Origin of the sequence: Lentisphaera araneosa HTCC2155, assembly GCF_000170755.1 — a bacterium.
Classification (GTDB): domain Bacteria; phylum Verrucomicrobiota; class Lentisphaeria; order Lentisphaerales; family Lentisphaeraceae; genus Lentisphaera; species Lentisphaera araneosa.
In genome coordinates this window covers 115,344-172,883 of sequence record NZ_ABCK01000005.1, presented here as the reverse complement: position 1 = coordinate 172,883, position 57,540 = coordinate 115,344, and the positions used below count along the sequence as shown (strand labels likewise).

The following is a 57,540-nucleotide window of genomic DNA, read 5'->3' as shown; positions in this document are numbered from 1 at the left end:
AGCCGTCAACATATCTAAAATTATATTCTTCTTGCTCAGGAAGTCCCTGTGAGTTTCTTGGCTTCATTTTATCCAATAGTTGCGTAGTGCACCAGTTGAACCACTCACTTGATTTTTGTAACCTTTTGAGTAATGCTACATCACTAACGTCAATAATATTGCCCTCTTTTGCCAAGGCGCATGTTGAGCGTAAAGAGAGGTTCCCACCCAAATGAATTAGTAATGTTCTTAGAAGCTTCGAAGGGCCATCTTAGCCTGAAAATTTTCGTCCGAACTTTAGCATTCCAGTTTCCGCCATCATACCATCCCAACCATCAGGAAGGAATGTTTTAAAATAATCCCAATCAGACCGAACTAAGCCATCTATATCCATATTAAGTACTAACCTTTATTTAATGAAAATAATATCATTTCAATATAATTTAAGATTTGTAAATGTCAATTTTGGTTAGCGCTTATGGGGCAGAGCCCCATAATTAAATCAATTGAAAATAAAAATCACTCAATCTCCTCATGCATAAAATCAGCTTAAAGCGACTTTTTTGAGCTTCTGATGTCAGTTTTTTATATTGAGAGTGTTTTTTTGTATAAGCCTGAAAGATCTTAAGGATTCTTGAGAATAGTCTTTAAGTGATAACAATGACAAGAAATGATGAGATGCTATGAATAAACTTTTATTGACTTTACTCTTTACTTTGTTCCTAAATCAAAATGCCTTTGCAGAGGATAAACCCAATATTCTGTGGTTGTTTCAAGAAGATACTTCGCCATGGATGGGGGCTTACGATTATGAAGTACAAAAAGGGGAAACTCCAGTCATAGATAAAATGGCGAGTGAAGGAGTGATCTTTAAGCGAGCTTATGTGCCTGCGCCCGTTTGTTCTGCTTGTCGATCAGCTGTGATTGTCGGAGCTAATCAATTTCGCTTTGGTGCTCATGAACATCGTTCCCGTCGAGGGAAGGGGGCTTTACCTCTTCCTCAAGGAATGAAAACTCTACCTCAGCTTTTTAAGGAGGCGGGTTACGCCACTTTTAATCAGGGTAAAGATGATTATAACTTCACTTATCCTCCGAGTACATATATAAAAGTAAATGGTAAACAGACTTCAATGTCCTGGAGAGAAATGCCAAAAGGAAAACCTTTTTTTGGTCAAATTCAGCTCAAAGGTGGCAAAACTAACACCGGTAAATTTCCTAGGGAACGCAAAACAAATCCCGGAGCAGTGACTGTTCCTGCCGATTATCCCCAGAATCAAATGTATCGCGAGATCGTAGCTCAGCACTGCGATACGATTCGTTCAGATGATGATCGCATTGGCCGTATTCTCGATGAACTCAAAAAAGATGGACTCATGGGAAAAACGATTGTGGTGTACTTTTCCGATCATGGAGCCAATAACCTCATTCGTCACAAGCAGATGCCTACTGAGGCAGGACTTCACGTACCACTCGTTATCATTGGACCAGAAAAATGGGTTCCCAAGCAGGCAGTACGCAATGATTTGGTAACAATCCTCGACGTTTCGGCCACAAGCTTAACTTGGGCGGGGATTGATTACCCCGAGTGGATTGAGGGACAAAATCTTTTTGCGGATGATTTTAAGGCTCGAAGTTATGTTGGCTCAGGTCGCGACCGCTGTGATCATACTATTGATCGAGTGAGAACTATTCGTACAGACAAATACCGTTACACGCGCAACTACAAATTGGATCGAGTTTTCTTACAGCCTCAGTACCGCGACAATAAAGATTATCTCAAATTTATGCGCAGTGAATACGCCAAGGGAACACTAGACCCCAAGTTAGCAGAAATCTATTTTGGGGAACGTCCTGCAGAAGAACTCTATGATATCACTTTAGATCCAGCCCAAGTTAATAACCTAGCAAAACTTCCGAAGTACCAAGCAGTTCTCAAAGAGCATCGTCAGATTCTAAATTCATGGGTAGCTAAAGGCGATTTAGGTGCAGGTCAAGAACCCGATATTGAACTAGAGATTAACGGCAATGGCCGCTTCAAGGGCGTCAATGCTGAATACGAACGCGTGCGTACGGACTCAGATGGCGATGGTCTCTCTGACCTCTGGGAGCAGTATAATAATCGCGACCCCAAAGATGGGCAATTAATGTTTGAATTCGACTGTGGAGGCTGGCAAAATGAGGGCTGGATATCAGATGGTAAAACCACAAATATTTCTGGTCGACAGGGTTTTTTAAACTTTGACTTAATCGCGGAAAAAGCTTCACTCAAGCGCAGTGGCCTCAAACTTGATTCAAGTCGCAATCAAGGTGATTTAGTCTTGAGAATACGCTCCAATACACCAGCAGAAATTCAGTTTTCAGCAAATGGTGAAAATATCGCCTCAAGTAAAGTCTCAGGGACGGATGAATTTAACGATTTAAATTTTGCCCTGGGCGCAAATTGGGCAGGTACGATTAAAGATCTCAAACTTGAGTTTAAAGCTCCCGCGGGGACAAAAATTGAAATTGACTGGATGCGAGTGAAATAGGGGTTGGTTCTAATATTTGCATGTCTGCTAATAAGTGCTAATATATTATTGATTAATGTTTTTTTAACCAATAAACAATAATATATTATGTATTATTTAAATACTCCAGAAGAGATTTCCATCCTCTTGGCAGAAAGGCTACGTGAGAAGCGCTTGGCTTTAGGCTGGAAGCAACAAACCTTATCCGATCGTTCCGGGGTAAGCCTAGCTTCTTTACGCCGTTTTGAAAAAACCGGACTCATTTCACTACAATCTTTACTCAAGCTTGCTTTTGCATTAGATCATTTAGAAGATTTTGAACAGCTATTTCAAGCCCCAATAGCGAGTAGTTTAAAGGATTTGGAAGTTCGTGAGTCGACAGCAAAACGAGGGCGTTTATGAAAAAGCTTAAGGTGTATTATCAAAGCAGTTTAAGCAATAAGCGACTCGTGGGTATTTTGGCAGAGAACAATAGAAAAATTTACTTTGAATATGATAGTGACTTTCTCCTGGACCCCCTTTGGCTTTCACCATTTAAATTAGCACCGAAGCCGGGCTTACACGAATTTAAAGATCATGAATTTTCTACTGTTTTTGGTCTTTTTGATGATTCATTACCCGATGGTTGGGGCTTGCTATTAATGGATCGCTTTTTCCGTAAGCAAGGGCTAGATCCACATAAGCTTTCCGTGCTCGATCGTTTGGCTTATTTGGGTTCACGAAGTATGGGCGCATTAACTTATGAGCCTTGTACTAATCAAGAGCAGTTTTTGCAAGAAAGCCTCAGTTTAAAATCCATGGCAAGTGAAGTGGAAAAAGTTTGGCAGGGATCAATTCATGAAGTTTTACCTCAGTTATTACATTACGGAGGTAGTCCAGGGGGAGCTCGACCAAAGGTTTTGGCCGGAATAAAAAAGGATGAAATCATTACGGCGGACACTCTACCATCAGACTTTCAAGCATGGATACTTAAGTTTGTGGCGCCAAATGAGCATCTTGACTCAGGAAAAATAGAGTATGTTTACTCTACTATGGCGCAACAAGCTGGTTTGATAATGCCTAAAACAAGACTTTTTCAGAGTGAGGATAATCACTATTATTTTGGCATCAAACGTTTTGATAGAGAAGCAGGTGAACGCTTTCACATTCATACATTTGGTAACCTAATTCATTCAAATTTTCGCATTCCATCGAATGATTATCTAGATCTATTAAAGCTGACGCGAATCTTGACAAAAAAGCAAAATGATGTAGAACAGCTTTTTCGACAAGCAGTCTTTAATTTGTGCAGTAATAATCGTGATGATCACGTGAAAAACTTTTCATTTATTTATACAAATCAGGACTGGTCAGCAACACCAGCATATGATTTAACCTTTAATAGGGGCCCCGGAGCTGAACATAGTATGAGTTTTTGCGGAGAAGGTAAAAACCCTAGCAAAGAACAGCTTCTAGATTTAGCCAAGATATCTGGAATAAAATTGGGCAAAGCAAAGACAATAATAGAAGAAGTCGCTGAAGCGGTTAACCAATTCAAGGTACTTGCCAAAGAATATCAAATTGATGAAAAAGAAGTCAGCCAAATTAATAAGTTAATACAAGCTAATCTGAGGCGCTTGATTTAAGGTTTTGGAACCTATGAGCATATTTAACTAAAACTGTTTAGGCGGTTAACCAATTCAAGGTACTTGCCAAAGAATATCAAATTGATGAAAAAGAAGTCAGCCAAATTAATAAGTTAATACAAGCTAATCTGAGGCGCTTGATTTAAGGTTTTGGAACCTATGAGCATATTTAACTAAAACTGTTTAGATGGCAAGGCACTACAAAATTTATTCAAACTTTAAAAAACTTAATTAATGTGGTCATACTTACCGCTTAAATTTTAGCTGTATTGATTTGTGTTTTTAGATCTTTAGTCGAATGCTGAAGGCATGACAAAATAAAGCCCAAGGCGTGAGCCTTGGGGCACTCGGGTGGTAAGATATAGGAATACCGAATGTATGGCAGAGTTATTTATGCCGTACCTACAGAACTCGCAATGGAATTTTGTACCGTAGATCTAGTTCTGACGAGGCTGTGTGAAAAACAATATCCAAATATACATATTTAAATAAGCTTATATATTATAGTATATAAGATATTGTTGATAATTCATGTGGGAAGTTTATGAGCTTTATAAAAAGAGTATCACGTGATCAGGTTTTATTACTGCCAGATTGTCTTGATGATTATGTCGATGAAAATAATAAAGTGCGCTTTATAGATGAATTTGTTAATGGTTTAGACTTGAGCGAATGCGGTTTTACTTACCCCAAAGAAAGGTTAGATGGGCGGGGTCGACCTGCTTATGATCCGGCCGATTTATTGAAGTTGTTCATCTATGGTTATTCTTATGGAATTCGTAGTGGCCGCAAACTAGAAAGAGCTTGTAAAGTGAATCTCGAAGTGATTTGGCTCATGGGTAAATTAAAACCAGATTTTAAAACTATCTGTGACTTTAGGAGAATAAACCGCAATGCGTTTAAAAAGGCTAGCGCTCAATTCACCCTGTTGTGTAACAAGCTTAAGTTGATTTCGGGGGATTTTATAGCTGTTGATGGCACGAGTATTAAAGCCGTTAACAATATTAGTAAAAGCTGGACTAAAAATAAATTAAACTCAGCACTTAAGAAGTATGAAAAAGAGGTAGAAAAGTACCTAGGACAATTAGAGGAACTAGATGAAGCTCCTTCTCCAAATAGAGAAGAAAAACAAAACAAGCTAAAAAGCTCACTAGTGAAAAATCAAGAAAAATCACAAGAATTAAAGAAACTAAAACAAAAGTTGGACACTACTGATAAAAACAGTATTTGTTACAACGATCCAGAAAGCCGCCCTCTTAAAAAAGGGAGAAAAAGTACGGTAGGCTATAATGTTCAACACGCAGTAGATGATAAAAATTATTTGATTATTGCAGCTGAAGTTACATCAGAATCTTGCGATCTAGGCTCGCTGATGTTATTAAGGAAGTAAAAGGTGCCAATCTTCTCGCAGATAAAGGTTATTTTAGTAATGAAGATATAAAAGCTTGTGAAGATGATGGTTACCAAAGCTATATACCTGAAAAAGGATGTCCCATGGAAGGTAAAGGTTTCTATGGGAAACCTGAGTTTATTTACAACGAATATAATAACACCTACACATGTCCTGCGGGACAAATCCTCCAAAAATATCAAAACAAGAAAAAAGATTGTAAAACTTATTGGATATATAAAAGTCCAGAAGCTTGTGTAAATTGCTCTCGGAAAGACAAATGCACAAACTCTAAAAGCAGAAGTATTCAACGCTGGGAACACGAACACGTTTTGGAGAATGTTCGGGAAAGAATGAAAGCCAAACCAAATATCATGAAGCGAAGGTCTGCCATTGTAGAACATCCTTTTGGAACGATTAAAAGACACATTCTTACTGGTGGATACAATATGATTGGAATAGAGTCGGCACAGGCAGAAACTTTCTTGGCACAACTCACTTATAATTTGAATAGGGTTCTTAATATTGTGAATTTCTCTGAGATCATGTCATTTCTCAAAGGTAGGAAGAGCTTTTGGCAAAAACATGTTCAAAACCACCTATTAATGAGCTCTTACATCAACACAAAGGCAATAAAAATGCTCATCAGACAAAAGAATCAGGTAAACTCGCTAATTATTTTAGTTTGATACAAAGGCAAATCTTTTTCACACAGTCTCTGACGAACTAGGCTCAGTTATGCCGTGCTTTCAGCACTCGAATTTTCATCATGAGATAGTTTGACTTGATTCATACTTCTTTTCACAGTTTTTAAGGAATTCGATGCTATTGCGGGCGATGTTTTCCGGACCTTCATCGTAGTTGAAGACTTCGATGGAAAGCCATTTGGAATAATTGATTTTGTTGAGCGCTTTATAGATGGGTGCGTAGTCAATGTCGCCGGTACCTGGGCCGCGAAGGTTAGGGTCGTTGGCGTGGAAATGCTCGAGGTATTCTGCGGAGTCCGCAATGATATCAGCTATCGCTTTGTCTTCGTAGGACATGGCTTTGACGTCCAGGTGAAGTCGGCAGTTGGGAGAATTGATTTCTTTGATCATTTTGATGGTCTCCTCTGCAGAAGTGAAGAAGTTGGTCTCCACATGACCAAGTGGTTCTATGGCAATGATCCCACCTTCGTTCTCAGCTTCATTTGCCATGATCGCAATAGAATCACGGGCGCGATCCCAGTACTCATTATAATCTTCACCTTCTGGAACATTACGACTCATGGGGGAACCGAAAACGAGCACGTCGCCTCCCATGGCGGCATTGAGGCGCACGAGGTGCTGAAGGAAGTTTGTGGTGCGTTTGCGGACTTCGCAATCGGGAGTGGAGATATGAAGCCCCACAGGTTTTGTTAGGAGCCAGTGTAGACCGGCAACTTCTAAATCGTGAGCTTTTGCGATCTTCGCAAAAGTTTTAGCCTCTGAAATAGTGAGTTCTTCAGGGTTCTTTTTGAGTGTAAAAGGAGCGATTTCCACACCTTGGTATCCGTGTGAGGCTATGTCTCTACAGGTATCTTCAAAGCTCCAGTTTTGATATGTTTCGTTACAAATGGCGTATTTCATTTTTGTGTCCAGGAATTGTAAAGCTTGTTGATTGAATCTTTGTCGTTGGTTTCTTTGTGAAAAGCAAAACGGTATTGGAAAGTGATTTGCTGTCCTTTCTTGAGTGTGAAGGGATCTTTGGCTAGTTTTTTCTTAGTGTAAGAGTTTTGACCAAAGGGGTTTGTAGCGCAAAGGCCGTAGTCACGAGCGTGCCAGCGACTGGGATGACGGAGGTTTTTTGGATGGTCCATGATACTTATAACGGAACCTTGAATGTTATTGTAACTCACCCATTTGGCTTCTTTTCCCCAAACACCTTTTCCTGAAGTGCCGGAACTATTGAGAACGGTAGCGCCTTGGCCACTCACTTTGAAACTAGGGTCCATGCGTATGGCCATCATGCCTTCTTTTGTATCACCAAAAACGAGGTCTTTTGTGTCAGCATTAAGGGTGACTTTATAATCAATGAAGCGCTTTTTTGAGTCGGCAGAGAAAGTGATTTCTGTTATGTCGCTGAGAACTTTTTTGTCATTATGGATCCACTGGTTATGAGCGAGGATTTTACTACCATCAGTCTGAAGATCGACATTTTTTATGTACTTATCTTTGCCGGTTCTGGTATTCCAAAAATCAATATCATTGATTTTGCCAAAGGTGAAATAAATCCCCGTATGCCAGGGATGATCTGGCTTCTCATTTTTCACTCCTTTTTTGAAAGGGTAATGGCGAGTGAGGTTTTCCTGATTTGGTCCATTGACGGGATAAAGGCAGGGCTTGTTTGGTCCCTGGATGAACTCGGTAAAGAGTTTGCCATCGACAGTTACAGTCACTTTGTCTTTACCTTTACTGAGCTTAACAGTTGCAGGCTCAGCTTTTTCAATTTTGACTTCTTTAACGACAGTTCCCGGCTGTAGGCGGTTTATTTTATAAATGGCGCGAGCTTGATCTAAGCAACTAGCTAAGGTGTTTTTTACATCAATTTGGTAGAGGCGCTTAGTTTGAAGGCTATTGACATGAATGAGTACGCTTTTCTTATCACTTCCGACATCAACTTTTGTTATTTGAATATTTTTACGATCCATAGGTTTTGAACCGTATTTGTGAGTAGAAGGGTAGTGGTAGGATTGCACGGCATAATTTGCGATATTCGCTAAATCCTGTGGGCTTTTTTCCTTGGTGAAAGTGATGTGGAAGCCTTCTTGAGTTAGTTCGACTTTTTGAATGGAATCAGGCATTTCACCATTAAATGAAATACGCTGAATACCTTCTGAGGGCTTGCCCCAGCCACGAACCGTTTGGCCTACGTAGAGTTCATCGCCCTTGGGACTGAATACCAAGCGGTTATTGCCAGTGCGGACTTTCTTTTCAACGAACTTAATACAAGCCCCCTGCATCACGCCATCGACTTCTTCAAACATGAGGCGCACGATGCGCGGTCCTGCGATATCGCCCACAAAAGCTTGGCCTTTAAATGGGCCGAAATTACCCTTGGTATCAAAGATTATTTCTCCAGGTGAGTTACAGATCATTCCCTGGGGAAGTTCAATAGCCGCGGGTGTACGGTCTTTTTCGTACTGTTTCATGTTATTGATGTAGTAGAAGAGGGGGTTGTCTGATACTTCTTTAACGAACTTTTCGTCCCAAACCAGCGCTGATGGGTGACCGTAGAACTTGTCTTTTTGGACGTGATAGATGGGCGATGTACCCCGCCAGTCACCTTGATTGTCACCGGCAAAAATTTTGCCGTCAGGGCTCATGCCCATACCATTGTGCATGCGGAAGCCTTTGGCGAATGGCGTTATTTTTCCTTTAGCATCAATGTGCATGACCCAACCCTTCCATTTTACAGCAGCGAAATTGCGGCCGCGGCGACCGTTATGTTTGTATTCACCTTGAGTGTGATAAAAGGTTGGACCGTTATGTGATGCCGTACCCACAGCGATATACCAGCCACCTTTTTTATCGGGCAGGATATAATTAGTTTCGTGATAGTTGCCACTTAAGCCAAATTCATTTGAAATGAGTTCGTAAGAATCGGCAATACCATCTTTATCGGTGTCGGAGACCTTGGTGAGCTCAGCCATTTGGGAAATAAACATTTCTGAATCAGATATAACCTGCACACCACAGGGGTTGTGCAGTGAATCATCGCTAAAACTGCGCCACTGAAAGCCATTTGGATCTTTTGCGGTCTTGGCAATTTGAATGCCTGAACGGCGGGTGACGACCACGAGTTCACCGGATGGATTAAAAGCGAGGCCACCAATTTCAGGAGCAATCTCCAGTGGCGTCTTAATGGTGTCGACTTTATAGCTTTCAGCTAAAAGATTTGCGGAAAGGGCAAAAACTGTGAGTAGAAATTTCTTCATTATTTTGCTCCTTTGACGATGAGTTTAAAGTTTTGAGCTTGTTGGGCATTTAGGATTAAGCTTCCGCTCTGACCGGATGAGCTTTGAATTCCGGGAGGGAGCTTGATCTTGAGAGGTTCCTTTGAATTTGTGCGGTATTCGCAAATGGCTTCGCCCTTTTTAGGCCCGAGAGTGATTTTAAGACTGATAGAAAGACCTCCAGCCTGATAGAGAAATACGGGAATTCCCTTTTCTTTGCGGTAGCCTTTAAATTGTACCTTGCCTTTGAATGGGTGAGCTCCGGAAGTTTTGAAATGAACATCACCCATAATATCGGGGATGTAGCCAAAACCTCTGCGGCCGCCGCCGGTTCCTTTGCCCCAGTATTTGGTCATGTCGAGGAATTGCCCTGACCAGGTGTAGAGCAGGCGACATTCTAGGGTGTCGAAAGTATAGGAAAGTTCTTGGCCAAAATTAACGGTGATTGTCGAAGGCAAGCCATTGATGGGCTTTTGAACTTTCTTGGGGTCCTCTTTGCCGGAGCCGGGACTGTATTTGTTGACGTTGCCTCCTTTGCCGTGGTTGACGAAAATACTTTTATCAAGATCCAATGCAGGCATGTAAGTACGAATGAGGTAAGGTTTTTCTAGAGTTCCTGTTGGGAAGGAACTCACTGTTGTTTTTACTGCGACGAAGCCATTTTTGAGATTCTTGCCGATGATGGATTTAACATAATCGCTGACATCCGAGATTTGTGAATCGTTGAGGATAGTTCCCCATGCGGGCATAGCTTTTTCTAAGACGCCATTTTTAATGACTTTCACTATCTCTTCTTTACTGCTACCGTGCAGGATTTCCTTGTCAGTGAGGTTAGGACCAACTAGCCCCTGACCTTTATCGCCATGGCAATTGGCGCAAAATTGATTGAATACTTGCTGACCGCGTTTTACATCGGCAGAGAGGCCGACAGAAAGGGTCAGGCCCAATAAACTTAGAATTGTTTTGTTCATACTTGTCCTTGTTTGATTGTATCAACTATGGGGGATGAAAAGTAAAAAATCATGATTCATTTAACGAAAAAAAAGTTTAAAATACGCAAAAATGTATTATAATTACATGAAAGCGCAAAAAAATAAGGGCGTAAGTATGAAAAGAGTAGCTCTAGCCTTTCCGATTGGAGTGGATCATTTAACTGAAGTTCTTTATGGGATTCGTAATCATCCTTGTGCGGCAAATTGGCAATTTTTAACCAATCCAGAACGACATAGGCTGGAAATTCGGGATTTAAAAAATTGGGATGGCGATGGGATTATCGCCCAAATCAATAGTCAGGAGGAAGCGGAACTCATTCAAAGTTTAGGTATCCCCTGCATCAATATTTCTGGTGTGCTCAAAAAAAGTCCCGTTCCTAGAGTCTGCGCCGATTACGAAGAGATAGGAAAAAAAGCAGCTGAGTTCTTTCTTAAAAAAGGTTTTCGCAATTTCGCCTATTATGGGATTAAAAAAGTTTGGTATTCAGCAGAAGTCTATCGTGGATTTCGCAATCTAGTTGCGGATCACGGTTATGAGGTTGACTTATACGAGGCGCATTCCGGAGTGTCGACCGAATGGCAGCAGTCAAACGATGGCTTAGAAAGCTTTTTACGGACTCTCGCGCCCAAGACGGCCTTGTTGGCAGCTCACGACCCCCGTGCCGTCGAAGTTTTGCAAACTTGTGCAAGAATAGGAATCAAAGTCCCTGAACAAATCTCTGTGATGGGGGAGAATAATGACAAAGTGAATTGTGAGTTGGCAACACCGACTTTGAGTAGTGTGGCCAGGCAAGGTAGGAAACTAGGGCATAAGGTAGCTGAATTACTTCATAGTTTTATGAATGGCGAATCAGTCGCTGGTGACCATGTGATTCCCTGTGGTGAGATCTTTGAACGGGATTCTACAGCTGTCTTATCAATTTATAATCCGGAGATTGCCAAGGTCGTAGAATTCATTCGACTCAATGTTCTGCAACAAATTAATGTGGAGAGTGCAGCAAGCCATATAGGACGTTCTAGGCGTTGGTTGGAGTATCATTTTAAAGAGGAATTGCAGCAGACGCCTTTAGAATTTATTAGTTCAGTACGAGCAGAGAAAGCTAAAGAACTTTTAGAATTAGATGCATCGCTTAGGATTACCGAAGCGGCGTATAAACTAGGTTTTTCATCCACGAATCAACTCAATAAATATCTCAAGAAATTTTACGGCATGTCCGCAAAAGAAATTCGGCAGAAAGTAAAATAATTTTCTTTAAGACTCTTTAAATTGTTAAGAGGGCATCGACTGGTTTGCCTCTGTGGGCCACTTTGAAAGGGCGTTTAGAGGGGCTGAAGAGCTGTTGTTGCCAAGGCATCCCTAGAGCTTTTGCGATGGTCGCATTAAAATCTGGAATTTTAACTGCATCTTTAACAGCAGTAGTGCCATCTTCACTGGTCATACCATATTTCTGGCCGCCGCGCACTGGACCACCTGCTAAAACACAAGAGAAGGCTTTAGGGTAGTGGTCACGGCCGTCATTAACATTGATTTTTGGAGTTCGACCAAATTCAGTTGCGAGTACAACAAGGGTGTCTTTAAGCATGCCACTTTCTTCGAGATCGCTTAATAAAGCACTGTAGGCTTTGTCGAGAGTGTTTGTATTGAGTGAAACGCGATCAAAATTATTACTGTGAGTATCCCAGCCTCCGAGAGAAACCTCGACTGTACGGATACCCTTTTGAACGAGTCGTTTAGCAAGGAGGCAACCCATGCCAAAATTATTATCGCCATACATCGTTTTGTCTTTTTCAGTGACATTATCAAGTTTAAAAGCTGCGAGGTCAGGGCTCGACATGAGGTCCATAGCTTCACGGTAAGTTGAAACTGCCGACTGAGTACTATCGAGTTCAAAATCTTTCATGAATTTTTCGTCGAGTTCATTAGTCAAAGAAGTGAGGCGATGAAATTCTTTATCTTCGAAATAGGGGTTTTTTGCATTTTTTAAGCCAGCTTCGGGGCTGCTGATAGAAAGGGGAGCGTATTCTGGTTCAAAGAAACCGCGATTACCAAAGGTGCGGCTATTGCCACCGACGAAAACTGAGCCGGGCAAAGTTTTGTTAAGTTTGCCGTGGAATTTTTGAAACCAAGCACCGATTCCTGGGTGTTGAATAGTGGAGCGCATCTCATAACTGGTATGCATGAAGTAATTACCCTGAGCATGGGCACCAGCCGTAGAAGTCATTGAGTTGACAATAGCCATTTTATCTGTGTGCTCAGCTGTCAAAGGAAGGAATTCAGAGATCTCGACTTCTTGCGCTCGAGTTTTGATCGCTTTAACGGGGCCTTGATTCTTATGGCTACCTTTGTGGTCAAATGTATCCATGTGTGACATGCCACCACCCATGTAAAGGTAGATGAGGTTTTTGGCAGATCCAGGTGTTTGTTTAAAGTCTAGAGAAGACGCCATGGCGTTGAAAGGAAGGTTGAAGCTTAGTGCACTAGCTCCGGCAGTTTTGATGAATTGTCGACGGTCCATAATAAGCTCCTACTGAATAAAAGTGAATTGTTTTGAGTTGAGTAAAGCCCAAAGGACATTTTTGGTCGCTTCGCTTTTGCTGATTTTTGTCTCTTTGCCGAGGATCTCCCATTCACGAGTTGTGGGCTTGCGACTGAAGAAAGCTTGGTAGAGCAGTTCGAAACTCTCTGGAGTACTTTTACTTGCATGTAGTTTGCGACCAAGTAAGGAATGAGGATTATTGAGGACACGGTATACATGACCATTCATGAGGTTCAATGCTTGGGTAATCGTAGGTGATTTATTGGCATTTTGAATACTTAAGCGATCTGATTGGCCAAAGTCGCGGAGGAAATGACCTCGAGGGGAAGGGGAAGAGAGCTCAGAGGCACGGTAGAAATGAGTGAGCATTTTTTCGAATTGCTTAAATTGGGAGTTTCTTACCTTTAATTGGTTCTTTGATAAGTTGGCACTGGGCTCTTGTTTAATGAGCTGAAACTTATTTTTGTTACCTTTGGCTTTGTAGTTCATGCTATCCATCATTTGCATATCCATTGAGCCTGAAGTGCTCATGGCTAAGGTATTTTTTGTTTTCTCTTCAATGCTTTTATAAATCTTTTTTGTGGCTTGTTGGTGTTTTTTGATATTCTGAAAATCTTTTTCTTTTCTTGCTTCAAGCGTTTTGAGGCGTAGGTCTTTAATTTCTTTATCTCGAGAAGCCGTGTATTCGGCAATGTTCATGATTTTATCAACAAATTCATTGGTATCCATGTTTTCTATGGCTTGGTATTTAGCACGAATACTACTTACAAGGGCCTCATCACTTTTTGAGCTGCTGAGGTAGATATCTGGATTTTCAATACTCAAAGTTATGAGTGAGTCCCAGAGTTGTTCAGCACTCATGCGGCGCAGTACAGGGCCACGGAAGTCATAAGCTTCTTTGGTGCCAATTTGAGTAGCGCTGACCTTAGCTTGATAAGCATCGGTGTTGAAGATGATGTATTGAAAAGCTTTTAGGTTGTAATCGAGGTCTTTCATGAGTTGCTCTAAGTAATTCATGAGTTCTTCGTTACGAACATTGGTGAAATCATTTATTTCATCAACAGGAGAGAAGACCGCTACGCCAAAAGCTTTTTTCCACATGCGGTTAGCAATGACTCGGGTGAAAGTAGGGTTATCGGTAGAAGTTAACCAACGAGCAAAAGCTTCACGGCGACTTTCGCCTTCTCTCATGGTGAATTTATCCCCAAACATGGTGGCGGGTTTTACAAGAGATTCGGGCTTGGCGTCATCATATTGATAATCATGAGGAAGTTTGAGGTCTTTTTCTTTGGTGTCGAGTGTGGTAGAACGCATTTTTCCGAAGAGAGATTCAATCGTTTCCTTAGTTGAATATTGAATGAGTTTCATATCTGTAGTGGCTTGCATGCCTTTTCGTGCGCGTCGTACATATTCTTCTTGGCTCATATTTGATTTCTTCAAATATTTTTGGAAGTTTTTGTTTTTGAGAAGGTCTTGGAGTTGTTTTTCATTAAAAACGACACGGACTTTTTTACTGCCTGCGGCTTGCGCAAACTTTTCTCTATTGAGAGCACCAATGTGCTTTTTTAAACCTGATAAGTTAGAGTTTTTATCACTTGGGAAAGTTCCTCCTTTATATCCATAGGTAAAAGCAGCTGCTTGGTAAAACTCCATTTGTGTCCAATCGTCGAAAGGGTGATCGTGACATTGAGCACATTCGAGTCGAGTTCCAAGGAAAACACGTATTGTATTAGCGGTATTATCTAAAGGCATGCCATTATCACGCAAGTAGTATGAGGCTGCGGGGTTATCCCATACAGAACCTTCACTCGACAATAGTTCAAAGACCATGTCATCGTAGCGTTTGTTGTCGCGGAGGGATTTTTTTAACCATTGACTATATGCAGCGGTCATCACACGGATATTATTGCCACCATCATTAGTGATGCGAAGGATATCTGCCCAGTAATTAAAGTTATTGGAAACATAAGCCTCCGACATGATAAGGTTTTTAATCAGTTCTTGTCGTTTGTTGGAGTTTTTATTGGAGATGAATGAAGAGCTTTCCTCAATAGAAGGAATACGCCCGATGATATCTAGATAAATTCTACGAACAAATGTTGAGTCATCAGATTTTTTATTTAGGTTCCCCTCGAGCTTTGAGTTTACCAAGCTATTAATTTTTGCAATCGCATCATTTGGGTGAGTGGCTGAAAAAATTAATGAAGGTAAGAGGAAAAGTAAAATTAAGTAAAGTTTCATAAAAAGCTCCGTTTTGAGAGTTTACGAAAAAACCTGTAAGGATCTTACAGGTTTTTTGAAAGTTTTTCTTAAAGTTACTCTAATGCTTAGGGCTTGTGATAAGAACGATATGTAACTCAGAGCCGGCTTATAAAGTCGCTTGGCTTATTCTTTTACTTTCCCATCATATGGAGTGAGATCAATTTTTAAGTTTTTTGACATGCCAGATAAGTTGCCACTAGGTGAGAGGAATAAAGTGAAGTATTCCGATTTAATATAAGGATGGATCTTTTGGAAAAATGGATCCCTAGGTGAGTCGTAGACTGTGACGGATTCTACCTTGTAGTTAAGGTTGCTTCTATTACTAGGACGAATTTCTGTTAAGTACGTTCCTTTTAAGATGATTTTAAGTTCAGGGTTTTCATCGAAGGTGATAAGAGCTTCAGTCGTTTTGAGTAACTTGTGTTGTTTACCCATTGTCCAAGTAACGTCTTTCTTAAGTTCCGGAGTGATTTTTAAACTTCCTTTATACACTTTTTCTGGAGTCACCGTGTTAAGGACGTTGTCATTGTGTCTTTTAGCTACAGCATAATCCTGCATGAAACCGTCAATTGCTGTATCGGCTTCCATAGATCCTACGAGAAGGTATGACTTTCCAAACTTTGCTTGAGGGAAACCTTCAACAATGTGACCACGTTCCAATTTGTGATCTTTGAAAACCATTTTCTCACCACTTTTTCTATAGATTAGTGAACCTTGAATAGCCGTCTTATCACCCTTTACGGCTACTTTAGAATAAAAGGTATAGGGAGCTTTTTTCAGTTGGGCAAATTCGTTAGTCCATCCTTTATCCTGTAAAACTTTCATGAAAGATACGGATTTATCTACATTATAATAGTCTTCTTTATAGCTCAGTTCATTTAGGTATTGGATTTTTACATAATCACCGAATTTTTCGTTGTTGGCTTTTTCTGCTGTGAACTCATATTCACCAGGGAGCACAACTTTTGGAAGTTGTGAATTGATATATTGAATGGCGCCTTCTTTATCGAAAAGAACGACCTCAGGAGTCTCTTCGCCTTTAGCGTCGGCGCTTGATTCAGTGCTTTGTTTGACTTTATCTTTGATTTTTTGAACTTGTTCTGAGTCACAGCTAATAAGGGAGAAAAGAAGACATGCAGTTAAGGGGAGATGGAATTTCACTTTGAGTACCTAAAGTTTCTTGTTTAATTATAGCTCAATTTAGACTGTTAAAAATGAAATCACAATAAAAGTAAGTGCTGTGAAGGGGTAAAGTCTTTGAAAAATTGGTTAAAAGTCACAGAAGTTTTATATACTTTCCTGTACTATATCTCTTAGGTCTTAATTTATGGAAGCTTATTTGTGTGTAAAAGTTTAGTTAAGTATCGTTTTTTGTTAAAATTAGACTTATTTAGCAGATTAGACCAAGGGCTTTAAAGTTCTGAGTCTAGAAATATGGGGATATGGATTTAGATTAAAGGCCTTAGATTACAATAACTATATATGAAGATTTTTTATGGAAGGTTACAGAACTACTGCTCTGACAGAGGATGAGCTTAAACGCTTTGAAGATGGCCTAGCTAAATGCATGACATGCCATGAGTGGTGTGATATGGAAGGTTATGAACCATTAAGAGAATATGAGTGTCAAAGTTGTGGCGAAAATGTTTTTATGCCCATGAGAATCACTGAGTTTTGGCTGTACGATGTTACAGGTGAAGGTGGTATGGGGCGTGTATATATGGCTCAGAAGTATGATGACCCCAAACTGTATGCGATTAAACTTTCAGATTATACTGATGAATGTGACTTCCGTTTCCAAAGTTTGCTTTATGAAGGTGACGTAGTGATGAGTTTTGAACATCCTCATATTGCAACAGCTTATCGCTTTGGCTATAAGAGTGGTAAGGCCTTCTTATTAATGGATTATGTACCGGGCTACACCTTGGAGCAGATAGCTAAGGGTTTTGAGTTTTCCGAAGTTGAGTTGTATTCCTGGATGAAACAATTAGTTGACGCCTTGCGTTACATGGCGACTACTGGCTTTATCTACCGCGATTTGAAACCTCAAAATGTGATTGTAAGAGGTGAGAAGCTGACTTTGGTTGATTTTGGTCTCGCGATCCACAAGGATGAGCAGGAGATAGATGATGACAATTTAATTGGTTCACCATCCTATATCCCACCAGAGCGAATCAAAGGCATAGTTGAAGATGAAAGGTCTGATATGTACGCCTTGGGTATGGTCTTTTATTATGTTGTCAACGGACAGAATTATTTTGATGGACCTAATGAGGAAATCGTAGAAGGTCACATGCACCCCTATCGTTACCCGATTCAGGAGCTTAATGACTATCTTCCGGAAGGTCTCTGTATTTTGATAGATAATCTCATCGCCCATGAAATGGAAGATCGCTATCAGACTTATGATGAGCTTTATAATGATATATGCTTTTTGTATGATTCAGCAGTCGAAGCTGAGCAAGAAGAAGTAGAAGTAGAAGCTTAATCTTTTTATTCACACAATAAAAACTTTATTGATGTCGTTAATTATTATAGATAATAATTAAGGAATTTAATGTCTGTGAGTTTAGATAGAAGAACATTTTTAAGTGGTAGTAGTGTCGCCTTGTCGAGCATGTTATTTGCGAATTCCGCGAATGCTAAGCCCAAGAGAAAAGAAAAAATCAGACACTTTATATACGTCAATTTGCGTGGTGGACCCTCGCAAATGGATACTTTTGACGCCAAGCCAGATCATAGCAACGGAGGTGGGATCAAAGGTATAAAGACGGCAATGAAAAATGTCTATTTTGCCGAGTCTTATGAAGGTTTAGCAGGTTTTTCAGAGCACATGGCGTTAGTTCATACGAGTTCGCGAATAGGAGCCCATGAACTGGGAAGGTATTATGTCGGAACGGGAGGTTTTTTACCTAATCCAGCTCAGGTACAGCCAGGTTTATGTTCGATTGCGGGCTGGGCTTTAGCTGAAGAAAAAGAGTCAGATTTACCTAAAGTCGTTTCTTTAGGTGGTTCATTATCTGCGGGTTTCCTTGGGAATGAATTCAGTCCCTATAGTATGAAGCCGGGGCAAAATAAATTAAAAGTTGACGAAGATTGGCGTACGCGTCTCATCCGTTCGGAATCTTTGCGCGACGAATACATGAAACATTCTGCTAATGCTCATTTAGATCAAATTAAAGAAGAGCTCCGCCATGGGCGCAAAGCGACGCAGTTGAGCTTAGGTATCTCTAATCGAGTCTTTGAGTTGAGTGGTGAAAGCCCACAAACTATCGAAGCTTATGGCAAAGGTATTGGACAGAGTTTTTTACAAGCCAGACGTTTAATTCAAGCAGGAGTCCCTTCGATAGAAATTCCCTATGGAGGGTGGGATACACATCAAAATAATGTGGAACGCTGTAGAAATTTATCAGAACCTCTTAATAAGGGCTTATGTCAATTGTTAAAAGAATTAAAGGTTATGGGTTTGTTAAAAAATACAATGGTCATGATTGCAGGAGATTTTGGGAGAACGCCTCGGATTAATGCTAATGCAGGTCGAGATCATTACCCAATGAATACCCCAATTCTCCTAATAGGAGGAAACCTTTCTGGGCAGCATATAGGTCAAAGTTCAAAAGATGGTTTAAGTCTTGAAAATGCTGTGACGATGGGAGCCTTTAGCTACTCTTTATATCGTCATTTAGGCTTTAATCCCAATGAACCCTACATGCATAAAAGTGGTCGTCCTTTGGATCTGTGCCCATCAAAGTCAGGGATTGATGAGTTGATGTCATGAAGACTTTTTTTACATTTCTCCTTTTAAGTACATTTTTGCTATCTGCTTCTCAAGAAAAAGCTGATCGCTTACTTAGGCGTTTGTATTTAGATACTCAAAATCGTTTACCTAGTGTAAGTGAATACTACTCGGGGACGGAGTTGATAAAAACTGGTCGTTATGAAAAACTAGTTAATGATTTATTGAAGAGTGAAGAGTTTCGGGGTAATCTTGCTACAAAAATAGTTGATCACTACGCTCCTAAGCGTCAAGACAGAGATCAACACCCCTTAGTTTATAGGGGCTTAGAGAAACATGTCAAAAAAGAATACGTCAAAGTTGGTGGCGATTTTCGCAAGTTTATTCGTGATATGTTAAGTGCCGATGGTATTTCAGCTCGAAATAAAATGGTGCTGTTTTACACAGGTGCAGAAGATTCCAAAATGATGGCAGGTCGATTTACGGAAAATGTTTGGGGAATAACTTTGGCGTGTTCAGAGTGTCACGATCATAAATATTACCCGGAGCTCAAGCATGAGAACTTTTGGTCGATGGCGACTTTTTTCGAAGGCATGGAAAAGCGTTATGTGAAGACAGAAAAAGAACTTAAAGCACTTAAAAAAAGGGTCGCTAAAAGTTATAGAAACCAAGAAGCTTTGGGGGCAGAACTTAAAGATGTTTTAGATTGGATTGCAATGGAAGAAAAGGGGCAGAGTATCTATGACGAGATTTCTTATGAGGAGAGTCGTGGACAAAATCTTAGTATGAAATTTGATATGGGGGAAATGAGTTCTGATAAAGCGTTATTGGCACCCCAGCTTTATATCTTTGAGAAAGAACGACGATTAACTCATTTGAAATTAGAGTATGTGGTTGAGGAAAAGAAGCACACGGCTCGTCCACGCTTGTTGTTTGGGCCCGATCGAGCGCTTCATATAACTAGAAGTGCGAGAGATTACTTAGCCGATTGGATGGCGTATAAGAAGCCTTTGTATTTTTCGAGGTCTACGTCTAATTGGGTAGCTCACTGGTTGATTGGAAGAGGGATAGTTATGCCCGCTAATGACGTTTATGGTGCCAATCATGATAATGGTGAGCGTTTGGATACTTATGCTAAAATATTTGAGGATAATGGATTCGATCTTTATGCCTTAGTAAAGACAGTGTTGATGTCTGATATTTATCGAATGTCTTCCGCAGAAAAATCTGACGAAGAGGGTTTTATTTATTTTAAAAGTAGAAAAATTCGTCATTTAGATGGTGAGCAAATATTAAATGTACTCATGACTGATGCCATGAAGAGTTTTGAAAAAGAGGAAAGTTGGCAGTCACTCTACAAGTTGGAAAAAGATAAAGAGAAATATATTGATGACATGTTCCCCAGTTCCTTGTCGGATTCAGAGGCTTTTTATCGAGGAAGTCTATCCCAGGCGCTTTTTTTAGCGAGTAACAAGGCCGCCTTAGAGTTCATAGATAACAAAGCCAAAGCTTGGTATGCTTTATCTCAGAAAAAGGATTTTGAACTATTTCTGAATGAGTTTTTCGTTCATTATTACACAAGGTTGCCGAATGAACGCGAGCGCTTGTTCTTTGAAAATAAATTAGATCTTGACGCATCTTATGTAAACTCTGGTGTATTTGAAATGACTTGGACAATTATAAATTCACCTGAATTCCGAGTGTATTAGGTGAAACTTTACTTTAGTGAGGGGAACTTAAAAGGGAAATTATTGAGCTTTGAAGAAGCTTCAATTATCATTGGTCGTAGTCATTCATGCACACTTGTGATTAATGACCCCAAATTAAGTGGGAAGCACGTCGAATTAACTCAGCATGATGGTGAAGTGTGGTCGGAAGATTTAGAGAGCCATAATGGCGTCTATATAAACGGGCAAAAAATAGCAAAAGCTAGCCGGGTGAAAGTTGGTGATCAACTTAAAATTGGGGAAGAGGTTTTTTCCTTAGTTGAGACAGGTGGAAAAGAACTTAATAATATAGCTACTGCGACTGTGGATTCGGGTCTTGCGGAAAGTGATCCCGATCTACCTGAACAGCAAACTGAGCTGAGTTTTAATAAAACGCCTTTGTTACTTGGTTTATTTTTTGTTGCTTTTGCCTACTTGTTTTATGAGGTCGATCAAAGAAAAATCACTCCAAAATTGAATGAGCCAGTTTTAATTGATTTAAGCGTTGAACAGGGTGATGAAATACGGCTTGAGCAAGCGGGTTTTAGTGATAATGAAACAGGAAATGTGGATGGGGCTGTAGATCAAGAATTAGAGCCTGAGTGCGTGTTAAACATAAGTTCTCCAATTGAGTCGGTGAGCGTAGAAGTTAATGGAGATTATAAGGGGGAGTTGCCGATTGAATTAAAATCCCTAGAGAAAGGCTTTCATTACATTTCCGTTTTTAAGCGTGCCTATCATAAAAAGGAGTTTTTGTTGGATTTACAATCTGACCAAAAAGTAGTAGTGGATTTAGAGAGGGATGAGAGGTACTTAGACTTTCAAACTACACCAAATTCCGTGAATTTACTTCATGAGGGTGAGCATTTAGCTCTTAGTCCAGCTTATATTAGAAAAGATAAGTTAGAAGGAAAGAATTTGACTATAAGCTTGGATTCATACTCATCAGTGAGTGTTGTTTTAAATGATTTAATTAAGCTTTATGAATTACACCCCAATCATTGCTCACTAGAAATTACTTTGCCAGCCATTGACTGTGAAGTGAACCTCAATGGGAAAGTACTTGACTCGAGTGAAAACCCTATAAAGCTCGAGAAATTGAATGCAGGGGAGTATTTCCTTTCAATCCAGGCAAGAGGTAAAACAGTAAAAGAAGAGTTCGATCTAAGGATAAAAGCTGGAGAAGATAAAATCATTCGCAGTCAAATTTTTACAATAAGTCATTTTGTGAAATTAAAATCTGGCGAAGAGTTTTATGGAATGCTACAAGAAAAGGGTGATCGGGACTTAGTGTTTGCCTTAGAACAAGGTGAGAAAAAAAGAATTCTCCTTAAAGATATTTTATCTTGGGAGGCTTCATCTAAAGCCGAGAGCTTGGGGATTAGTAAGGGAATTGAAGTGATAAAGAAAAAAATATTACCTTTAAATGAGAATATTTGGGAGCCAAGAAAATATCGAGGACCTGAACGGGAAAAGAATATAGAGAAGTTTGCTGTAAAGGAGATATTAGAAGATAAAAGTAAAATGGATTTATTAAGTTTTTTCGAAAAATATGGAAATAAGTATCTCGAAGTTCAAGGTACGGTTACCGCTTTGAGTTCAAATGAGAATTGGCACACACTGCGTTTGGATGATGTAGTAGAATGCTATTTTAAAGGTCAAAATGAAGACCTTTCTTATTATGGTAAACGCCTTAGTGTCCGGGCGTGGTCTTTAGGGATAAGGGGCTTAGATATGTTGGTTTTGACAGAGTGTGAGTTGGTCGAATGAAGTTGACCTTACTAATATTCTTTTTTATGAGTCCTTTATTTGGTGAAATCGAATACAGCGAAAAGCTCCTATCTATGGAGAATAAGCTTTATATAGCTCAGTTTAAAAATAAATTAGACAAAACTCAGTTTTTGCCACCTTCGCAAATCAAAAGTAAATATTTAGAGAGCTTTCAGTTTGATTATGACTTGTGTCGTTCACTCTATCATTTAAAGAAGCTGACACTGGAAAGTCGCTTGAAATATATGGGGGAAGTGGAGTCTGAAGCAGGACGTATATATGCCGAGGCTATGACGGGAAATGATAATGAGTCAAATCTACGTGAATTAATAATGACAACGAGACTTGAACTGAAGGGTGTAGAGCAGCAGCTCGAGTTTTTAGAACTGTACAAAGAAAAGTATTTATTGGCCCCGAAGAAGCAGCTAAATTTAGTTTTTAGGAAAAATTAAAAGTTTTGTTTAACGCTTTCAGAGAGCATTTTCAAGGCTTCGCTACATTCAGAGACGCGTTCTTGAAATACATTTGAATCGGAACTAGTGCCTGCTTCAATATGATTGGATGTGTCTGCTAAATAATCGCGAATTTTCTGAATCTCTCCATTAAGATTACTAAAGTAACTTTTGAAACCATCCACATCTGATTGAGCGTCATCGATCATCATAGTGCGCACGAGGTGGTGAGAGGTGATTTTTCTCATGGACTGCAGGGAAGAGTTAATGCCTGAGGGGAGGGGGGTGGTACTTAAAGTCTTATCAGCATAGATAATGCCAATGAGTTCGCGCTCACCTTGTTCATTTTTGACTGTTAGGGGTAGGCATATAACGGTTTTAATATTGAAATTCGCCATTGAGACAGTTGAATTGACATCCTTGTCTGCATCTTGAATAAAGACAGAGCCTTGGTTTTCGAGGACTTTAGTCATTATCGATCGGGAAATGCTGAAATCTTCTTCTTCTATGATTGTGAAGTCAGAGTTTTTGGCAATAACTTCTTTTACTTTTAATTGATCATCTTCTGAGGTGACTTGAAAGGCGTAAGCTCTATCGAGTTCAGTAATTCTAAGGACAGTGTCAATAGCAAAAGAAAAAATGTCAGCAGAAGAAGTGAGGTTGATGACTTCTCGTTTGAAAGCGATGATATGAAGTAGTCTTGAGACAGTGGGATTAACTGATTTTTCAGCGAGCTGTTTTAGTTCAAAAGTTTCTTTTTCAGAAAAGCCTTCATGCCCATTAAAGTAAGTAATTTTGAGCTCTTCATCACCAATTTTCAAACTTGACCCGTCGTTCAAAGCCTGCTTCATGTTAGGGCGGACTTGTTGGCCACCGATGAATGCAGGAGGAGCTGTCTTCGGGAGAGTCAAATAGAAAAGGCCTTTGACAAAGTCAAGTCGACAATGATGATCTTGGATTTTATTAGTCGGAATCAATACATCGTCTGCAGGTGCAGCGCCTAAGCTAAGGTTTTTTGGAAAAAGAGGCCAAATAAAGCCTTCGGGAAACGAGCCCGTTCCAGTAGAAGTCAAAGCGGCCGCAGCACCAGATTTTTTACATTTTGCGCAGTGAGTGTGTGCAATAGGATTATTAAATCCACACGAATAACAGTTGTACGATTCCATAGTTATAGTATTCTCCCTTAGTGTTCTCAACCTTCAATAAGAACTTGAGCTCATTTTATATTAAAATTTGGTAAGTACAATTGGCAAGTGACTAGATGCAGTTTTTTTTAAGAATAATTTATTATATTTTTTCACTATTTCCTGATTTTTTGCTCTATGTCTTGGCTAGAGTTCTTGGCTATGTGCTTTTGTATGTCGTACGCTTTCGAAAAAAAATTGTTGTTTATAACCTAAATTTGGTTTATGGAGTTAAGGGCTGGGATAAGTCCTTGTTACGAGAGATTTATTTTCACTTTGGACTTACCGCAATCGAAATTTTGCAACAGCCTGTGCTTAGTTCATCTAAGTTATTAGAAAAAGTAAATTCTGAAAATGATCAATTTTACAGGGACGCTATCAATAAAGGCAAGGGAGTTTTGATTTTAACGGGGCACTATGCTAACTGGGAAAAGTGTATTCTAAAGGTCGTTGAGTTTGGTAACCCAGTAAGTGTGATCATTAAAGATGTTAAAGGTTTTGAAGATGGATACTTTTCAAAAACATTTAGAGAACCTCATAAAGTGAATTGTCTTGAGAAGAGTGCAAAATCTGTGTTAGCAATCTTTAAGGCTTTGAAGAGAGGCGAGACGGTATGTTTGGTGATGGATCAAAACTCTAAGCGTACAGAAGGGTGTTTTGTTGATTTTATGGGAGAGCAGTGTTCTACTTATGTCTCACCCTTAATGATAGCGGCAAAAACAGGCGCAACAGTAGTTCCCACAACTGCATATAGGGAAGATGACGTATTATCGCAAACGGTTTATTTTCATGAACCAATGTCATTTGCTAGAGAGGATGCTGATGAAGAGTCAATTCAGAGAAATACTCAAAAGGTGATGGATGTATTGAGTCAAGCTTTGTATGATCATCCAGCTTATTGGATTTGGATGCATAAGCGTTGGAAAACTCGTCCTATGTCCGAAAAAGAAAATGACTTAAAAGTAGATTACTCCGCAACGGAGCCAGTCACCCCTAAATAAAGGCTAGTGTGGGGTGTCGGTTGCCAGTTCAGCCAAGAATCAACATTGTAATAGGAGTTATTGTCCCAGTTATAGCGTTTGTCGCTCTTCATTTCAGCTCTTTCAATACCCATTCCCCATGTCAGATTGGGAGAGGCTCTTTCACTATAGGAAAAGCCTTGTGCGTAACCAGATCTGTCCCCTCCCCAAAAGCGCGTATGTAGAGTGAGTCTGTAGGAGTCTCGCCCCACGAGGCCATGAAGGAATTGGATGTCATCTTCTGTATAATAATCAGTTAAATAAGAATTATATATGTTCTGATCTTCAATTGAACGTTCGTAATAGGTTTTTTCGCGATTGAGCTCCAAAGTATAGAGGTTGTTTAGCCAATCTTTTTGCTCAGAAACTTCGCTGTAGAATTTTGAAGGTATATTTAGCTTCAACTGCTTTGCAGCCAAGTAATCCAAAGAGGGATTAGGAGAGAGGGCTAAAAGACTGAGAGATAATGGTAGCATTTTATTAAGTAATTCTGTTTTTTATAAAAGTAAAAGCTAAACCATGAAATGTACAGCCTTTAATTGAGTTGAAAAATTTTTTGCGCTGATTGCAATAGTTCTGACTGATTTAGATAAAAAAAATGTTGGTGGTAAAAGCTGCTTTTGTTATACTTAAGTTCTTCACCATCGAGATCAGTTAAGCCTCTTCCCCAAGATTTTAATAGGCAGTCTGGGGCCGCTGTGTCCCATTCGGCAATCTTGTTGATGTGAATGTAATAGTCAGCTTTGCCTTGAAGGATGCGGCAGACTTTTACTCCCGCAGACCCACAAGAGAAGGTCGTTAAATTACATTCTTCTGCAAAAATACTGATTTCTTTAGCTGCACGAGATTTTGAAATAACGAGGGTGTTGGAGTTGATTTCTTTAGGAACAAGTCGAGTTTCTTTGTTAGAGAGCAGGTCGAGTTCAATCAAGCTCTTAGCTGGGCCGCCAAAGTATGCCTTATTTTCTTGGGGAATGGCCACCATCGCATAGACGAGTTTGTTCTTGTGAACGAGGCAAACCATGACGCAAAATTCTGGACTTCCAGCAATAAACTCACTTGTGCCATCAATGGGGTCAATGATCCAAGTGTATTCAGCGGTGAAACGCTTGGGGTTGTCGGGACTCTCTTCACTTAGTATGGCGTCTTCCGCGAAATGAGATTGGATTTGTGAGAGTAGAAAATCATTGACTTTAATATCAGCTTCAGAGACAAAGGATTTATCGGCCTTTTGCCATGTTTTTGCATTCTTACTGAAGTAGCTGTTGCAGATCTCTGAAGAGGGCTTAGCAAAGCTTTTTAATAGCTGAATTCGGGGATCCATAAAGTACCAAAAGAAAATGGTTGCGGGGGCAGGATTCGAACCTACGACCTTCAGGTTATGAGCCTGACAAGCTACCTGACTGCTCCACCCCGCGACCTTAAAAGATAATATATAAAATGGTTGCGGGGGCAGGATTCGAACCTACGACCTTCAGGTTATGAGCCTGACAAGCTACCTGACTGCTCCACCCCGCGACCTTAAAATATAAAAATGGTTGCGGGGGCAGGATTCGAACCTACGACCTTCAGGTTATGAGCCTGACAAGCTACCTGACTGCTCCACCCCGCGACCTTAAAAAGTGTGGTGTTTGCTGTGGCGGTGACCACTCGCAAATAATGAGGCTTTAAGTAATACTCCGAGTTAAAAAGACTTCAAGAGTATCTTTGAAGGAAATTCAACTTTTTACTGCTAAAACTTTATTGTAAAGTGTGTCTCGTTGTACAGGAGTGAAGCCCGCTTCGATAATCATGCTACGCAAGCCTTCGGCACTCGTTTTGTTGATGAATCCAGTTTCAGCGTGAACGTTTTCTTCAAAGAGAGTTCCACCAAAGTCATCAGCACCATAGGATAAGGACTTAATACCAGTGTCCTTGCCTTCACTAAACCAAGAGGCTTGGATGTGATCAAAGTTATCTAAGAAGAGGCGTGAGAAAGCTAAAATACGGTAGTAATCTTCTGGAGTACTTTCACGCGTAACTTTTTTACCTAAAAGAGTATTATCTTTTTTGTATGTCCACGGTACGAAGGCCGTGAAACCGCCTGTGCGGTCTTGGATGTCACGAATTACCTGTAAATGAATAAGGATATCTTCAGCTTCTTCTCTGTGACCATACATCATGGTTGCGGTTGATTTCATACCGATTTCATGAGCCACTTCATGTATGTGTAACCAACGATCCACTTTGTGTTTCTTGGGAGAAATTCTATTGCGAACTTTTTGTGAGAGGATCTCTGCGCCACCACCAGGAAGTGAAAGCTGGCCCACATCAAACATTTTTTGTAAAACTTCGCGGACATCGATGTTTTCAACTTCAGCGATATTATCAATTTCAGGAGCTGACCAGAAGTGAGGGATGATTCCTGGGAATTCTGCCACAGTCATTTTGATGATATCTAAGTAATAGTCCAATTTGAGATCGGGGTGAAGACCGCCTTGGAGCAATACGGTAGTCGCTTCAAGATCTTGGGCATCTTTCATCATTTGGCGAACATCATCGAGGGTTCTTACGTAGACTTCTTCATCACCCGGCTTGCGGTAAAAAGCACAGAATAGGCAATCAGCTGTACAGGCATTAGTATAATTCGGGTTTGAATCAATGACGTAAGTCGCCTCGTTAGCTGGGTTGATTTTGTTGCGTTGCTCGACTGCCATTTTTTGTAGATCAAAAAGATCGGCGTTTTTAAAGAGGTCTAAACCCTCTTCAAAGCTTAATCGTTGAAAACTCATGTAAAAAGTCCTAGGTTAAATTTTTAATTACTCAAAAATAGTCCAGTTTTAATTAAATTCATTATATTCATTTAAGATTAAAAGCGATAAAAAAAAATCTAAAACTAGCATAGCGCTTTTAGGGGTTTAATGTTGCGATAAATAAATCAACTACGAGTCATCATTTGTCAATATTCCCAGAGCACTTTAGTTTCTTAGATGGTCGTGATTTTGAGCGACGTCCGCAACAAGAAACGATGGCAAGTAAAGTTTATTACGCCTTATCTGAAGGCCTAAACTTGTGTGTAGAAGCGCCAACGGGAGTCGGCAAGAGTATTGCGTACTTATTGCCAGCAGTTAAATGGCACCGTAATACAGAGCAAACAAAGCCCATAATTATTACAACTCATACAAAACACCTCCAGGAACAGTTACTGAAAAAAGATGTCCCCGCGGTTCAACTCATGCTCGGAGAGGATTTTAATGCAGTCATTGGCATGGGTAGAGGTAATTATATTTGCATGCGGCGCATGAATGCTGCGGCGGCTGGTAGTCCGGATTTTTTGCCCGACGAGAGCATGATTCCTGAAGTTTTTCGTATAAAATCCTGGTCAGCAACAAGTGAAAACGGTTGTAAAACGGAACTTCCTTTTGCAGTAGATAATGGTGCTTGGGGCACAGTTAATGCCGAAGAGGGCAATTGCTTGAATCAACGCTGCCCTCATTTTAAACCCTGTTTTTTTCAAAAATCTCGACGATCACTTTATGGCGCCGATGTAATCATTGTGAATCATGCCTTGTTTTTTGCAGACCTCGCAATCAAGGCAGAAACGGGTGATGAACAGGCGGGTATATTGCCATCTGCATCCGCAATTATTGTTGATGAATGTCACACAGTGGAAGACGTCGCAGCCGTTCATCTAGGGATCCGTTTGTCAGCAGGCACTTTTCTATATCAACTGCGTAGGATTTACAATAAGCGCAGTAAGCGTGGGGCAATAAGCACGGTAAGTGATAATAGAGGACGGCATTTAGCCGCTAAAATGCATGATGAAGTGCGAGACTTCTTTCAAAGTCTTCATGCTTGGTTACCAGATGAAAATAAAACACACAGAATTCATGAACCTGTTGTTCCAGAGAACCCACTGGCAGAAGGTCTAACTCAGCTTTGTGGTTTACTCGAACTTTATGCAGATGAAGAAGAGGGCAATCCCGAGAAGGAAACTGAATATCGCTCTTTATCAAGACGGCTATTAAAGCTCACGGATAGCCTATCTTTTTTCTTGAGAGCGAGTTCCGAAGAGCATGTCTTTTGGTTTGAAAAAAGTACTAAACACTTATCCATGCATGCGGCCGCTATTGATGTGGCGCCGATTTTAAATGATTTGCTTTTTCGCTCAAAAACACCCGTAGTCACGACGAGTGCGACCTTAGCCGTGAGTGAAAAACTCAGTTACTACCGCAGTCGAGTGGGAATGAGTGAGTCACTCGATATGATTTTAGATAGCCCCTTTGATTTCAAGAATCAAATGAAAGTTTTTGCGGCCCAAACATTGCCTTCTCCGAAAGAAAATGATTATGAAAAAGAGGCCCTTACCTGGCTGCGCTACTTTATTCATATGTCCACAGGAGGAGCATTCGTGCTTTTTACATCCTTTTCCCAAATGAAAAGGATTGCCGATGCTGTGCGACCCTTTATGAATGAAATGGGCCTAAAGCTACTCGTTCAGGGAGAAGCTGCGTCTTCCGCATTATTATTGCAGGCTTTTAAAGAAGACAATAACTCGGTCTTATTTGGGACGGATACTTTTTGGACGGGAGTGGATGTACCAGGAGAGTCATTGCGCAATGTTATTATTATGCGTATTCCATTTGCTGTCCCTGATCATCCACTCATTGCAGCGCGCTGTGAGCACTTGGAGAAAACAGGTGGACGAGCCTTTTTTGATTTCTCTGTACCTGAAGCCCAACTGAAACTGAGGCAGGGTATAGGCCGCCTCATACGCTCCGCTAAAGATCGCGGCATCGTCGTATTAATGGATAGCCGTGTTAGCAATACTAATTATGGTGCAAAATTTCTTCGGGCGATGCCCGAAGGTTGTGAGATCGAGCACTTTTAATTACTCTACAGTTACTGACTTGGCTAAGTTTTTAGGCTGGTCAATGGAGCAACCTCTTAAATCAGCAATGTGGAAAGAGAAGAGCTGAAGAGCAACTGCCGCTAAGATAGGTGCAGTTGTTGGGTGTGCTTGAGGGATAGTTATTGAATCATCAGCAGGAGTCTCGATTCCTTCACTTACAACGGCAATAACTGGTGACTTTCTTGATGAGCACTCTCTAATATTCGAGACTATTTTTTGAGCAGAATCTTTATTTGTGCAGATAGCAACAACGGGGACTTTTTCATCAAGTAGTGCTAAAGGACCATGTTTGAGCTCAGCGGCATGATAACCCTCAGCGTGAATATAAGAAATTTCTTTCACTTTTAAGGCACCTTCAAGAGCGACTGGGTATTGATAGCCACGACCAATGAAAAACATGCTGTGAACATCGGTATACTTTTCAGTGATTGTTCTGATAGAGTCTGAAAGCTTTAAAACTTCTTCAATTTGCTCTGGCAGTTGATCAATAGCTTTTAAAATATCTGCAGCTTGTCCGCGATCTAGGCGCTTGGTTCGACCGAGTAAGATAGCTAATTGAAGTAGAACAGATACTTGTGTTGTGAAGGCTTTAGTAGACGCTACAGAGATTTCGGGACCCGCATGGAGGTAGACGCCACGACCAGCTTCACGAGCAATTGTAGAGCCAACGGCGTTACAGATAGCGATAAGATCAGCCCCTTTACGCTTAGCTTCGTGAACAGCAGCCAAAGTATCGGCAGTTTCACCTGATTGGCTGAGAGCAATTGCCAAAGTGTTTTTCTCAATAATGGGGTTTCTATACCTAAAGTCAGCGGCTTGAGTAACTTGGCAGGGTATACCAACCAAATCTTCAAAGAAATACTGCCCTAGAAGAGCTGCGTTGAGTGATGTGCCACAGGCAAAAAGTTGAATCCGATCAATAGAAGCAAGCTCTTTGGGGTTCATGTGTAAACCTCCAAGAGAAGTTGTGGCGTTATCAAAATCTAAATGACCACGTACAGAGTTTCGAACGGCTCTTGGTTGGTCATGGATTTCTTTCATCATAAAAGTAGAGAATCCACCTTTTTGAGCCTCTTCAGCTGAATGGGTGATCTTTTCCTCATCACGTTGAACGGACTTTAAAGTAAGGTCGTGGAAACTAATGCCTTCTTTATTAACAATCGCTAAGTCACCATCATTGAGGTAGACAACACGGTCAGTATGCTGAACAATTGCATTGATATCAGAAGCAATAATCACTTCATCTTTACAGAGACCAATGACTATAGGGCTACCAAAACGCGCTGTAATAATAGTGTCGGGCTCATCTTTAGAAATGACGGCAATACCGTAGGCCCCTTCAACTTTGGCAAGAGCTTCTGAAACAGCTTTCTTGAGATCATCGTCGTAATGTGACTCTATAAGGTGAGCTAGAATTTCAGTATCCGTTTCGGATTTAAAGGTGTGGCCTTTAGCAAGCAAGTCATTTTTCAGTTCTTGGTAGTTTTCGATAATGCCATTGTGAACTAAAGCAATTCGAGAGTTTTGACCAAGGTGGGGATGAGCGTTACTTTCAGTAGGACCACCGTGAGTTGCCCAGCGAGTATGTGCAATACCACAATGAAGTTGACTCACATCTTCCAATTGAGTGTCAGCTTCAATGCGTTCAGCGAGGCTAGATACTTTACCTGCAGCTTTCACAGTGTAAATGTCACTATCTTTGAGTACGCTAATTCCTGCAGAGTCATATCCACGGTATTCTAAGCGTTCGAGTCCATTTATAAGTACGTTTAAAGGGTTTTTCTCACCAGCGTATGCGATAATGCCGCACATATGAAGCTCCTAATAAAATTTGATTCTGATAATGATACATGTTTTAGTGATTTTTTCTTGAGAAAAATGTTTAAAAAGAGACTGAATTACTACTGAAATGAGAATTGTTTTTCTTCGATCAAATGAAAGTGTTTTGAAAGTAAGTCGATTTCAAAGTCTTTAAAATATTTTTCTTGATAGATGATCTTCTCAACTCCCGTGCTTTTGAGTATGCCTATACGCATATCATTAATTTCGTTGAGACGACACGCCGATAAATTCAGTGTCTTGAATGGGATATCTTTTATTTGGATAAATTCGAAAAAGGAAGTGTAGGAAATATCTAGTGTATCAAACTCCAGTTGTTCTAAAATGTTAAGTCTGTAGGGTTCAATCAGAAAACGGCTGACAGGAAGTTTGCGCAGGGATAGAGTTCCATCGATAAGGAAATCTTTATGTGCATTTATTTTTGTTTTATCCCAAACTTTATTGTTGTAGTAAATCATGATTTTTGCGAGTTCTACAGATCCTGCGATATCTTTATTGGAGGTAGATCTAAATTGAATATGCTTGTAGTACATCGCTTTAGTAAGTTCAAATTGATTGTGGTTAAACTGTAAGAAAATTTCGGCAAGTTGACTATCGCTCAAGGCTTTGTCATCAGTCTTAAGTTCTTTTGCCCAGTTACTCACCTCGATAAATCTATTTAAGCTATTCTCTGTATTAATTTGTGTGAAGATATCTGAAGCGGCATGGAACTCTTGTAAAACAAAATGTAGAAGAGCTTTCTTACGGAGAATTTTTTTTCTCTTTTTCTCTTTTGTTTCTTTTTTTAATGCCTCTTCAAGAAGAGCAATTTTTCTCTTGGCACCACTTAAATCATCACTGTTAGCGATTTCGTGGGTGAGTTCTAAAATATCATCTGTTAGTACTTGGTTTTGACGATGAGCTTCTTTTAATTCTTTTAAATTTAACTCGGCTTTCTGGCGTTCTTCTAATGCTTCTTGCTCAGCTTTGAGTGCCACTTGTTCGGCGTTGAGGGCGAGGTTACGTTCTTGTTTAATGCGTTGAAGTGATTGACTTGCAATGAATCCAATAAGTAAAAGGATCGAAATGATAATGAGTAGAACTTTGTATTGTCGACGACAAAGAAGCTGTATATGCACCCAGATCCCCGCATCTTCTGCTATGGTCGCAAAGCCTTCTTGGAATTTAACTATGTCTAGTTTTAAATCATTGACAGTTTTATAGCGTTCTTGAGGGTTTAGATTTAAACATTTTTTAAGAATGGCCTTAAGCGCACGGGGAGTCGGGGTTTTGGGGTTAATAGGCTGGATTTCAGCAGATTTAGTTTTTTCTAGTAAAGTAGTGAATTCCTTGCCTTGGATCGGCGCTTCTTGCGTCAGCATGAAATAGAGGATGCCACCAAGCGCATAAATATCAGTTCTTTGATCTTTGTTTTCATAGGCGTGAGCTTGTTCGGGAGCCATGTAGCCTGGAGTTCCCTTGATTTGTCCCTGAAGAGTCATATGGTTTATGATGTTGGGGTCTCGTTGCGGATCGATTTCTGCCTCTTCATCTTGGTTGAGGATTCGGGCAATGCCCCAATCGCAAACAGTTACCTGTCCAAATGAGCCAATGTAGATGTTCTCAGGTTTTAAATCTAAATGTAAGACTGAATGGCTGTGTGCATAAGAAATCGCATCACATATTTTTAAAAAGATACTGAGATCAAAGTTTTTCTTGCTGGAGCTGTCGAGGTACTTTTTTAGTGTTTGACCTTCGAGTAATTCCATAGTGAAAAAGGGCGACTTAGTTTCATCGAGTCCAACATCATAAATGGTAATGATGTTGGGGTGTTGCAGCGAGGCGGTGAGGCGTGCTTCACGTAGGAATTGCTCAATGGTTTCTGCTTTTGCATCTCGTTTAAGTTTAGCTAAGGCGACAATTCGACCTGCTTTTAAATCTCTTGCGCGGTAAATCTTCTTCATTCCACCTTGATCAACGGGGCCGAGGATTTCGTAAAAATCACTCAATTTTTTGATTTCGTTTTGAATAGGGTAGGCGGACTCTAATTCCTCTTCGTTTAATTCGGCGTCAAAAAACTCACAGAGGCTTTCATCAATGTGGGTGAAAAACTCTTCGTCTTGCTGATCTTCGCTCGGATTCACATGTGACCATTCATAAAATTAAAAGTGAGATTAATAAAGAAATATGTTTCAAATTAAGCTAAGTACTTTATTTTGTAAAATGAAAGACGACTATTCCACGAGTTATACTTTGTTGAATCGAGCTTGTGCAGATAATGATGCGAAAGCTTGGGAGGAGCTTATAAGTTTTTATAAGCAATATATCTATGTCATCATTCGCTCAATGAATATAGCAAAAAGTGATGCCGAGGATGTTCAGCAGCAAGTTTTAGTACAACTATGGAAATACCTACCTACTTTTGACAAAGAGCGTGAAGGAACCAAATTTCGTTACTGGTTATCTAGAGTGACGCGAAACCAAACAATCAATTTTATTCGCAAGCAGAAGTCATACGAAAGCAAACTCAATAAAGCTAAAGATTTTAATGAAGTAGATCAAGAGATTCCCATAGCTGAAATCGAAGAGCGAGAAAAAAAGGAATGGGAACTCTTTATTTCTAATAAAGCGATGGAGAATATTCGCAGCCACTTCAGTGATAAAGCGATTGAAGCCTTTTCTTTGGCTCGTAAAGGTATGAGCCCGAATGATATATCAGAAAAAGTTGGAGTTAGTGCTGATTCTGTTTATAAATACATTAGTCGAATTAAACTCAAGTTGATTGAAGAGATCAAATACCTACGTGAGAGTTTAGATTTTTAAATATAAAAATTGTATTTTTAATAAAATAATATAGGTTTTCATATTTAAATATTTGTGTAGGTTTGTTATGAGATACTTGTTTCTATTAATGTTTACCACCGTTTTATTTGCTGAAGAAGCAAATTTTTCTTTTAAAAAACTCTTTAATGGCAAAGACCTCTCTGGGTGGGTTGATGTCAATACATCAAAAGCCACATGGAAAGTCAAAGATGGTTTGTTGATTTGTTCAGGTAAGCCGATAGGGGTGATGCGCAGTGAGAAGCAGTACGAAAATTTTATTCTTCAGATTGAATGGCGCCATATGAAAGAAGGTGGGAACTCGGGTGTCTTTATTTGGAGTGAGGGCACTGGCTACAACAACAAGCCTTTACCAAAAGGGGTTGAAGTTCAAATGCTTGAACTTCAATGGTCAAAAATTCATAAACGAATCGAGGCTTATGTGAGTGGGGAATTATTTGGAAGTATGGGGCTCAAAACAAGTCCTGACAACCCTCGTGGAACTCGAAGTAAATCAGTTGAAATGCGTTGCAAAGGAGTGGGCGAATGGAATCAGTACACAGTAGTAGCAGTCGACGGAACAGTGAAACTGGCAATCAATGGCAAGTTTGTCAATGGTTTGAGTCGTAGCGAAATAAAAAAGGGTTACTTGTGCCTAGAAGCGGAGGGAAGTGAAATTCACTTTCGCAATATTCGAATCATGGAGCTCGAACCAGGTGTGACCACAGAAGATCAAAAGGCTCCACTAATTAAAGAGCAACCAAGTAAATAACTTATTGTAAAGGGAAAAGTTCTCCAACAGGAACTTCCTGTTTTGCTTTAGCTTGATCATCACTTAAAGATGCAATGAGGATGATCAAGAAAACAAAAAATGCCATGCAAAGACATGTAAAGAGACCAACTGCCATAAGAAAATACTGAATGATTTTTTTAATATCAAAAGAGCTTTCAGGGCTCTTAAATTTAACAGGAGTAGGGGATGTCGTTTGGTTCATGGTCTAATGCGTGGGTTCAATAGTTTTTGATGACTTTATGATAAACCATAGTCTCGTGGGCTACAAGTTTTACTTTGGACATGAGATTTAGAAAAAGATTAAAAAAGATGTGCTCTGGGGCAGATTCGAACTGCCGACCTTGAACTTAGGAGGTTCCTGCTCTATCCAGCTGAGCTACCAGAGCAAAACTTAGAGTGTTTTGTTTTTGAGGCGCTGAAGTGCACGATCATTATCGCGCTTCTTAATGCTATCGCGTTTGTCCACAGTGTTTTTACCACGGCAAAGGCCAATAGAGATTTTTATTTTTCCGCGCTTCAGATGAACACTTAAGGGTATTACGGAGAGTCCCTTTTGCTCCACTTCACGCATGAGTTTGCGGATTTCGCGTTTATGAAGTAGTAAGCGACGTTTGCGTTTGGGTTCATGATTATTGCGATTACCTTGTTCATATGGTGAAATATGCGATTCGCGCATCCAAGCTTCACCACTTTCGAAGGCAACAAAAGCTTCAGCAATAGAAATAGACTTATTGCGGCAAGATTTGACTTCCGTTCCTTGCAATTCAACACCAGCCTCATATTTCTCAATGATTTCGTAGTTGAAGCGAGCTTTTCTGTTAGTGGCGATTTCCATAAATGTCCTTTAAAAAATTGAGGCTTAATATAAGTAAGCTTGTGAATGGGTCAAGCCTGCCTGTGTGGTGATTCTTAGAGGAAGATGAAAAAGCGAGGGGAGTCCAAAGTTTTCGACAGGATTTTTAGTGCTGAGGGACAAGAACTTGGCTTTCCCAAAGTGAAATGGAGGTTTTTTTGTTATTGATACAACCTTTTCCATAATTGATGTAGAGGGCTTTATCTTGATGATAAAAAACAAACTGACGTTTTACTTCAATATCTTCTTTTTGCCCACAAATAAATTCGGCATCCTCAGCAATGCCTGCGGGATTAGTTTTTGCGGGAAAGAGTCCTCGTTCAGGTGAAAACCCTGCTAAGAACCAGGCTTGAGCCAAATCAAAAAGAGCTTCTTGCTCGTCTATTTTTACGAGATAATCGTAGATTAGGCGGAAGCGCTTTTCTGGATTGAGGGCTTGCGCAAAAGCATCCTGGGAACGCATGTGAGCATGGAAGTTCTCAAAAAAACTTAATTGACGTTTTATCGTCTTAATGAGTACGGGCTGCAAAGCTTGGTAATTATAATACCAGTCAATGAGACGAGACCATTCGGCAACTTGAGTGAGTTCATCATAATTCATAGTAGCAGTACGGAGAACTTCATAGGGAGGAGTTGGAGCCGCCACAATTTCTTTGTATTCACACATGGGCGTGCCAGGAAGTAGTTTGAGGTTTTCCAATTGTATCTCAGCAGGCTCAAGAGCAATAAGTGCGAGTAAGTCATTAAGTTGGCTCTCGCGAGTGGCTCCCGGAAGACCGCCAATGAGGTCACCATGAATTTCTACGTTTTCTAAATCACAGAGGATTTGTAAGCCTTTAACGGTCCGATCCATGGGGCTGCGGCGTTGAACCGTGTCGTAAGTATCTTGAGAAAAAGTTTGCAGACCAGTTTCGATATGCATTTGGCCTTTAGGCATTTGTTTGAGTTCGTGGAGGAATTCATCAGTTACAAGTGCAGGGTCCACTTCACAGTGAAAACGTAGTTGTGGGAACTCTTCGCGAAACATTTGCATGAGTTTCAATGTACGGCTGCTTTTGATATTGAAGGTACGATCTAAGATACGTACTTCAGTGGTGCCAATTTTGGCGATTTTCTGTAGATGTTTACGCACATCATCTAAGGGTATAAAGCGTAAGACTGTGTCGAGACTCGATGTGCAAAAGGAGCAGCGGTTGGGGCAACCTCGTGAAGTTTCATACTGAACAAAGGGGCGCCTTTCATCAAAGAGGTCACTATAGTGAGGGACAATATCTTCCATCTTGGCCAAAGTGGCTTTAGCGTTGTCACGGTAGCGACCTTCTTCATCTATCCAGCAAAGTCCATTGATGTACCCATAGCCCTTCTCTTCAAAGATTTCTTTGAGGGGGATTTCACCTTCACCTCGAACAATGACGTCAACCCACGGGTATTTACGCAAGATGGCTTCGTTGTCTCCTAAGAACTCTGGTCCGCCGAGTACGACTTTAACCTGCGGATTGATGAGAACGTAGCGTGAGAGAATTTCATAAAGTTCCTTACAGGAAAAAATATAGGCCGAGGCCAAAATCATTTCTGGATCACTTTGGCTGAGGCGGTGAAGCACGCGTTCCGTTTTCTCTTTCGTCGCACATTCCACTAAAGTCCATTCATGGAGTTTTTCGGGGTCGCAATAACCTCTCAAAATAGGATAAGCCATTGAGGTATGAGAAAAGGAGCTGTTTACCGATAAAAATGTAATGCGCATAAGTAACCAAAATTATTTAAAACATAATGGAAAAGAATTAAATTATGTCAAGCTCAAAGGCTTGATTGTCGATAGAAAGATTTTGTTAGGATTTATTTTGAAAAGCAAGCTTTATATAAACTAGTGGAATGATGAGTGGATAAAGGAAGCGGGCTTTTGGTTTGAGTAGAATCGTACGCGTCACTTGAACACTAGGATAGAGAAAAATAAAACTATTACAAGTCATTTTTTTCTTCAAAGAATAGTGATTAGACGCTGAGTATACTAAGAAATTCCATGAGCTTTGCAACCAAGTTTTATTGTTTGACGAGTCTATTTTAATACAACCTAGATCTTCTTTGCTAATTCCATTGTGTTGCCAATTTTTAGGTAAGATATCAAGGAGCGTTTCAGGAAGAGAAGTGTTTGGATGGATAGAAAGTATTGATACGAGAGTTTTTGCGATGACTTTTTGGAGTTTAAATTCTTCAATGAGTTTCGTCATTGACTCCCAGTTTAATTGAGATTTCTCAAACAAAGTAATTAGGTCAAGTAAATGACAGAGTCGACGTTGGGGAGACTTAAGGCGATGGCAAGCCAATAGCAGGAAAGTGAATTCAAGCTCAGTTAATCGAAAGCAATCGTTCTGGAGTTCTAGGAATCGTGAATAGGTTTTACAGTCTTCATAGGAAAAATTGAGCCCAGTTCTAGGGTTATTAGGCCGCCAGTGAAGATCGAGAGTGATTTGTTTTTCTTCATGATGCCATTCGATTTCAGAGTCGGAGAGGATAAAGGTTTCATGTCCCCACAGTTGGGGGTCTCGGCAAAGTTTATAGCCAAGTTTACTAAGTAAATCACCGACTTCGATAAGTCTATTCGGCGGCACAATAATATCGAGATCACTCGATTCACGAATTGAAAAGTCTCCGTAAATTTCTTGAGATAATAAGCCACCTTTATAAAAAATGATATCGATATCAGCTTTTGAAAAAGCGGCCTTGAGTTTCTTGGCTTCAGCCATGAAGGCGAGGTTGCGAAAAGTCCATTGTTCGCGTTGAGTCTTTAGGTAAGCTAGGAGGTCGAGAGGAGTTGTCTTATTGTTTTTGAGTATTTCGTAAAGCTGAGGACGAATGCGGTGGTACTCACAAAGAGTCTGAAAACTTTGCAGATCAAAAGAAGTCTCGAAGGAATAGTTTTGCGGGTCTCGCAAACATTGCAGTAAAACTTCTTCTTCGATATATTTAGTGCCTGACCTAAATGAACCTAAGTCTTTTAAGTATAATAATTTATAAGGAAAATAAGTTGTGAGTTTTTCTAGAAAACAGTATTAAAGTACCCTATAAAACTTTTGTTTAAATGTATAGTACTTCATCATAAACTACTATTTATCCAATAGGATACAGATAAAATAAAAGAATCCAAGGTGTCATATAGCATGCGTAATTTTACAAGTACACAAGCAGAATTAGGAGAAAACCCACTTCTCGGAGTCACGCCAATTGAACAAGTGAGACTCGACACATACTGCCGTGATGAAATAACCAAAACTCTTCGTGGTTTACAAGAAATTTATCGAAACAAAGTTTTACTCAAAGAAATCCAAGATGTTTTGTCTGAATTAGTTCCTAAAGGAACATCCTGGAATGATGGACGTAAAGGAATGGATCTCTGGGTTATTTTTGTTTTAGGCACTTTGCGTTTGAGCTGTAATTGGGATTATGACAAGCTCAAAAGTTGCTATGATTATCATCACAAAATTCGGGAGATCTGTGGAGTTGATCTTTTTTGTGATGTCGACATAGTTACAGGACGCCAAACAATACACGATAACGTTAGCCTTTTTACAAAAGAAATTGCCAATAAAATTAGTAAACTCGTAGTTGCTTTCAGCCATGAATTACTTTTCCCAGAAGAACGAGAATTACATAGTCGTTGCGATTCTTTTGTTTTTGAAACGAATGTTCATTTCCCCACTGATTTGAATCTATTAAAAGATTCTGTACGCAAAGTATTGAGCATCGGAGGCAAATTGGCTTCATCTTTGAAAATCACTGGCTGGCGTGAAGTAAAAAGCCAGCAAAAGAAATTCCATAGCCTTTATAATAAACTGAGCAAGATGCGTCACTCTAACTCGAAGAAAGAAGAGCGAAAGGAAAAACGTCGCTTAGAAATAGAGGAGATAATTAAGGATTACCTTAGTGTGGCTCGAGCTCATTTACTCAAAGCAAGAACTCTCCAGAATTCTTTAGATGAAGAGTGTCCCAAGCTTCAGTTAAACATGGATTACACGGACTTATTCATTAAGCAAATAAGTCGTAGAGTTCTTAATGGAGAGACTATTTCACCCGATGAAAAGGTGTATTCGATTTTTGAACCTCACACAGAATGGATATGCAAAGGAAAAGCTGGGATTCGTCAGGAACTTGGCGTGAAGGTATGTGTAGTTGAAGATCAGTTTGGCTTTATTCTCGACCATAGGATCATGAAGGGCGAGCAGGATAAAGACGTGGCGGTTGAAATGGTTCGTAAAAGTAAGGAGCTGTACCCTGGGCTGACATCGATGAGTTTTGATAAGGGTTTTTATTCAAAGGTAGATAAGGATGGTCAAAATAATCACTCCCGCATTGAAGCATTAGAGGTAAGAGCTCACCTCCCTGTAAAAGGTCGCCGAAATAAAGCTGCTCAAGAGCGTGAAAGTAAGGAGGCCTTTGTCGTCGCTCGCAAACAACACCCCGCAGTTGAATCAGCTATTAACGCTCTTGAAAGTCATGGTTTTGACCGATGCCCTGATAAGGGTACTCCTAATTTCGAACGTTATGCCGCTATGGCGATAAGTGCCAGTAATATCCATCATCTTGGTGCTATCATCATGGCCAGAGAAATCAAAGTCCTACGTAGAAAAAGAAAAAGCGCTTAAAGCTCTTCATAATAATAAAAACGCCATTCACGGCGTACTTTCTCCTGCCTTGACTTAGTGAATAAATAGAAAAAAAGCCTTTGTTCTGACGCCTAGGCCTTAAAAAAATGATAATACTATGACTGCACGACACGTATAACCATATTTTGAATTTTTATATTAACTTAAAATCATCAACAAACTCATAAACACTGGGTTTTCGGTCACGCACTATTTAATTTGATTCATACAAGCACTCATTGATTTGACTTAGTTTACACATTCGAGTGATTGAAATCAATACTAAAAAAATTCTAGGAAGGAGAGAAATCGTCAAGGATTTCAATTTCGCCTTTCACATAATGTGCTGTATGAGCACTACTGATGGGGATTTCTTGGAGCTTGAGCCGAGCGAGAAGCAGGGTGCGACTCTCGTAGATTTCCTCGCGAGTTTCTCCACTCTTGATTAAGTAGAAGGCTTGTCGGTGAGGGAGTGCGGGGGTTTTTGCCTTAGCTTTTTTAGCAGAGGCTTTTTTCTTCGGGGGTGCTTTTTTAGAGGAAGGTAAATCAACAGGAACAGGAGGGATCTTAAGTTTACCTTCCGTCAAAGCAGCTATCTCACTTTCTGCAGCATAAATAGACGCAAAGAGTTCCTGCCTTTGGAGCAGCAATTCTTGGACTTTTATGTGGTTAGTGGGATTCATAAATAGTTACGACTTATTTTTACTTAGCTTTATCTTCTGTATCAGGATTCTCTTCACTATCTTCGGAGACGTATTCGAGCTCTTCAGTTGGAATTTCTTCTTCCTCTTTTGAAGCAGCAGTGTCTGTAGCCTTGGCTTTAGCGGGGGCTTTTTTCTTGGGGGATTTTCCACCGAAAGCCACATCAGACTCAGGGGCATCAAATTCGAAGGTTCCTTCATCGCCAACGACATTGTTGACTTGTTCTTCGAGTTCGGCAATTTTTCTGTAAGCTTCGTGGCGTAAGACGAGTAATTCATCTATTTTACTACGGGCTTCTAAGGCGGCGCGCAGTGTGTCGGTGTCGGCGCCAGTGACGAGGTCAATGAAACTGAGGGCTTTTTTAGCCATGGTTATTCTCCTGTGTTGTTGTTGAATGGGGGCTGAGTTCTTTGGAACTCGAGGCAAAATCGCGAATGCTCGGAATGGGGTCATCGATCAAGTCTTGAGCAATGAGTCCGGGTAAATCGGGGCATTGAAAGCCGCGTTTTGCTAAAATAAAAATGAGTAAGCGGTCACTATCCGAAAAGAGGTTCGCTACTTGTTGTGGCGTTAGTTCGGCGTAGAGCGCTAGGGTATATAAAATTTCTTTGTTGCCACGTGAAAGTGTACGGATGATGTCGGCGTTGTTGTCCGATATTTCAATGAGTTTTTTGGCGAGACTCGCTTTGGCATTTTCAGCAAGTTTAAGCAGAGTTTCTAATTCCAGGTTTTGCGTTTCTAGCAAAAGTTCTAAAGACTCGTTTTCGGCACCGTGAATAAATTCGTCGAGTACTTGAGGGCAGAGTTTTTGAGTTTTTAGCATTTGCTCAATTAAGAGAGGGTGAAAACTGAGTATCCCCGCTTGATCGGCAGAATCTAATTCCATGAGTTCAAGGCAGCACTTGGCCACGTCAAGGTAGGGACTAAAAAGCATGGGGCGCAAAATTTGTGGGCTTAAATTCTTTCTTTCAAGTAAGGTGCTTTGTATGATATGATCATTAGAATGTGCGAGTACAGCTAGGAATTCATCATCGTAACGACCCGTTAAGATAGCCTTTATTTTAACTTGAACATCTAAGTCAAAGCAAGCTCTTTTGAGGGCATCTTCATCGGTAAAACGTTGTAGACCTGCAAGTCTTACTAAAGCTGTTTCGTCGTAGTGTAAAAATTCTCGAATCCGTAAAGGAGTTTCTTTGTTGGCTGCTAAAGTAGCCCGCACACTAGGGCAAGTATCTTTAGCGAGAGCATTGGCTGCCTGAGGGGAAATTGCGGGGTTTGCGGCGAGCGCAATTTTCTGACTATTGAGTTCACTCTCTTGAGCAATTTTCACCATGGCAGAAACGGGCAAACGTGAATGAGAGGCGAGAGCAATGGCAGCGTTTTCTTGTAGTTCTTTTTGACAAAGTTTTTCAATTAATGCCGAAGGTGCATCTTCAAAGGAAGCTAAAAAGAATTCAAATTCAGGACAATTGTGGTCGTAAAAGGCATCCTGTAGGATGCGCGTTGGGATGTAATCATCTTTAAGAGAATCAAGTGTGCCCTGAAGGTCGTCCTTAATTTCTTTAATCAGTTTCTCTGCTGTGATATCAATAGGCATAAGTCAATTAATCCAAAAAGATTTCACGTTTGCCACCAGGCTTTTGAGGACCCAGGATGCCACGAGACTCAAGTTCTTCGACAATGCTTGCGGCCCGATTATAGCCAATGCGTAAGCGTCGTTGAATGTAGGAAATGGATGATTTGCGATCGTGGCGAATGATTTCGATGGCTTGTTGCAGCAGAGAATCATCTTCATCGATCTCAAGAGGTTCAAGAGTTCCCTCCTTTTCTTTTGGAGCTTGACGCATGAGCAACTGAGCAAGTTCATTATCAAAGTCGGCTTGGATGACTGAGGAACATTCCTTAACTAAGTCTTCAATTTCTTCGTCTCGAACTAAGGCACCCTGTAAGCGTTCACTTGTAGCTCCACCCGGAGCTCGGAAGAGCATGTCGCCTTGGCCTAATAAGGATTCTGCACCTTTCGTATCGAGGATAACTCGTGAATCAATCTGAGAGCTTACTTTGAAGGCGATTCTCGTTGGATAGTTCGCTTTGATAATACCCGTGAGGACATCAACACTCGGACGCTGCGTGGCAATGATCGTATGGATACCAACGGCACGAGAGAGCTGGGCAATTTGTGCTAAGTAGGTTTCGGTTTCGTTGCCAGCATTCATCATGATGTCAGCGAGTTCATCGATTACAATAACCATGTAGGGGTAACGCTGGGGAGTGTTTGGGTCTTCATCTTCTTTGATTTTGCGAGAATTGAAGGCTGCGATATTACGTGACCCCACACTGGCGAGGACAGCGTAGCGACGTTTCATTTCGTCAATTACCCATTGCAAGATAGCGGGAACTTTTTTAGGGTCGTTAACGACGGGCATGAGTAGATGGGGCACCGTTCCGTAGACGCTGAGTTCAACGACCTTGGGGTCGACTAAGATTAACTCCAGTTCAGCAGGAGAAAATTTACTGAGTAAAGAAGCGAGTATGGTATTGATGCAGACCGATTTACCACTGCCTGTGGAGCCAGCTATCAGCAAATGTGGCGCACGGGCAAGGTCAAGTATGATCGCTTCGCCAGAAGTATTTCTCCCTAAAACGAGGGGTAAAGCTGCGTTTGATTGTGTCCAAGTAGAAGTAGTAAATAAATCGCGAATCGCCACAGGGTTAGGATTGGGAGAAGGGATTTCGAGACCCACATAAGGTTGGCCGGGAACAGGCGCGAGAATTCTTATAGAGGGGGAATGAAGTTCCATGGCGAAGTTGTTATTGAGGCGAGCGATATCAGAAACTTTCACGCCTGGTGCTGGGCGAACATCAATGCGCGCGATGCGAGGTCCGCAAGTGAGTTGTTGAACCACTGCGTCAATACGGAAGCTATCTAAAGTGTCCTGAATGGTCTCCATTGTTCCTTGCTTCCACTCTTCGGGCGTATGGACATAATCTTCTGAATTAATGAAGCACGAAAGGTCGGGGACTTTGTAATTCAGGCTATCGCTCTCGCGTTTGCTGAGGTGTTCATTAACGAGAACTTCTTCGTCAAGGCTTTCTTCAGTAGCGACTTCAATGTCGACTGGTGTTTCTTCAATAACTTCATTTGTCACAGTCTCGAGGCTTATCGTCGGGTCAGGCGCCATAAGCTGAGGTTTTTCGAGCATCAGTTGACGGTAGTGCGAGATGACCACTTGAGCTTGATCACTGTGCTGTGCATAGTTTTCTTGGCGGTCTCTGTAGTTTTGAATGAGTTCACTATAAGAAGGCAGTTTTTTTTGAGCAACTGATTCAGACGGCTTGTTTTCTTGTTTCTCGCCAGTGTCTTCAGTTGAGTTTGCGACTTCCGCAAGGGCTTCTTGTGCTTTGCTTGAACTTGGTGAAGTGGCTTGATTCGAACGGACATCATTGGAAAAGAAGTTTTTCACCAAACCTTTCACGGTGCGAAATACTTTTTTCGCCGCTTCTTTATCTTCTTTATTGACCATTAACTTCTGTGTTCCCCGAGGATGCCTAACTTAGTGAAAGCTTATTTTAGATTGAGCTCGGATAAAGTCAATTCAAGTAGAGCTTAAATTGATTTCTACTTAGTGCTTTTTTGGAGGTTGAAAAGAGCACAAAAAGGAAGAATTTATGAAGAAGAAAATTTAAGAGTTTAAAATTAAGGAAACATCATGCGTTTAAGAGTGAGTGAAATCATCGAACACTGCCCGACAATTAAAACTTTCTGTCTAGAGCCACTAGAAGAATACAAAAAATATTTTGCGGGTCAGTATTTAACTGTACACACAGGAGAAGAGGGTGATGTATTACGTCCTTATTCATTGAGTAGTTCCCCCACTAATTCAGGTTCTTACGAAATTTCCGTAAAACTCATTGAGGGTGGTTTGGGTTCAACTTGGATGCACACGCAAGTGAAAGTCGGTGATGAACTCCTTTGTGATGAACCAGAAGGGAAGTTTACTTTACAGCAAGCAGCGCTTACGAGTGTTTTTGTGGCAGGCGGTATTGGTGTGACTCCTGTTTTATCTATGCTCAAATATGCCTTGTCCATTAAAGATACTCGCAAGCTCCTTTTCTTTTACGCATCGCGTCATTTAGAAGATTTAGTTTTTCATCAGGAACTACTCGATTTAGCAGCTGCGCACCCCAATTTGATTTACGTTCCCATTATCAGTGGTGATCAGGATCCAGAATGGCAAGGTCAACGCGGTCGCGTCAATAAAGAATTGCTCGAGGATACAGGCGTGATCTTTAAGCGAGCAGAATTTTACACTTGTGGACCCGATGCGATGATGAAGAATTTAGAAGAACTCGCACTGGCGAATAAGGTCTCTAAATCCAATTTCCACAAAGAACTCTTTTTAGTTGCAGCTCCAGTGAACTCCGGTTTCTCTGGGAAAGTCAATATTAATTACAAGGGTGTAGATTATGAGTATACTAAAGAACAGAGTTTACTCGATTTCTTGCATAGTCAAAAAGTTCGTGTACGCCACTCCTGTAAATCGGGAATTTGTGGTTCCTGTGAAGTACAGTTGAAAGAAGGCGAAGTTCGCCATGTCAATGAAGACTTTTTTACTGATGAAGAATTGGCAGAGGGCCGTCGCTTAGCTTGTTGTTCATTCCCAGTGACTGATGTAGTGGTGGATAAACACAATTAAAATAAGTCGGGTTGGGCGCTGTCGTGTTTGGTAAATTTAACGCCACAGCCCATCAAGCGAACGCGTAATTGGTTACGCTCAAGGGCCTTCGTTAAGAGGCTCTCGATAACTGACCATTCAAAATTCAAATCACCGCATTCAACTGTGGTAGAAGTGAAATCGGCAAATTTCACTTTGAGTACTGAGGTTTTGATTTTATACTGAGGTTTTTCTTCGAGGTAAGCCTTGAGTTTCTTTTTGCATTCGTCAAAAATAACTTTCAGTGCATCAGAACATTCGCCATGACTCAAGTCGCTATCAAAGGTTCTTTCCCTCGTGTAGGATTTGCGTTCACGATTGGCTTTGACTTCGCGATTATCAATCCCTTTTGCCAGTTCAAGGAGTTCTTCGGCTCGATTCGTTCCAATGAGTTTGGCAAGATTTTTCACAGAGATTTTTTGTAAGTCTGCACAAGTTTCTAGACCAAATTTGCGCAGTTCGCGAAGAGTTTCCTTGCCTACACCCCAGATTTTTTTAACGGGTAATTGTTGTACAAATTTTTCGATATTTTCCGGTGGGATCGTGTAGATTCCATCAGGCTTCATCCAATCAGAAGCAATTTTAGCTAAATATTTATTGGGGGCAATTCCCGCAGATGCGCGGAGTCCCGTTTTAGCATAGATGTCTTTTTTTATGGCCTCGGCAATCAGCGTACCACTACCGTGATGCAGAGGGCATTCACTCACATCTAAAAAAGCTTCATCCAGGGAAATGGCTTCGACCAAGTGAGTGTACTTGCGAAAGATTTTAAAAACTTCAGTACTCACTTCTTTATATTTACTCATGTTAGGACGAACAATGATAAGCTCAGGGCAACGTCGTAAGGCAATGGCGGTAGAGAGCGCCGAGTGCACACCAAAGTTACGAGCTTCATAATTTGCAGCCGCAATAACCCCGCGTCGTTTTGCTGCTCCACCAACCGCAACGGCTTTGCCTTTGAGTTCGGGCTGGTCGCGCACTTCAACAGCGGCAAAAAAACAATCCATATCCACATGGATGATTTTTCTCTTTTTATCTTTCACGCTAAGGCCCTTGTTTATTCATTAAGTTAAATATATTTTAGCATTCAATTTTTTCGAGAGGGTAAAACTATTATGAGAGGGGTTCATACAGTAATATGAAAAAGTGTTTTAAGATATTTTCAGCCTTTCTGTGCTTACTTATTGTAAGCGTTGGAGTAGAGTACTTCATCGGCTCTCGAGATGTAGAACTAGAAGATTTGAGTGTTTTACTTGTTGAGTATGAAGAACCTAATACCTCTGAAATGGTAAATGTGTTCACTGGTGTAGAAATAACATTTAGTGCTGAAGAGTACGACTTAGTCGATAAATTTAATGAAGGGGAGTCTGTAAATAAGGTCATTTGTCCGTGAGGTGTATTTGTCCCCTTACGTACAGATATTTAGTTTTTCTGAGAGTTCAAGTCATTGACGATGGTTTCGTATTGTGAGTCCACCTTTGCGTCCGTATTGATGATTTGCTCTAAAACAAACCCTCGGTCTTTGTACTCCAAGATGATAGCTTCATATTCTTTGATTAACCGGGGTGTATTTCCAATAACTTTGGCGATCTCATTGATATTCATGCCCTTCTTATAACAGATAAGAACCTGTTTAAATTTGCTGATATAACGCTGGATAGCCTGGAATGAATGATAAGTCTCACGACTTACTTGTTGAACGCTGAGTTTCTTTATGAAAAGTTTTTCAATTATAATTTTTTTGTGCGTGAGAGTTGGCCCCATATCATGTATTGAACCTCTTCGAGGTAAGACCTCATTGTGTTCCAGTTCCCATTCTTTAATATACTTACCCACAGTTGGTGGAGAGATCTTTAAAAGAATGGCTAATTCAACCGAGGTCATACAGCCACCTTGCTTATAACTTTGTTTGAGCATCCTTGCAACAGCTTCCTTTTTTATGTCTCTGAGCTTCTTACCGTCTTTGCGCTCTTGAATATCTTCTGCTCGTACTAAATCTAGGATAACACTCACTAAAGGTGTTTGATTGATCTTTTTTCCGTATGATTTAGTCGCATTTTTGTCAGTGGTCACCCATGGCGTCTGACCCTGTTTTAAATGAGAAGTTTCGGGATAGAATTTATTGACCATAGAGATAATAGTTGAGCTCAAAACTTGCCGAGTCCTCATTCCTCCCAGTTGCGGACACTCCTCTGAGAAAAAAGCTGTTAAAGCTCCAGCAAAAGTTTTATATTGTTGTGGTCCGTAAGTTGCTTCATTCGCTGAAATATGCGTCTTCATGCTCTGCTCCATACGGGATTTGATAGATTCGACAGTAGTGAGTCTTTTTTTTCGCCAACTTCCTTATAGTATTCATCTCCTGTAAGCAGGATTTCATCCAGACGATGTTTGAACATATCTTTATTCTTAAACTCGTCGTAAATCTTAAGGAATGTCTTCACGCCGCGTTGTGAGATTCCTGCAACTACCGCGATTTCATGGTCAGTGAAGCTCTTCCCTACCCGTAAGTAAACCGCAACTTTAAACTTTTGAAGGTAACTCTCAACGGCGCCCATCGAATGTTTTGTAGCACTCGCAACTTCAACTTCTTCTTTGCCTTCCACCCAATGACGAATGACCAATTCACGGTGTGTAACTCCAGGACCAATATCTTTTTGTTGGCCACGCGTCGGAATGACAATACCTTCCTCTTGTAAGTGTTTGATATCACGTCGGATCGTTTTTGTATCGCACATCAACAGCTTGGCCAAATCCTCCTGGCTTAATAGACCTCCTTGATCGCGAGCCTCTTCGCTCAAACGTATTAACCTACGCTGACGGCGAACAACTTGCCGTTGTTTATTTTTTCTATTGGGCAACTCTTCTTCGTCAAAATCACTGAATACACTTAGAGTGACGCTTATCATTTCACAGTCTTTGAGTGCCTTACCTGCACCTTCCTTGGTCGAGACGCAGTTGTACTTGAGTTGACCTTCTTTAAGTTCCTTTTGGCTATAGGAAAAATAGACCTCATCTATCATGCGAACCAGTTCTTTGGCTTCCCAGGGACTTAGGCCCGCTCCATGAACCGCCAAGTGACTCATTTGCTGGTTCATTGTTTTTAAAGATAAGCGACGACTTTGATTTTCTTGAGAGTTCGCTATTTGTATACTCATGGTGTAGTGCTCCTTATTTTTTGCTTTTTGGTAGAACAATTTATAAGGGGACACTACACTTTTTTAGTATCTAGCGATACTTACCGGACAAATGACTGAATCGTAAATAATAATAAGCTAAATGCAGTTTTTGGAAAACACGAAAATAGTTTATATATACTTCGAGAACTCATTAAAGGTAAAGTGTATAAATCGCGCCATTCAAGGCATTGTTTTGACATGAATATAAATATCGTGAATTTTATAGAACAAATGGACTTTTATTTGTTTTGGATTGGTTCTCAAGATTCGGATATCAAAAAGTTTGAATATTATATAGAAGTTCTAAAATTCTTACATTTTATGAAAGTTGAGGCTAAATCCACCTTAGAACTTATTTCGGTGATTGGGAAAGAACAAATAGTTATGGATTATATATCAAGATTAGTAGACACGTGCATGAATCAAGATTTAGTTCGTATGGATTTAGTCGGATTATCTATGCATACTCAAGAAAGTTTGATAAATCTTGCCCGGCAAGAATTTTCTATTTTGTCACGAACTTATAGGGATATAAATAAAGGAGAAAAGTCAGAACTGTACTCTGATTTTGAAGAATTAGACTACATGTTTCATCCTATTCTCCAGCCATACTTTTATCATCCAAATCGTACGACTAATCAAACGGCGACTTACTTTAAAGAGTTCATTACAACCTTTGAAAATAAATCAAGCTATGAAGAGTTTGTGGAGTCCACTAGCAAGATGAATCAAAGAGCATTTGAATTAATGGCTGAAAAAACCTTTCGAAATAAAATTGGAGCTAGCTTACATCAATTATTTATATCAAATATAGATTATCCATACAGTAAGATTTATTTATCTCATGCGCGTTTTGAAATGCTCAAAATAAAAAAAGCTTTGAAGCTGTATTCTTTCAAATATGGTGAATACCCAAAAGAATTATCTTCGCTTGTCCCTGAGTTTATGAATGAGGTCCCCCAAAATATTATTAATGGAGGGTCGTTTTATTATTCTTTAGAAGATCAATTAATTTCATGTGATGAAAAAGGTGTTATTTTAAATGCCAGAAATCGAGTCAATATTTATTTAAGTGAAGAAGCACGAAAAAATGACCAAAATTAAAAGTCTTCAAGTAAGCGAAATTAGAACCATTGCTGATACGGGTAGTGGTGAATGGTGGGATAAAGAATGGGCGACAGGCTTTTTTAAAGTTCCAGTGAAGGGGCCAGTTCATTTAGCCTATGAGGGCTTTTTAAATGATGATCAAGCGGATCGACGCAATCATGGTGGTAGTGATAAAGCCGTCTGTGTTTATAGTGAGGATTATCGCGATTTTTGGAAACCACAGCTAGGTGATTTTGAATGCGGTGCTTTTGGAGAAAACCTCACCTTATCGGACTGTACAGAAGCAGATGTCAATGTGGGAGATATCTATAAAATAGGTGAGGAAGTCTTGGTGCAAGTCTCGCAACCTCGTCAACCTTGCTGGAAGTTGGCGCGTCGTTGGAAAATCAAAGATCGTACCAAACAAGTGGAAGTCAGTGGAAAGACGGGTTTTTATTTTCGTGTCTTGAAGAGCGGAAAGATTCAATTTGGTCAAGAACTCGAGCTCGTGGAGCGCGGAAAGTTTTCAGTGGCGTACTGTAATGAAATTCTTTATCGCGATAAAAACAATTTTGCAGCTTTAGAGAAACTGGCTCATTATTCTGCGCTTTCCGCAAGTTGGAAAGATACTTTTGTATCACGTTTGAAATAAAAAATGCTCGACGTATAGCCGAGCACTATTTAGTTTATGAGTCTATGTCTTTACGAGGCGCGTTGTTTTTTATTGATTTGCCAAAGTTCGAGATCCCCAATGTGCTTGGCGCGGTGATTCTTAACTTTCGTTCGCCTTTTATCGAGTTGATTTCGCATTTTTTTAAAAGCTAGGTAGAAGGACTTGAGTAGATCATCGGTTTCAGCTTCGGATTTACAATTGAGGTGCTTGCCTCGGATGATAATCTCCACGTGAATATTGTGATGAATGTTATTTAAAATAACTTCAGCGGTAGTGAGTTTACTCGCACAAGTATCGAACTTTTTCATTTCTTCGACGATCTGTGTTTTTACATCTTTTTGCACTTTGAAATGACGGCTTGCTACAATGATTTCCATGATACAACTCCTGTTTTTAACATGGTGCTCAAAAGGCCGGAATGGCCATGTATTAAGATGAGGGGAGAGTTGATAAAAAGCAATAGCAAAATTACGAAAATTATATAAAATTTACATTAATTACAATTATGTAACATCAGAACTCTGTGGGCGTCTACCATTTGTAGTTAGAATCTTCTATTTGAAACCTCGAGCTAAATCGCCTATAATAAATAGAAAGGCTAAAATCTGTATGGTTAATAAGGTAGCGAACATTTTTTCCTCTTTTGTAGTATTTGACACCCTTGTGTATAGTGGATACGAAGCCAAATTTGACAAACTGTCGCCAAATATGGTAAAAATGCAATAAATTATAAAATTGATTTCTGAACTCAAGCTTATTCTTGCTTAATATAAATTATAATTATTGCTTTTTATTCAGAGACATTTAATTTACTGATAATAAATTATCAGTAAGGAAAAAGATGAAATATTTTTTATGTACGCTTATGGTTCTAAGTATGGGGCTCCTAAGTGCCAAAGAAGTTCAGGTGCAAGTATCTATCCCTCCATTAAAGGGCTTAGTGAAAAGCATTGGTGGAAAATGGGTTAATGTTAATAGTGTAATGGGTGAACTTGTTGATCCTCATGTTTTTAGTTTGAGCCCAGGTCAAATGAGTCAAGTTAAAAAAGCTGACTTATTGATGGTGGTGGGGACAATGGACTTTGAGAAAAAACTTCTCAAGTTTAGAACAGATACGGTGAATTTAGGTGCAAGTTTTGAACAAGAAAATGAGCATTTGTGGCTTCATACAAAATTTTTGAAAGTTGCGGCAAAAGCAGTGGCCGAAAATATTATCAAAAAAAATAATGCAGCCAAAGCAGATGTGGAAAAAAACTTAGAGGCCTATCTCAAGTCTGTTGAGGCATGTGAAAAGTTTATTAAAGAGAAAAGAGCAGAAATTACTCAGCCAATGTTTTATTCTTACCATGGAGTCTTTTACTATCTTGCAAAAGAGCATAACTTGAATGAGGTTTATATACAAGTAAACGAAAAGGCACCAACTCCTAGACAGTTGTTAACGATTATCAATAAGGCAAAAAAAGACAAAGTGAAAGTTATTTTTATGCAAGCGCAGTTTAATGACCGTCCAGCCAAGATGATTTCCTCGCGAACTGGTGCAAAAATTGTCAAAATTAATCCCTTACAAGAAGACATAGTAGATTTGCTTAAGGTGGCTGTTGAAGCCTTATAGAATGCATTCATGTCACGACCATAATCACGAAAATCATCAGCATCATTGTCACGACCTTGAGGGGCCGGTCATTGAGATCAAAGATATGTTTTTTTCTTATGGTGAAAAAAACATCCTTCAAGATCTTAGTTTAGAAGTTAAGCACGGAGAGAATATTTGTGTTATTGGCCCCAATGGGGGAGGCAAAACAACTCTACTCAAATTGCTACTTGGCTTTTTACGCCCGGCTTCTGGTAGTGTAAAGATTTTTGGAACGGCAGCGCACCATACTTGTGATCAAATTGGTTATGTACCTCAGCATGTAAAACTCAATAACAACTTTCCAATTACTGTGAAAGAGGTGGTGCTGATGGGGTGTCACTTACATTCAATCTTTAGCCGTCACAAAAAAGCCTGCCATGATCAGGCGCAGGAAGCTATGGATTTTATGCGTATTGGAGACTTAGGTAAGCAGCAGTTTAATAGTTTGTCTGGTGGGCAACGCCAGCGCGTGCTCATTGCTCGTGCGATTGCTTCACACCCCGCGTTATTGCTCCTAGATGAACCTACGGCAAATGTGGACCCGGGCTCGGCAGAAGATTTTCGCGAACTCATCAGCAAGCTCAAGGGGCAAGCCACCGTATTGACAGTTTCTCACGATATCTCTTTTATTACTGGTGATATCGACCGCGCTTTCGTTGTGAACCGCAGTTTACAAGATTTATCACCCCAAGAAATCCATGCCGATAAATTGATGAACTACTATAGAGGTGGCAAATGATCGAACTCTTTAAAGAATTGCTCCCTGGAGGTTTTCTCTTCTGGCCCTTTTTAGCGGGACTTGTGGGGAGTTTGTCCTTTGGGGTAGTGGGTTCATATGTCTACGTTCGTAAATTGTCCTACGTTGCCACAGCCATTGGCCATAGCGCAATAGCTGGCATTGGCTTGACCTATTTCATACAGGAAAAGACTGGCCTCTTGATGCACCCTTTTGTTGGAGGGGCATTTTTCACTGTTTTAATGGCTTTGTTTATAGGCTTTTGCACGCTTCGCAATGAAGAGAAAGGCGATTCGGTTATTTCATCGACGATGGTGGTGAGTATGGCCTTGGGTTTAATTCTTATCCATATGGCAGAGAGTGTAAAAACGCTCTCGACCACGGCGATTTTTTTTGGTGATATAATGTTTGTGAGTAAAGAGGATGTGACGGTGATTTTGTGGGTAAATGCCGTGGTGCTGTTCTGCGGTGTCCTTTTTTACAATAAACTCAAGATGGTCTGTTTTGATGAAGAATACGCGCGTCTACGTGGTGTGAATTCAGCTTTTTATTATTATCTTTTACTCACCATTATCTCTCTATCAGTGATTGCGATGACCATTATTGTGGGCATTGTTTTAGTGATTGCACTGATGACTTTGCCTGCAGTGACGGCGGCGCTCTTAAGCAAGCGCTTATGGCATTGTATGGTCTGGGCTTCGCTGATTTGCTTGTTATCGGTGACGCTCGGCTTTGTTTGTAGTATTTCCTGGGATATTCCAACAGGGCCGTGCATTGTTTTGATTTCATCGGCTCTTTATATCTTTGTGCACTTGCTCACGAGTTTGCTCCGCAAGAAAGAAATAAGTTAAGTGTTGCCGCACAGCTAATTGGAGGCTTGAAGCCTTAATAGAGTGGGCAAGAGCCTCTCCTTTATGATGTGCCTTATGGCCATATAATATCATTGCTTTGTGTTCTTAGTCTTCGTCGCTCGATAAGATCAAGATAATTATAGAAGTTACTGAATTCGACTAAATACAAAAAAACCTGAATGAACAAGTCATTCAGCCTTTTGATTTGATGGGGTCGGGGAATTAGTCGCGGTCGTAACGAACGATCGGGCTCATGCCTTTACGGTTACAAGAGCGAATAATGCGCTCGGCATCATTGGCATTAGTCGTGAATAAAGAGAACTTATCAAAAACTTTGAGATTGTCGATTCCACGTGGTGCTACTTTACTTTTACCACTAATAAAGCTGATAACTTTCTTAGGCATCATGCCATCGCGTTTGCCCTTGGCAAAGAAAAGTGATTTACTATCACCTGAAGCAGTGTTGCCTTTAAAGTTACGTGAGTCACGCGACTTTTTCTTAGCAGCAGAACAGTTAATGTCAGGGTAGTTACTCGCGTCGAGCTTAGTACCAAAGATCTTCGAGAGAAGAGCCGTGATGATATCAACAGGAGAGTTATCTTCTAAGAGTTGAGCCGCCACTTCTTTAATGGGTGCAAGTTCTTCGAGTTCCGCATTGTTCTCTTGGAAGTGAGCGAGTTCTTTGCTGAGCTTTTGGATTCTGAGTTTAATCATTTCTTCGCCGAAAGGAAGTTTGCGACGCTCAGTTTTAGCACCAGTTTTCTTTTCGATGAAGCTCATTTTACTACGCTCTTTAGGCGTGATCAAAGTGATAGCGGTACCTGTCTTACCAGCACGACCTGTACGACCAATTCTGTGAACGTAAGATTCGAATTGCTCAGGAAGAGAGAAGTTTACAATGTGAGAAAGATCAGTTACGTCGATACCACGAGCTGCAACGTCAGTTGCAATGAGTAAAGAGATGTTGCGGTTACGGAAACGCTTAAGAAGGCGTTCACGGCTTTCCTGAGCTACGTCACCGTGGATGTAGTCAGCAGCGTAACCTTCGTTTGCGAGACCCGCAGAAACTTTTTCTACTTCAACTTTAGTACGGCAGAAAATGATACCGTAGAAATCTTTTTCGAGATCCATGATACGACAAAGTGCAGCGAATTTATTCTCTGGGTAAGCTTCGTAAACAACTTGATCAATAGTTTCCATTGTCATTGTTTCGGATTTAGCTTTAATCGTGATGCTGTTGTGCATGTAGGACTCAGCAATCTTTTTGAGTCTTGGAGGCATAGTCGCAGAGAACATGAGAACTGTGCGGTCATCTGGTGAAGCTTTGAGAACTTTTTCAACGTCTTCGACAAAACCCATGTTGAGCATTTCGTCAGCTTCGTCAAGTACTAGGTACTCGAGACTATCGAGCTCAAGTTTACCGTCTTCAATAAAGTGAATACAGCGACCAGGAGTAGCGACAACTAAATCAACACCTTTCTTAAGGGCACGTTTTTGATCCATGATCGGAGCGCCACCGTAAAGTGTAACAGTTGTAATACCGCGACCTTTACAAAAACTTTTAATTTCTTCGTTAACCTGAATCGCGAGTTCGCGAGTTGGGCAAAGGATAAGCGCTTGTGGCTTTTTGAGTCCGGGTTCAATTTTTTGTACGATAGGAAGACCAAATGCAGCAGTTTTACCTGTACCAGTTTGGGCTTGGCCAATAATGTCGTGATCCTGAGAGAGTAAAACGGGAATCGCTTGCTCTTGAATAGGGGATGGCTCTTTGAAACCTTTAGCTTCAAGACATTGAGTAATCCAGGGCTCGAGGCCCAGGGCGGTGAATTTATCCATAATAGATACCTTTAGTGTAAAGGCTCACCGACAAAAAAATCAAATAAGTCAGAAGTGCTTATTTATCATCTCATAAAAACCTTACGCCGGTCGATGCCGGGCTCTTATCGGTATGCCTCAGTTTTTTGATTTTGCGTTCTCCTATTACTGCATGAAATAAAATTAACAAATGGTTAACTGATCTAATTTACGTATTTCGTGCTTTTTAGGGGGCTTATGGTTGTTTTGGAGGATATGGGGGGAGCTTTTTATGTAGCCTTAAAATCTTATTAGACGAAAGTGTTTAAATGAAAGAGGGTGTTGTTGAGCTTTGAAAAAACGAGAAATACCAAAAAAAAGATAAAAAACTCTTTTTTCGTGAAAGCTTTTCAATTATGCTTAAGATTAAGTAAGTAAGAGCTAGTTAAAATGACTAGGATTTGAAAGAACTAAAAGGGTGATGACATGAAAAAATTATTGATGATATTGATTTTAACTTTAAGTAGCATGCTGATGGCAGAAGGTAAAAAAGGAAATGCCGGAGATGATTTCCGTAAAGCTGGCGTAGAATATGAGGTGAAAGCGAAGAAAAGCCTTGAGAAGGGGGAAGCCGAACGTTCAAAGATTTATTTTCGCTTAGCGGCCATCAAAAAAAATGCGGCTAAATTAGCTGACGAAGGCAAATGGGATGACATTTCTTGGGATGAGTACTATGAACTCAAAAACAAGCTTCATAAAACTAAATCAGATGGCCATAAAAAGAAATATAATAAATAACACTCTGCTCACAGACGAGACACCAATAGTTGTTTAACAAAAAGCGCCTCGCATTTGCGAGGCGCTTTTTTTAAACACATGGCTCTATATATAATATCGTTATTTAAGTTGAGTTACCTTAATACAATACTTTCATTTAGTAGTGGAAGCTTTCATAGCGTATTTGTAGAGCACTCTTGGGATGACATAGAATGCCAATAAAAGGTGAAGACAAAAAAGAATATTGTTTACGATTTCTTTTGAAAGACCAAGTAGAGTTGCTAGAGGATTATTAAGACCAAGAAAACAGAATGAATAGGAAATGCCAGAGGCAACAATTCCAGCCATGAGACACATAAGGATTGATAAAGCTTTATCGAATAACGTGACTTTGTATTCGTCTTGCACAAAATCATCCTGTAGTGTTTCGGGAGGTTTAAATGGATCCTG

Annotated in this window: 51 protein-coding genes and 4 tRNA genes (2 of these 55 running past the window's edge); 24 read left to right on the top strand and 31 right to left on the bottom strand. The window is 40.3% G+C overall.

The features are described 5' to 3' along the window. Window positions 1-67, bottom strand: partial view of a transposase gene (locus LNTAR_RS06540; RefSeq protein ID WP_157473324.1) — the 5' portion only. It extends 632 nt beyond the left edge of the window; 67 of the gene's 699 nt are visible here — the first part of the coding sequence; its start codon is at window positions 65-67; its stop codon lies beyond the left edge, outside the window. 595 nt (window positions 68-662) lie between these two features. Between LNTAR_RS06540 and LNTAR_RS06535 the strand changes: the two genes are divergently transcribed. The 5 genes from LNTAR_RS06535 (at window position 663) to LNTAR_RS25260 (ending at window position 6,190) form a co-directional block, all read left to right on the top strand. Further along, window positions 663-2,507 (top strand): sulfatase family protein, encoded by a 1,845-nt coding sequence (locus LNTAR_RS06535; protein WP_007277869.1) that lies wholly within the window; start codon window positions 663-665, stop codon window positions 2,505-2,507. A gap of 87 nt (window positions 2,508-2,594) precedes the next feature. Next, on the top strand, window positions 2,595-2,888 hold the full coding sequence (locus LNTAR_RS06530) for a helix-turn-helix domain-containing protein (protein WP_007277868.1): 294 nt from the start codon (window positions 2,595-2,597) through the stop codon (window positions 2,886-2,888). Beyond that, window positions 2,885-4,111: a type II toxin-antitoxin system HipA family toxin gene (locus LNTAR_RS06525; protein WP_007277867.1), complete on the top strand. Its 1,227-nt coding sequence runs from the start codon at window positions 2,885-2,887 to the stop codon at window positions 4,109-4,111. The genes LNTAR_RS06530 and LNTAR_RS06525 overlap by 4 nt, the downstream gene beginning before the upstream one ends. A 544-nt stretch (window positions 4,112-4,655) precedes the next feature. Beyond that, window positions 4,656-5,501 (top strand): transposase, encoded by an 846-nt coding sequence (locus LNTAR_RS25265; RefSeq protein ID WP_007277866.1) that lies wholly within the window; start codon window positions 4,656-4,658, stop codon window positions 5,499-5,501. After that, window positions 5,465-6,190, top strand: coding sequence for a transposase (locus LNTAR_RS25260; protein ID WP_007277865.1), 726 nt, complete (start codon window positions 5,465-5,467; stop codon window positions 6,188-6,190). Before LNTAR_RS25265 ends, LNTAR_RS25260 begins: the two co-directional genes overlap by 37 nt. Window positions 6,191-6,268: 78 nt before the next feature. Here LNTAR_RS25260 and LNTAR_RS06515 read toward each other — a convergent pair whose 3' ends face one another. Genes LNTAR_RS06515 through LNTAR_RS25250 form a run of 3 tightly spaced genes read right to left on the bottom strand, consistent with a single transcriptional unit; the run spans window position 6,269 to window position 10,445 of the window. Further along, complete coding sequence (locus LNTAR_RS06515) at window positions 6,269-7,108, bottom strand: sugar phosphate isomerase/epimerase family protein (RefSeq protein WP_007277864.1); 840 nt, start codon at window positions 7,106-7,108, stop codon at window positions 6,269-6,271. Then, the gene (locus LNTAR_RS25255) at window positions 7,105-9,456 is read right to left on the bottom strand and encodes a DUF6807 family protein (protein ID WP_007277863.1); all 2,352 of its coding nucleotides are present in this window, start codon (window positions 9,454-9,456) and stop codon (window positions 7,105-7,107) included. Before LNTAR_RS25255 ends, LNTAR_RS06515 begins: the two co-directional genes overlap by 4 nt. Continuing rightward, window positions 9,456-10,445, bottom strand: a complete 990-nt coding sequence (locus LNTAR_RS25250) for a c-type cytochrome (RefSeq protein ID WP_007277862.1) — start codon at window positions 10,443-10,445, stop codon at window positions 9,456-9,458. The genes LNTAR_RS25255 and LNTAR_RS25250 overlap by 1 nt, the downstream gene beginning before the upstream one ends. Window positions 10,446-10,581: 136 nt before the next feature. Here LNTAR_RS25250 and LNTAR_RS06500 point away from each other — a divergent pair, with 136 nt between their 5' ends. Next, window positions 10,582-11,712 (top strand): DNA-binding transcriptional regulator, encoded by a 1,131-nt coding sequence (locus tag LNTAR_RS06500; protein WP_162026365.1) that lies wholly within the window; start codon window positions 10,582-10,584, stop codon window positions 11,710-11,712. 16 nt (window positions 11,713-11,728) lie between these two features. On the opposite strand, the gene LNTAR_RS06495 is transcribed toward LNTAR_RS06500, so the two are convergent. The 3 genes from LNTAR_RS06495 to LNTAR_RS06485 form a co-directional block, all read right to left on the bottom strand. Then, window positions 11,729-12,982: a DUF1501 domain-containing protein gene (locus tag LNTAR_RS06495; RefSeq protein WP_007277860.1), complete on the bottom strand. Its 1,254-nt coding sequence runs from the start codon at window positions 12,980-12,982 to the stop codon at window positions 11,729-11,731. A gap of 9 nt (window positions 12,983-12,991) precedes the next feature. After that, on the bottom strand, window positions 12,992-15,244 hold the full coding sequence (locus LNTAR_RS06490; protein WP_007277859.1) for a DUF1549 domain-containing protein: 2,253 nt from the start codon (window positions 15,242-15,244) through the stop codon (window positions 12,992-12,994). Between the two features lie 144 nt (window positions 15,245-15,388). Further along, window positions 15,389-16,426, bottom strand: a complete 1,038-nt coding sequence (locus tag LNTAR_RS06485; RefSeq protein ID WP_007277858.1) for a hypothetical protein — start codon at window positions 16,424-16,426, stop codon at window positions 15,389-15,391. 334 nt (window positions 16,427-16,760) lie between these two features. Here LNTAR_RS06485 and LNTAR_RS06480 point away from each other — a divergent pair, with 334 nt between their 5' ends. The 5 genes from LNTAR_RS06480 to LNTAR_RS06460 all read left to right on the top strand — a co-directional run bounded on the left by LNTAR_RS06480 (window position 16,761) and on the right by LNTAR_RS06460 (window position 22,929). Then, window positions 16,761-17,753 (top strand): serine/threonine protein kinase, encoded by a 993-nt coding sequence (locus tag LNTAR_RS06480; RefSeq protein WP_007277857.1) that lies wholly within the window; start codon window positions 16,761-16,763, stop codon window positions 17,751-17,753. A gap of 69 nt (window positions 17,754-17,822) precedes the next feature. Beyond that, window positions 17,823-19,043, top strand: coding sequence for a DUF1501 domain-containing protein (locus LNTAR_RS06475; protein ID WP_007277856.1), 1,221 nt, complete (start codon window positions 17,823-17,825; stop codon window positions 19,041-19,043). Next, window positions 19,040-20,710: a DUF1549 domain-containing protein gene (locus LNTAR_RS06470; protein WP_007277855.1), complete on the top strand. Its 1,671-nt coding sequence runs from the start codon at window positions 19,040-19,042 to the stop codon at window positions 20,708-20,710. Before LNTAR_RS06475 ends, LNTAR_RS06470 begins: the two co-directional genes overlap by 4 nt. After that, complete coding sequence (locus LNTAR_RS25245) at window positions 20,711-22,477, top strand: FHA domain-containing protein (protein ID WP_007277854.1); 1,767 nt, start codon at window positions 20,711-20,713, stop codon at window positions 22,475-22,477. A 26-nt stretch (window positions 22,478-22,503) separates the two neighbouring features. Continuing rightward, window positions 22,504-22,929, top strand: coding sequence for a hypothetical protein (locus LNTAR_RS06460; RefSeq protein ID WP_157473321.1), 426 nt, complete (start codon window positions 22,504-22,506; stop codon window positions 22,927-22,929). Here LNTAR_RS06460 and LNTAR_RS06455 read toward each other — a convergent pair. After that, on the bottom strand, window positions 22,926-24,095 hold the full coding sequence (locus tag LNTAR_RS06455) for an FHA domain-containing protein (RefSeq protein ID WP_007277852.1): 1,170 nt from the start codon (window positions 24,093-24,095) through the stop codon (window positions 22,926-22,928). The two genes, LNTAR_RS06460 and LNTAR_RS06455, sit on opposite strands and share 4 nt — an antisense overlap. Before the next feature lie 95 nt (window positions 24,096-24,190). Here LNTAR_RS06455 and LNTAR_RS06450 point away from each other — a divergent pair, with 95 nt between their 5' ends. Beyond that, a complete protein-coding gene (locus LNTAR_RS06450; protein WP_007277851.1) occupies window positions 24,191-25,114 on the top strand; it encodes a lysophospholipid acyltransferase family protein in 924 nt (307 codons plus the stop codon). On the opposite strand, the gene LNTAR_RS06445 is transcribed toward LNTAR_RS06450, so the two are convergent. From LNTAR_RS06445 to mqnC, 6 genes are all read right to left on the bottom strand, one after another. After that, complete coding sequence (locus tag LNTAR_RS06445) at window positions 25,081-25,608, bottom strand: hypothetical protein (protein ID WP_007277850.1); 528 nt, start codon at window positions 25,606-25,608, stop codon at window positions 25,081-25,083. The genes LNTAR_RS06450 and LNTAR_RS06445 overlap by 34 nt on opposite strands. Window positions 25,609-25,667: 59 nt before the next feature. Continuing rightward, on the bottom strand, window positions 25,668-26,456 hold the full coding sequence (locus LNTAR_RS06440) for a 3'(2'),5'-bisphosphate nucleotidase CysQ (RefSeq protein ID WP_007277849.1): 789 nt from the start codon (window positions 26,454-26,456) through the stop codon (window positions 25,668-25,670). Between the two features lie 17 nt (window positions 26,457-26,473). Then, window positions 26,474-26,550: transfer RNA gene (locus tag LNTAR_RS06435), tRNA-Met, on the bottom strand. A gap of 23 nt (window positions 26,551-26,573) precedes the next feature. Beyond that, window positions 26,574-26,650: transfer RNA gene (locus LNTAR_RS06430), tRNA-Met, on the bottom strand. Window positions 26,651-26,667: 17 nt separating this feature from the next. After that, window positions 26,668-26,744 (bottom strand) — tRNA-Met (locus LNTAR_RS06425). A 106-nt stretch (window positions 26,745-26,850) separates the two neighbouring features. Next, window positions 26,851-27,903 carry a cyclic dehypoxanthinyl futalosine synthase gene (mqnC, locus tag LNTAR_RS06420; RefSeq protein WP_007277848.1) on the bottom strand — a complete coding sequence of 351 codons (1,053 nt, stop codon included), beginning with the start codon at window positions 27,901-27,903 and terminating at the stop codon, window positions 26,851-26,853. Window positions 27,904-28,067: 164 nt separating this feature from the next. Between mqnC and LNTAR_RS06415 the strand changes: the two genes are divergently transcribed. Then, window positions 28,068-30,002: an ATP-dependent DNA helicase gene (locus tag LNTAR_RS06415; protein ID WP_007277847.1), complete on the top strand. Its 1,935-nt coding sequence runs from the start codon at window positions 28,068-28,070 to the stop codon at window positions 30,000-30,002. Here LNTAR_RS06415 and glmS read toward each other — a convergent pair whose 3' ends face one another. Continuing rightward, complete coding sequence (glmS, locus tag LNTAR_RS06410; protein ID WP_007277846.1) at window positions 30,003-31,835, bottom strand: glutamine--fructose-6-phosphate transaminase (isomerizing); 1,833 nt, start codon at window positions 31,833-31,835, stop codon at window positions 30,003-30,005. It abuts the gene before it with no gap. 89 nt (window positions 31,836-31,924) lie between these two features. Beyond that, window positions 31,925-33,985: a serine/threonine-protein kinase gene (locus tag LNTAR_RS06405; RefSeq protein WP_007277845.1), complete on the bottom strand. Its 2,061-nt coding sequence runs from the start codon at window positions 33,983-33,985 to the stop codon at window positions 31,925-31,927. Window positions 33,986-34,064: 79 nt separating this feature from the next. Here LNTAR_RS06405 and LNTAR_RS06400 point away from each other — a divergent pair, with 79 nt between their 5' ends. Continuing rightward, window positions 34,065-34,664 (top strand): RNA polymerase sigma factor, encoded by a 600-nt coding sequence (locus tag LNTAR_RS06400; protein ID WP_162026361.1) that lies wholly within the window; start codon window positions 34,065-34,067, stop codon window positions 34,662-34,664. An 88-nt stretch (window positions 34,665-34,752) separates the two neighbouring features. Next, the gene (locus tag LNTAR_RS06395; RefSeq protein WP_007277843.1) at window positions 34,753-35,433 is read left to right on the top strand and encodes a 3-keto-disaccharide hydrolase; all 681 of its coding nucleotides are present in this window, start codon (window positions 34,753-34,755) and stop codon (window positions 35,431-35,433) included. A gap of 1 nt (window position 35,434) precedes the next feature. Here the strand turns inward: LNTAR_RS06395 and LNTAR_RS06390 are convergent, their stop codons facing one another. The 5 genes from LNTAR_RS06390 to LNTAR_RS06370 all read right to left on the bottom strand — a co-directional run bounded on the left by LNTAR_RS06390 (window position 35,435) and on the right by LNTAR_RS06370 (window position 39,240). Beyond that, window positions 35,435-35,656 (bottom strand): hypothetical protein, encoded by a 222-nt coding sequence (locus tag LNTAR_RS06390; RefSeq protein WP_007277842.1) that lies wholly within the window; start codon window positions 35,654-35,656, stop codon window positions 35,435-35,437. A gap of 110 nt (window positions 35,657-35,766) precedes the next feature. Then, window positions 35,767-35,840 (bottom strand) — tRNA-Arg (locus LNTAR_RS06385). A gap of 5 nt (window positions 35,841-35,845) precedes the next feature. Beyond that, window positions 35,846-36,289: an SsrA-binding protein SmpB gene (smpB, locus tag LNTAR_RS06380; RefSeq protein ID WP_007277841.1), complete on the bottom strand. Its 444-nt coding sequence runs from the start codon at window positions 36,287-36,289 to the stop codon at window positions 35,846-35,848. Between the two features lie 124 nt (window positions 36,290-36,413). Next, complete coding sequence (locus LNTAR_RS06375) at window positions 36,414-38,003, bottom strand: B12-binding domain-containing radical SAM protein (protein WP_007277840.1); 1,590 nt, start codon at window positions 38,001-38,003, stop codon at window positions 36,414-36,416. 133 nt (window positions 38,004-38,136) lie between these two features. After that, the gene (locus tag LNTAR_RS06370; RefSeq protein ID WP_007277839.1) at window positions 38,137-39,240 is read right to left on the bottom strand and encodes a nucleotidyltransferase domain-containing protein; all 1,104 of its coding nucleotides are present in this window, start codon (window positions 39,238-39,240) and stop codon (window positions 38,137-38,139) included. Window positions 39,241-39,465: 225 nt separating this feature from the next. On the opposite strand from LNTAR_RS06370, the gene LNTAR_RS06365 reads away from it, so the two are divergent. Then, on the top strand, window positions 39,466-40,947 hold the full coding sequence (locus LNTAR_RS06365) for an ISNCY-like element ISLar7 family transposase (RefSeq protein WP_007277838.1): 1,482 nt from the start codon (window positions 39,466-39,468) through the stop codon (window positions 40,945-40,947). 293 nt (window positions 40,948-41,240) lie between these two features. Here LNTAR_RS06365 and LNTAR_RS06360 read toward each other — a convergent pair whose 3' ends face one another. From LNTAR_RS06360 to LNTAR_RS06345, 4 genes are read right to left on the bottom strand one after another with little or no spacing between them, the layout of a single operon-like run. Beyond that, window positions 41,241-41,630, bottom strand: coding sequence for a hypothetical protein (locus tag LNTAR_RS06360; RefSeq protein WP_007277837.1), 390 nt, complete (start codon window positions 41,628-41,630; stop codon window positions 41,241-41,243). Between the two features lie 19 nt (window positions 41,631-41,649). Then, on the bottom strand, window positions 41,650-42,018 hold the full coding sequence (locus LNTAR_RS06355; RefSeq protein WP_007277836.1) for a P-loop NTPase family protein: 369 nt from the start codon (window positions 42,016-42,018) through the stop codon (window positions 41,650-41,652). Next, window positions 42,011-43,246 carry a hypothetical protein gene (locus tag LNTAR_RS06350; protein WP_007277835.1) on the bottom strand — a complete coding sequence of 412 codons (1,236 nt, stop codon included), beginning with the start codon at window positions 43,244-43,246 and terminating at the stop codon, window positions 42,011-42,013. Before LNTAR_RS06350 ends, LNTAR_RS06355 begins: the two co-directional genes overlap by 8 nt. Window positions 43,247-43,253: 7 nt before the next feature. Then, window positions 43,254-45,173, bottom strand: coding sequence for a DNA translocase FtsK (locus tag LNTAR_RS06345; protein ID WP_007277834.1), 1,920 nt, complete (start codon window positions 45,171-45,173; stop codon window positions 43,254-43,256). A gap of 186 nt (window positions 45,174-45,359) precedes the next feature. Between LNTAR_RS06345 and LNTAR_RS06340 the strand changes: the two genes are divergently transcribed. Further along, window positions 45,360-46,346: an FAD-binding oxidoreductase gene (locus tag LNTAR_RS06340; RefSeq protein ID WP_007277833.1), complete on the top strand. Its 987-nt coding sequence runs from the start codon at window positions 45,360-45,362 to the stop codon at window positions 46,344-46,346. Here LNTAR_RS06340 and dinB read toward each other — a convergent pair. Further along, on the bottom strand, window positions 46,343-47,407 hold the full coding sequence (gene dinB, locus LNTAR_RS06335) for a DNA polymerase IV (RefSeq protein ID WP_007277832.1): 1,065 nt from the start codon (window positions 47,405-47,407) through the stop codon (window positions 46,343-46,345). The two genes, LNTAR_RS06340 and dinB, sit on opposite strands and share 4 nt — an antisense overlap. A 95-nt stretch (window positions 47,408-47,502) precedes the next feature. On the opposite strand from dinB, the gene LNTAR_RS06330 reads away from it, so the two are divergent. Then, window positions 47,503-47,757 (top strand): hypothetical protein, encoded by a 255-nt coding sequence (locus tag LNTAR_RS06330; protein WP_007277831.1) that lies wholly within the window; start codon window positions 47,503-47,505, stop codon window positions 47,755-47,757. Window positions 47,758-47,786: 29 nt separating this feature from the next. Here LNTAR_RS06330 and LNTAR_RS06325 read toward each other — a convergent pair whose 3' ends face one another. Both LNTAR_RS06325 and LNTAR_RS06320 read right to left on the bottom strand, forming a co-directional pair. Next, a complete protein-coding gene (locus LNTAR_RS06325; RefSeq protein WP_007277560.1) occupies window positions 47,787-48,644 on the bottom strand; it encodes a DUF1670 domain-containing protein in 858 nt (285 codons plus the stop codon). After that, on the bottom strand, window positions 48,641-49,519 hold the full coding sequence (locus LNTAR_RS06320; protein ID WP_007277561.1) for a DUF1670 domain-containing protein: 879 nt from the start codon (window positions 49,517-49,519) through the stop codon (window positions 48,641-48,643). Before LNTAR_RS06320 ends, LNTAR_RS06325 begins: the two co-directional genes overlap by 4 nt. 219 nt (window positions 49,520-49,738) lie before the next feature. Here LNTAR_RS06320 and LNTAR_RS06315 point away from each other — a divergent pair, with 219 nt between their 5' ends. Further along, the gene (locus tag LNTAR_RS06315; protein ID WP_007277830.1) at window positions 49,739-50,644 is read left to right on the top strand and encodes a hypothetical protein; all 906 of its coding nucleotides are present in this window, start codon (window positions 49,739-49,741) and stop codon (window positions 50,642-50,644) included. Then, window positions 50,631-51,278 carry an MOSC domain-containing protein gene (locus LNTAR_RS06310; RefSeq protein WP_007277829.1) on the top strand — a complete coding sequence of 216 codons (648 nt, stop codon included), beginning with the start codon at window positions 50,631-50,633 and terminating at the stop codon, window positions 51,276-51,278. The genes LNTAR_RS06315 and LNTAR_RS06310 overlap by 14 nt, the downstream gene beginning before the upstream one ends. A gap of 50 nt (window positions 51,279-51,328) precedes the next feature. Here the strand turns inward: LNTAR_RS06310 and LNTAR_RS06305 are convergent, their stop codons facing one another. Continuing rightward, a complete protein-coding gene (locus LNTAR_RS06305; protein WP_007277828.1) occupies window positions 51,329-51,676 on the bottom strand; it encodes an HPF/RaiA family ribosome-associated protein in 348 nt (115 codons plus the stop codon). A gap of 464 nt (window positions 51,677-52,140) precedes the next feature. Between LNTAR_RS06305 and LNTAR_RS06300 the strand changes: the two genes are divergently transcribed. Genes LNTAR_RS06300 through LNTAR_RS06290 form a run of 3 tightly spaced genes read left to right on the top strand, consistent with a single transcriptional unit; the run spans window position 52,141 to window position 54,519 of the window. Beyond that, window positions 52,141-52,911: a metal ABC transporter solute-binding protein, Zn/Mn family gene (locus tag LNTAR_RS06300; protein WP_040914367.1), complete on the top strand. Its 771-nt coding sequence runs from the start codon at window positions 52,141-52,143 to the stop codon at window positions 52,909-52,911. Further along, complete coding sequence (locus LNTAR_RS06295) at window positions 52,898-53,671, top strand: metal ABC transporter ATP-binding protein (protein ID WP_157473316.1); 774 nt, start codon at window positions 52,898-52,900, stop codon at window positions 53,669-53,671. Before LNTAR_RS06300 ends, LNTAR_RS06295 begins: the two co-directional genes overlap by 14 nt. Beyond that, complete coding sequence (locus tag LNTAR_RS06290) at window positions 53,668-54,519, top strand: metal ABC transporter permease (protein ID WP_007277824.1); 852 nt, start codon at window positions 53,668-53,670, stop codon at window positions 54,517-54,519. The genes LNTAR_RS06295 and LNTAR_RS06290 overlap by 4 nt, the downstream gene beginning before the upstream one ends. Window positions 54,520-54,741: 222 nt before the next feature. Here LNTAR_RS06290 and LNTAR_RS06285 read toward each other — a convergent pair whose 3' ends face one another. Then, window positions 54,742-56,355, bottom strand: a complete 1,614-nt coding sequence (locus tag LNTAR_RS06285; protein WP_007277823.1) for a DEAD/DEAH box helicase — start codon at window positions 56,353-56,355, stop codon at window positions 54,742-54,744. Between the two features lie 444 nt (window positions 56,356-56,799). Between LNTAR_RS06285 and LNTAR_RS06280 the strand changes: the two genes are divergently transcribed. Further along, window positions 56,800-57,111: a hypothetical protein gene (locus tag LNTAR_RS06280; protein ID WP_007277822.1), complete on the top strand. Its 312-nt coding sequence runs from the start codon at window positions 56,800-56,802 to the stop codon at window positions 57,109-57,111. A 132-nt stretch (window positions 57,112-57,243) separates the two neighbouring features. Here the strand turns inward: LNTAR_RS06280 and LNTAR_RS06275 are convergent, their stop codons facing one another. After that, window positions 57,244-57,540, bottom strand: the 3' portion of a protein-coding gene (locus LNTAR_RS06275; RefSeq protein WP_007277821.1) for a hypothetical protein. Its footprint extends 21 nt past the window's final position; 297 of the gene's 318 nt are visible here — the last part of the coding sequence; its start codon lies beyond the right edge, outside the window; it ends in the stop codon at window positions 57,244-57,246.

What these genes read in the sequence shown, in the direction of transcription:
- LNTAR_RS06470 (WP_007277855.1), top strand. Translation starts at nt 19,040, where the DNA reads ATGAAGACTTTTTTTACATTTCTCCTTTTAAGTACATTTTTGCTATCT.
- LNTAR_RS06535 (WP_007277869.1), top strand. Translation starts at nt 663, where the DNA reads ATGAATAAACTTTTATTGACTTTACTCTTTACTTTGTTCCTAAATCAA.
- LNTAR_RS06480 (WP_007277857.1), top strand. Translation starts at nt 16,761, where the DNA reads ATGGAAGGTTACAGAACTACTGCTCTGACAGAGGATGAGCTTAAACGC.
- LNTAR_RS06365 (WP_007277838.1), top strand. Translation starts at nt 39,466, where the DNA reads ATGCGTAATTTTACAAGTACACAAGCAGAATTAGGAGAAAACCCACTT.
- LNTAR_RS06400 (WP_162026361.1), top strand. Translation starts at nt 34,065, where the DNA reads ATGAAAGACGACTATTCCACGAGTTATACTTTGTTGAATCGAGCTTGT.
- LNTAR_RS06320 (WP_007277561.1), bottom strand. Translation starts at nt 49,519, where the DNA reads ATGAGTATACAAATAGCGAACTCTCAAGAAAATCAAAGTCGTCGCTTA.
- LNTAR_RS06525 (WP_007277867.1), top strand. Translation starts at nt 2,885, where the DNA reads ATGAAAAAGCTTAAGGTGTATTATCAAAGCAGTTTAAGCAATAAGCGA.
- LNTAR_RS06450 (WP_007277851.1), top strand. Translation starts at nt 24,191, where the DNA reads ATGCAGTTTTTTTTAAGAATAATTTATTATATTTTTTCACTATTTCCT.
- LNTAR_RS25265 (WP_007277866.1), top strand. Translation starts at nt 4,656, where the DNA reads ATGAGCTTTATAAAAAGAGTATCACGTGATCAGGTTTTATTACTGCCA.
- LNTAR_RS06460 (WP_157473321.1), top strand. Translation starts at nt 22,504, where the DNA reads ATGAGTCCTTTATTTGGTGAAATCGAATACAGCGAAAAGCTCCTATCT.
- LNTAR_RS06440 (WP_007277849.1), bottom strand. Translation starts at nt 26,456, where the DNA reads ATGGATCCCCGAATTCAGCTATTAAAAAGCTTTGCTAAGCCCTCTTCA.
- LNTAR_RS06500 (WP_162026365.1), top strand. Translation starts at nt 10,582, where the DNA reads ATGAAAAGAGTAGCTCTAGCCTTTCCGATTGGAGTGGATCATTTAACT.
- LNTAR_RS06325 (WP_007277560.1), bottom strand. Translation starts at nt 48,644, where the DNA reads ATGAAGACGCATATTTCAGCGAATGAAGCAACTTACGGACCACAACAA.
- LNTAR_RS06490 (WP_007277859.1), bottom strand. Translation starts at nt 15,244, where the DNA reads ATGAAACTTTACTTAATTTTACTTTTCCTCTTACCTTCATTAATTTTT.
- LNTAR_RS06495 (WP_007277860.1), bottom strand. Translation starts at nt 12,982, where the DNA reads ATGGACCGTCGACAATTCATCAAAACTGCCGGAGCTAGTGCACTAAGC.
- smpB (WP_007277841.1), bottom strand. Translation starts at nt 36,289, where the DNA reads ATGGAAATCGCCACTAACAGAAAAGCTCGCTTCAACTACGAAATCATT.
- LNTAR_RS06390 (WP_007277842.1), bottom strand. Translation starts at nt 35,656, where the DNA reads ATGAACCAAACGACATCCCCTACTCCTGTTAAATTTAAGAGCCCTGAA.
- LNTAR_RS06445 (WP_007277850.1), bottom strand. Translation starts at nt 25,608, where the DNA reads ATGCTACCATTATCTCTCAGTCTTTTAGCCCTCTCTCCTAATCCCTCT.
- LNTAR_RS06315 (WP_007277830.1), top strand. Translation starts at nt 49,739, where the DNA reads ATGAATATAAATATCGTGAATTTTATAGAACAAATGGACTTTTATTTG.
- LNTAR_RS06340 (WP_007277833.1), top strand. Translation starts at nt 45,360, where the DNA reads ATGCGTTTAAGAGTGAGTGAAATCATCGAACACTGCCCGACAATTAAA.
- LNTAR_RS25250 (WP_007277862.1), bottom strand. Translation starts at nt 10,445, where the DNA reads ATGAACAAAACAATTCTAAGTTTATTGGGCCTGACCCTTTCTGTCGGC.
- LNTAR_RS06330 (WP_007277831.1), top strand. Translation starts at nt 47,503, where the DNA reads ATGAAAAAGTGTTTTAAGATATTTTCAGCCTTTCTGTGCTTACTTATT.
- mqnC (WP_007277848.1), bottom strand. Translation starts at nt 27,903, where the DNA reads ATGAGTTTTCAACGATTAAGCTTTGAAGAGGGTTTAGACCTCTTTAAA.
- LNTAR_RS06310 (WP_007277829.1), top strand. Translation starts at nt 50,631, where the DNA reads ATGACCAAAATTAAAAGTCTTCAAGTAAGCGAAATTAGAACCATTGCT.
- LNTAR_RS06305 (WP_007277828.1), bottom strand. Translation starts at nt 51,676, where the DNA reads ATGGAAATCATTGTAGCAAGCCGTCATTTCAAAGTGCAAAAAGATGTA.
- LNTAR_RS25255 (WP_007277863.1), bottom strand. Translation starts at nt 9,456, where the DNA reads ATGAAGAAATTTCTACTCACAGTTTTTGCCCTTTCCGCAAATCTTTTA.
- LNTAR_RS06280 (WP_007277822.1), top strand. Translation starts at nt 56,800, where the DNA reads ATGAAAAAATTATTGATGATATTGATTTTAACTTTAAGTAGCATGCTG.
- LNTAR_RS06475 (WP_007277856.1), top strand. Translation starts at nt 17,823, where the DNA reads ATGTCTGTGAGTTTAGATAGAAGAACATTTTTAAGTGGTAGTAGTGTC.
- LNTAR_RS06360 (WP_007277837.1), bottom strand. Translation starts at nt 41,630, where the DNA reads ATGAATCCCACTAACCACATAAAAGTCCAAGAATTGCTGCTCCAAAGG.
- LNTAR_RS06285 (WP_007277823.1), bottom strand. Translation starts at nt 56,355, where the DNA reads ATGGATAAATTCACCGCCCTGGGCCTCGAGCCCTGGATTACTCAATGT.
- LNTAR_RS06345 (WP_007277834.1), bottom strand. Translation starts at nt 45,173, where the DNA reads ATGGTCAATAAAGAAGATAAAGAAGCGGCGAAAAAAGTATTTCGCACC.
- LNTAR_RS06530 (WP_007277868.1), top strand. Translation starts at nt 2,595, where the DNA reads ATGTATTATTTAAATACTCCAGAAGAGATTTCCATCCTCTTGGCAGAA.
- LNTAR_RS06515 (WP_007277864.1), bottom strand. Translation starts at nt 7,108, where the DNA reads ATGAAATACGCCATTTGTAACGAAACATATCAAAACTGGAGCTTTGAA.
- LNTAR_RS06455 (WP_007277852.1), bottom strand. Translation starts at nt 24,095, where the DNA reads ATGGAATCGTACAACTGTTATTCGTGTGGATTTAATAATCCTATTGCA.
- LNTAR_RS06350 (WP_007277835.1), bottom strand. Translation starts at nt 43,246, where the DNA reads ATGCCTATTGATATCACAGCAGAGAAACTGATTAAAGAAATTAAGGAC.
- LNTAR_RS06290 (WP_007277824.1), top strand. Translation starts at nt 53,668, where the DNA reads ATGATCGAACTCTTTAAAGAATTGCTCCCTGGAGGTTTTCTCTTCTGG.
- LNTAR_RS06395 (WP_007277843.1), top strand. Translation starts at nt 34,753, where the DNA reads ATGTTTACCACCGTTTTATTTGCTGAAGAAGCAAATTTTTCTTTTAAA.
- LNTAR_RS06355 (WP_007277836.1), bottom strand. Translation starts at nt 42,018, where the DNA reads ATGGCTAAAAAAGCCCTCAGTTTCATTGACCTCGTCACTGGCGCCGAC.
- glmS (WP_007277846.1), bottom strand. Translation starts at nt 31,835, where the DNA reads ATGTGCGGCATTATCGCATACGCTGGTGAGAAAAACCCTTTAAACGTA.
- LNTAR_RS06375 (WP_007277840.1), bottom strand. Translation starts at nt 38,003, where the DNA reads ATGGCTTATCCTATTTTGAGAGGTTATTGCGACCCCGAAAAACTCCAT.
- LNTAR_RS06300 (WP_040914367.1), top strand. Translation starts at nt 52,141, where the DNA reads ATGAAATATTTTTTATGTACGCTTATGGTTCTAAGTATGGGGCTCCTA.